This window comes from Priestia endophytica (assembly GCF_026790145.1).
In the GTDB taxonomy this organism is placed as follows: Bacteria; Bacillota; Bacilli; order Bacillales; family Bacillaceae_H; genus Bacillus_I; species Bacillus_I endophytica_A.
Genome location: NZ_JALAMS010000014.1, coordinates 33,064 through 89,657 on the forward strand (window position 1 = coordinate 33,064; position 56,594 = coordinate 89,657).

The following is a 56,594-nucleotide window of genomic DNA, read 5'->3' on the forward strand; positions in this document are numbered from 1 at the left end:
ATAAAAGTAAGGGATCAAGGACTAGACAAATCAACTAATTTGATTGTGGTAATAAAGTGAAAATTGGCACCAGAAGCGGTGAGGAAAGTGATTATGTAGCTTCTCTAGCGCTTTTCAAAAATGGTAGCAGAGGTTATATCATCTATTTTGTTTTGGTTCTCAGGGTATGAGTATAAAAATGAGAAGATAAGAAAAAATACGAAGAGCTTGTTAATCCTTTTTATTACTTCAAGGGGGAATTAGATTATGACAAACTTAGATGGCAAAGTTGCAATTGTAACAGGTGGTGCTTCTGGTATCGGATTAGCTACTGCTAAAGCTTTTCTAGAAAAAGGAGCAAAAGTCGTTATTGGAGACTACAATAATGAAGCTGGAGTAAGCGTCGAAAAAGGGTTAAAAAAACATATAAGGATGTTTTATTTATTACAGTTAATGTGGCTGATGAGCAATCAGTTGAAAATCTTGTTTCTGAAACCGTCAAACATTTTGGAGGGTTAGACATCATTTTTAACAACGCTGGGGTTGGTGTTCAAACACCTACTCACGAATTAACGGCTGAAGAATATAAGAGAGTAATTTCTGTGAACCAAGATGGTGTCTTTTATGGGATTAAATACGCTCTTCGTGAAATGCTTAAAACGGGTGGCGGTTCTATTATTAACACTTCTTCTATTTTGGGCACAGTTGGTGAGCCAACTTCTATTCCATATGCTGCAAGTAAAGGTGCTGTTAATTTAATAACAAAGTCTGTTGCATTAGAATATGCGGATCGTAATATTCGAGTTAATGCTGTAGCTCCTGGATTTATTGAATCTGGACTAGTGAACAAAGAAGCAATGGGTGAGTACTATGATGGTCTAGTAGCCAAACATCCTATTGGTCGACTAGGTGAACCAAAGGAAATTGCACATGCTGTTATCTTCTTAGCTGAAAATGATTTTGTAACAGGTACAACACTTCTTGTTGACGGTGGATACACAGCTAAATAAGACTTTTATAATAACTCGATTCTTTTTATTAGCGCAAATTTTTAAATATATAATAGTGGGCTTCTTAAAAGTCTGATGAATAATAAAAAAGATAAATATGTTGGTGAACAAGTTATCTCACTTTAAATAGCCTTCTATCACTTGGATGATAGAAGGCTATTTAAGATATACGACAGTTACAACCTGTCATTAAAGTAAGAGAGCGTAAAGAGGTGTCTATTATCTATTTAATTCACTATCGTAATTTGGATAAGAAGAGACAGAATGTCCTTTATTATGGATATGTATAACAGTTCTTGTACATAATACCAATTGGTACATATATCCAATTTACATCGTATAAACGCTATAGTTTATCGCAATAAATTATAAAAGGTGGATGAAACGAGATGCTTGACCCTAAAACAATTGAAATTGTGCAATCAACAGTACCGGTTTTAAAAGAACATAGTAAAGAAATTGGCAAAAGATTTTACGAGTTACTATTTGCAAAAGCGCCTGATTTGTACAATATGTTTAATCAAACAAATCAGAAACGCGGGATTCAGCAGGAAGCGTTAGGATACGCGGTTTATGCTGCAGGAGAACATATTACAAACTTAGAGGCTATCAAACCTGTAATCGAAAGAATTTCTCAAAAGCACCGTGCTATAGGGGTGAAAGAAGAGCAGTATCCCATTGTAGGAGAGACTTTACTTCAAGCAGTAAAGGATGTTTTAGGAGATGCTGCTTCTGATGAAATTATTGAAGCATGGGGAAAGGCCTATGGATATATTGCGGATGCCTTCATTAACCTTGAGAAGAATCTTGAAGAAGAAACAAAGAGTCAGCCTGGTGGATGGAATGGATATCGAAGTTTTTACGTAGATAAGAAAGTTGAAGAAAGCGATAATATCACATCATTTTATTTAAAACCTGCTGATGGAAAAGCTATTGCTTCTTACAAAGCTGGACAGTATTTGACGCTAAAAGCAACGATACCAGGTGAAAAGTATACTCATATTCGTCACTACAGTCTTTCAGAATCTCCAGGAAAACCGTATTATCGAATCAGTGTAAAACGTGAAGATGCTCATGATGATAGTCCAGACGGTATTGTCTCAAACTATTTACATAATCAAGTAAAGGTTGGAGAACAATTAGAATTTTCCGCTCCAGCAGGAGATTTTGTTCTGGATCATAGTGAATTACCCGTTGTGTTGATAAGCGGAGGGATTGGGATTACGCCTGTCCTTAGCATGTTGAATACTTTAGTTGAAACACAGTCTACACGTCAAGTGACTTTTATTCATGGAGACACCAATAGTAAAACACACGCCTTTAAAGAACATGTAGAAGAATTAGCTAAAAATCAAGAAAACGTTAAATCATTTATTTGTTATAGCTCCCCTAATAAAGAGGACCAGATTGGACATGATTTTGACAAAGAAGGGATCATTGATCTAGAAGTATTAACATCTACTGTTCCTTCAAAAGAATCCGTATTTTACTTGTGCGGATCCATTCCATTTATGGAATCTATTCTAAACATATTAGTAAAATGGGGCGTATCAAAAGAAAATATTCACTACGAAGCATTTAGTCCGTTAGCACTTTTCGAAGAAGAATGATTAATCCTCTTGAAAAAAGCTCAAATTATTTTTTGAGCTTTTTTATTTCTAAACAAAGAAAGTTTTTTCCGATATATTGTATTTATAGGCTGCTAAAACCATAAAATCGTAAAGCGCATAGCTCATTATGTAGCGGCTATTAGACTGACCACATAAAAAGTATGACGGTTGAATTGAAAAGGGGATTTTAGAGTAGTAAGGAGTGATTTTAGGTGCATAAGGTTGAAATTAGAAGACCACGAATGGAAGAAAATGAGGAAATTCAGCAATTTTTTAGGACAGTCATTCAAGATACATTTGCCAAGGAAGGTTTATCAGAGTTACTTGAGGATATGGAAAATGAAATTAAAGATAAGAAAAAATACTTAAAATGTGATTTTGATAGCTGTGGAAAGGACCGATATTTTTTAATAGCCCTCGATGAAATGCATAATCAAGTTATTGGTACCATTGAATATGGTCCTGCTAGTGATCTGATTAATCGTTGTACAGATGGAGAATTAAAAGAATGGAATGAGATAGGAACGGTATTTGTTCATCCTAATTATCAAGGAATGGGTATAGGAACCCTACTCTTAAATGTAATGGTTCTTACTTTACAGAATCGGAAAATTAAAGAATTTTGTTTGGATAGCGGATACCTCAATGCACAGAAAATATGGAAGAAAAAATTAGGGGAACCCCATTATTTGTTGAAGGATTACTGGGGGGATGGAAGTGACCATATGATTTGGAAAAAACGCACAAATGATATGTCAATTATATTTAGTACATGATTAAAATATATCGTGTAAAGTAATTTAACAAAAAAGAAGATTTAAACTCTACTTGATCTCATAATGTTACTATCTACTATTGCTCTAATATAGATGAGGAACAGAGAAAGAGGGGATGTAATATGAGTAACAGGAAAAAATGGTGTTTTCAGATTCCTTTACAACCCGAGTTTAAAATGAAGACAGCTTATTATATAGAAAAGAGAGAGTTTGATCAAAGAAGAAACAAGTCTTGCTTGTATTATCAATTCAAGTGCAATTCTATTTCTAACACAATGCTAGTGATCCCTGACGGATGTATAGATATTCTGTTTACTTGTGTGCAACAAGCTCCTTATGGAAAAGTTTGTGGAAGTGTTCTTAGAAGTAAGGAAATCCAACTTACTCCAGGGGCAGAATATTTTGGTGTGAGGTTTCCTCTAGGAGGAGAAGCTTTAAAGTGGAATTGTTCTATGAAAGAGATAGTTGAGTGTGAGATGCCAACAAAGGATATATTGTCATTAGATGATCCTGCGCAACAATTAGCCAATCTCCCTTCATTTGAAGGGAGAATACAGCAATTTCAAGAAACAATAGGTCCCCTATTTTTGAATGAAGATCGTTGTTCTTCAATTGTGATGAACGCCTTATATCATATACATTTAAGTAAAGGAAATATTACAATAAACGATTTAGCTCAACAATCTGGTTTCTCAACAAGGTACATACGCAAACAATTTGAACATGCTATCGGAATTTCTCCTAAGTTATTTTCACAAATCGTTCGGTTTCAATGCTCACTGTCTATGTTTATGAACGATAAGAATTATTCAATATGGGATATAATTGAGGAAAGTGGATACTATGATCAAGCGCATTTAATTAATGAATATAAAAAATTCAGTTATTACAGTCCAAAACAGCTAATGGACACCGTAACGAAGGGGGAAAGCATTGGTTATATAACATAGAGGTAAGATATCATTTTACAAGAAAGAATATTCTGACAAATACTTGAGTCTATTTCGAAGAATATATATAATAGATACAATAAAGTTGGAGATAGTATAAGAGATACATATACAACATGGTTATTTCAATCTTATATGAAGAGATTCATTCTAGAATTGAAATAATAGGAGTTTTAATGTAAGCGTTTTCTTTTGGATAATCGATGTTTATCCAGGACTAAGGGGTGAATCGTATCTTAATTAAGAGTGAGAAGCTACACAAACATTTATGACTGATATCCCATTAACTATTTAAAGGAGATATATATGGTGATTTGTTTACCTAATGTAAAGAATAATAGCTATTTACCGTCCCAACCTGAATTTAAATCTTACACAGAGTATTATATGGAACATAGGGAGAAAGGTTTAAAGAATGAGTCTATTCTCATTTTCTATCAATTTAAAGTGAAAGACATAAAAGAAAAAGTTACGGTTGTTCCAGATGGATGTATAGATATTCTAATTAGTTGTGATGAACGCTTACCAGGAGCGAAGGTTTGTGGAAATGTTAGTAAAAGTAAGTATATAAATCTAATCCCAAATACAACTTACTTTGGGATTAGAATTCCATATCTCTATCATATTCAAAAAATGGACTATACTTTAAAGGAGCTGCATGATCAAGAACTTCCCTTAATTGAGCTTATTTCAATGGATAATACAATTGTAGAAAGAATTATAAAAGAAGATTACTTCATAAAAAGGATAGATATATTTAATAAAACGTTGAGAAATATCTTGCTTGATTTTCATACCTCTTCTCCTGTGGAACAAGCTATACATTTTCTCTACTCAACGAGGGGTAATATCTCTATGAATCAACTAGCAAGTGAAGTAGGCTATTCAACAAGATATTTGCGTAAACAATTTGAAATTCACATTGGCATTTCCCCAAAACTATTTAGTAAAATCATCAGGTTTCAATGTTCATTAAATATGCTGTTAAATCATAACCGTTACACAGTAAATGATGTTATTTATGAAAATGGATATTATGATCAGTCCCATCTCATTAATGAATTTAGGGATTTTGGATATATAACCCCATATAAGCTTACTGGTAGAAGATATCAAGGAGTATGGTAAATAGATTTACAGGGAAAAGCATTCTTTGCTTATAAAGAATGCTTTTTTTATATTATTCTCCAAAAAATATTCTGATTGTTCCGATTTATCCAATAAATTAAGGCTATGTCTTGATAATCTTTAATTACTGGAAGGGACTTATAAGCTAAATCACATGGATAAGAAATTACTTAGAGCGAGGTTAGCAGAGAGTTACTTCTACAGACTACAGTAGAAAGGATATTGGGATATGAAACATTATAAGATGTTTATTGATGGAAAGTGGGTTGATTCCATATCAGGTAGAAGCTTTGAATCTATTAATCCTGGGACTGGGAAAGTACATGCTATTGTAGCAGAGGCAGGAACAGAAGATGTAGAATATGCGGTTAAAACGGCTCGGCAAGCATTTGAAAATGGACCTTGGGCAAAAATGGCCCCAAGTGAACGGGGACGCTTATTATATAAAGTTGCTTTAAAAATGAGGGAGAAAGCAGAGTTTCTCGCTGAAATAGAATCAGCAGATAATGGATTACCGATTAATGAGACTAAACTGATTGAGATACCAGCGACAATTGATGTTTTAGAGTTTTATGCGGGTATGACGAATAAGCTAAGTGGAGAAACATTGGCCTCTCCAATGAACCGATTTAATTATACATTAAGAGAACCTTTAGGGGTTATCGGAGCAATCGTGCCATGGAATTTTCCGCTCATGCTTACAATGTGGAAAGTCGCTCCTGCTCTTGCAGCGGGAAATACAATTGTAATAAAACCAGCAGAGCAAACACCAGTTAGCATTTTGGAGTTAGTGAAGATATTCCAAGAGGCGGGTCTTCCGGATGGGGTCATTAATATAGTTCCAGGGTTCGGTCACACAGCAGGTAATGCTCTAGTTTCTCATCCTGGAATTGATAAAATTGCTTTTACAGGTTCAACTCGTACAGGCCAGCTTATTATGCAATCAGCAAGTAAAAATCTAAAACCTGTTTCACTAGAGCTTGGTGGGAAATCACCAAATATTATATTCGATGATGCAAACTTAGAAGATGCGATAAATATGGCTTCTTTCGGAATCTATTTCGGCCAAGGACAAGTATGTGCAGCTGGTTCTAGAATCTTTGTTCAAGATTCAATTTATGATGAATTTATAGAACGTTTTGTAAAAAAAGCCCAATCTATACGTGTTGGAAATCCGCTTGATTCAACAACACAAATGGGTCCTCAAGTTTCAAATAAACAGCTGGAACAAATTGAAAAGTATGTATCAATAGGAATAGAAGAAGGCGCCAATCTAGTAACAGGAGGAGAACGTTTTACAAGAGCTGGGGATGGATACTACTTCACACCAACCGTTTTCGAAAATGTTACGAACCAAATGACGATTGCTAAAGAAGAGATTTTTGGACCAGTAGCTTCAATTATCCGATTTAGTGACGAAGCAGATGCCCTTCAAAAAGCAAATGAAACCATTTATGGATTAGCGTCAGGAGTTTGGACAAATGACTTAAAACGTGCACATCGCATGGCACGCGGAATTAAAGCAGGAACAGTTTGGGTGAATGCGTATAGCTTTCTGGACAGTGGAGCCCCTTTTGGTGGAACAAAGCAAAGTGGATTTGGGCGTGAATTAGGGGTACAAGCTCTCGAAATGTATACTCAAACAAAACATGTTTGGGTGGATTTAAATGAGCGAGCAATGAACTGGTATGGTGGATAGATTTCTATATGGGCATCTTATTCATTCTCTAACTCTATAAGTAAAGAATGATGAAAGTTTTATATTCTTCGAAAAAGAGATAGAGTAAAAACTTCATTTTTTCATTGGCTATTTGGAAAGGAGGAGGAGATTGGAGACAGAAAAATCAGTACATGACATAGCCTTTCGTCCAAATAAAATTGAACTTAAGCGAACACTAAAGTTAAGAGATTTAGTTATCTTTGGGCTAGGATTCATGGCCCCAGTAGCAGCGATGTCCTTATTTGGAATCATAACCGTCGTTTCCGAAGGACATTCAGTGCTTTCTTATATCATTGGATTTGTTGCTATGTTATTTACAGCCTACAGTTTTGGGAAAATGGTAGAAGCATATCCTGTAGCTGGTTCTACTTATACGTATGCACAGCATGCGCTTCATCCTAAAATAGGTTTTATTGCAGGATGGGGAATGCTACTTGATTATCTTTTAATTCCGATGCTTACCTTTCTTATTAGTTCTAATTTTGCGCATGCTCTTGTGCCAAGTATCGCGGTTTGGGCCTGGGTCCTTATCTTTGCTATTCCTATTACCCTAGTAAATATAATGGGTGTTGAAGTTGCTGCTAAAGTAAATACAGTATTAGTCCTTTTAATGATTTTGGCTGTTTTAGTTTTTGCCATAAGTGCAGGCCATTATATTGTAACAGGAAACTTATCTCTTATTCAGTTTGATGCGATCTATGATCCGAGTCATTTCTCTATTGGTGCTATTATTAGCGGATCTGCTATTGTTATCGTTGCTTATCTTGGATTTGATGCAATCACAACATTAGCAGAAGAAACAAATGTAGGTGGGAATAAGATTGGGCTAGCTATCATGTTCACATGCGTTATTCAAACGATATTTTACGTTTCAGTAACCTATTTAGCTGTGATTATAGTAGGACATTATACAGTGATTAAGAATCCGGATATAGCCTTTTTTAACATACTCCATACTATTGGTAGTCTATTTCTTCAAACCTTTATTACAGTAATGATTATAGCTTCTGGGGTAGCGAGTGCATTAGCAAGTCAATCAGCTTCAAGTCGCTTACTTTTAGGAATGGGGCGTGATAATGTCTTGCCAAAGAAGTTTTTTGGGTATATCCATCCGAAGTATAAAACACCGGTCAATAACATTCTTTTAATGTCTATAGCTGGCATCATAGGGGCTCTATCACTAAATATGCAATTGGTATCAGATCTTGTTGCGTTTGGGGGATTATTAGGGTTTGCCTTTGTCAATATATGTGTGATTAACCATTACTATATAAAAAATAAGCAAAGAAATGCATTGAAATATTTAATCATTCCATCCTTAGGCACTATCGTGTGTCTCTATATTTTATGGGGACTTTCGACAGCGGGGAAAACAGTAGGCCTTTTATGGTTAGGACTAGGTTTTATTTATCTTATTGTTCGATCCTCATCCTCAAAAGAATTTAAAGCCTTCTTATCAAATAAGGAAGAAGCAACACTTGATGGAAATCCTAAGTGAGAACAGGGGATTTACCCCTTACTAATATATTTTAGGAGGAATACGTATGCAAAAATTATCTAAGGGTTCTACTTTTACACATGCCGAATTAGCGGAGATTGATAAGAAACATTATTTGCACCCAACTACTCCCCCAAAAGCACATTACCTATCAGGTCCTCCCACCATTTTTTCGGAGGGTCATGGAATTTATCTTAAAGATTTACAGGGGAAAGAACGAATCGATGGTGTATCTATGCTTTGGAATGTAAATTTAGGATACGGAAATGAAGAGTTAGCTGAGGCGTCTAAGCAACAGATGCTAAAACTTTCTTATAGTTCTTCATTTAGTGGGCAGTCAAATGAACCAGCCATTCTTTTAGCACAAAAAGTGGCTTCAATGGCACCTGGGGACTTGAATGTTTGTTTCTTTACATCAGGAGGCTCAGAATCTAATGATACAGCTTTCAAGTTGGCTCGTTTCTATTGGAAGGTGAAAGGACAGCCAGAGCGTACAAAGATTATTTCTCTAGATCAATCATTCCACGGGGTTACAGTAGGAGCTACAAGTGCTACTGGGATAGAAGGATTTCAAAAGTTTACAACTTCCAATGCGCCAAACTTTCTTAAAGCCGCCGCTCATGCAGTAGAAGCGGAACTGGGAGATAAGACGGATCCAAACTATCCACGCTCTATTAGAGGAACGATAGAAGCAGAGGGAGCAGATACCATTGCCGCTGTAATTATCGAACCAATTCAAGGAGCAGGAGGAGTAAGATTTCCTCCTAAAGGATATATTCAAGCAGTACGTAAACTTTGTGATGAATATGGTGTTTTAATGATTGCCGATGAAGTAATCTGCGGATTTGGACGTACTGGGAAAATGTTTGGTGTAGATCATTGGAACATAGTACCAGATTTTCTCTGCGTAGCAAAAGGAATTTCAAGTGGATATGCTCATCTTGGAGCTGTCATTATGAGAGAACATGTTAGGGAAGCGTTTGTGCAATCTGATGAAATGATGTTTCATGGATTCACATATAGCGGTCATCCTGTTGCTTGTGCAGTTGGATTAAAAACGATTGAAATGATTGATAGGGACAACATTGTGGAAAATAGTCGAATGCGTGGGGAGGAGTTATTGAGAGGGCTTCAATATTTAGAAAGAAATCATAAACATGTAACGAAAGTAAGAGGGCTTGGCCTTTTAGTAGGGCTAGAGCTATTTAGAGACCCTGAGAGTGGTATTCCATTTGACCCATCCCAACACGCAGCAGCACAATACACAGATATTTGTATGGAGCTAGGATTACAGCTACGTTATTTTGATTGGAAAGGGACAAACACAGTAGCCCTTGCACCACCGCTTATTATTACAAGTGAACAAGTGGAAGAAATTATTAGCAGAATGGATCAAGCGCTTAAAAGATTTGAAGAACAAATTTGAGTTTCTAAATAAACACAGCATCAGGGGGAAGCTAGAATTTCTAAGCTTCCCTTTACTTGTAATAAGAGAGGGAAAAGGGTGAAAAAACAACTTCATCTTACGTTATATATGATAGAGCCAAATTAAAGTTAAAAAATACGAACGAAGAAGTGAGTGTATACCACTTCTTTAAGAGATATAGGAGGAATAAGAATGGAGAAAAAAACAGGTTTTATTTGTGATGAAAGCTATTTCTGGCATGATACAGGAAATGGAGCGCTTTTTTGCCACCAGGTGGATGGATTGAGGCTGATGAACATGGGGAAAGCCCGAAAAGTAAGCGGAGAGTGAAGAATCTTTTAGAGAAAAGTAGATTTATAGAAGAACTGCACGTTTTAAAGCCTCGTTCCGCTACAAGGAAAGAAGTAGAATGGAATCATGCTCGTTCATATATTGATCGAGTAGAATACTTAAGTCGTACTGAGGGAGGGGATGCAGGAGAATTAGCAATTGCCGCACATTATGCGAAAAAAGAATATAACTTGAAGAGAGTTTTAATTATAGATTGGGATGTTCATCATGGGAATGGGACGGAGAGTTCATTTTATAATGATCCAGACGTATTAACAATCTCCCTTCATCAAGAATATAATTTTCCGTCTAATAGAGGTTATGCTGAGGATGTTGGGGAAGATAGCGGGGCAGGTTTTAATGTGAATATTCCCCTACCTGCTGGAACAGGAAATGCGGGATATTTGTATGCTATAGAGAAGATTATCAGTCCGATAGCAGAACAATTCAAACCAGAGATTATCCTTGTATCCGCTGGCCAAGATGCAAGCGTCTTTGATCCTCTAGCTCAAATGATGGTAACAGCAGAGGGTTTTAAAGAAATGGCTATTGCCATAAAAGAATTAGCCAAGCGTCTTTGTGAGGGACGTTTAGTTTTATGTCATGAAGGAGGATATAGTGCAGCATATGTGCCAATTTGTACAATAAAAATTATAGAAGGGATAAGTGGGTTACAAAGTGAAGTAAGAGAAGACCCGTATTATGAAACAATAAAAGGACTTCCTACAAACGTTTTAGCACCTCACCAAAAGCAAGCTATCCAACAAGTAATAGAGGTACAATCTCCATTTTGGGAATTTGAGAATTTATCTCGAGTATAAAATATAAAGTTATGATGTTAAAAGCACTGAGGCTAATAGTTAATCCCAGTGCTTTTTGATGGATTTAAAGTTCTTCATTACTAAACATTAAACGTTTTAATAAGACGTTTGGCACTTTTAGATATGTAACGATCTTTTAGCCAAATCACAGCTGCTTTTGATTCAATGACACAGTCATTAACTTTAATGATTTTCAATCCGTTTAAAGGAAACGAAGATAAGGTTGATTCAGGAAGTAAGGTAATGCCAGAGCCTGATTTCACAAGAGATAAAAGGATAGCAGCATCTGCACATTCACATACAATGTTAGGTTTTAAATTGTTCTTCATAAAGGCCTCAATTACAAGTTCATACAACCCTGTTCCATCTATACGATGTAATAACATAAGCGGCATTTTAGCAATCTCTTTTAACGAAAGGGATTCATTAACCTCTAAATCTTCGGGAACAATGGCTACAAACTTTTCTTTTGGTAAAGGCAGAAAAGAAAAGTTCTCCATATCTACCGGTAAGCGAACAACTGCAAATTCAATCTTTCTTTCTTGCAGGTATTTGGTAAGTTCATAGGAATCTCCTTCAAGGACTCTATATGTTACTAAAGGATATTGCTCTCTAAATAGACGGATTCTTTCCGATAAATAAGAAAAGCATGTCTTTACAGTCCCAAAAGCCAATATTCCCCTAAGTCCTTCTCCTGTTTCTTGAACTTCTACATTGATTTCTTCTAGTTTTTCAATAAGATCTTTGCCGCGTTTATACAATGTTTTTCCGGCTTCTGTAAGCTCCATTTCTTTTCCGTTACGTTCCAATAGTAAAACACCTAATTCTTGTTCAAGCAATTTTAACTGATGACTAAGAGGGGGCTGCGCCATATGTAGTTTCTTGGCGGCCCTTGTGATTTGTTTTTCCTCAGCAATAGCAGTAAAGTAGCGGAGCTGTCTTAAGTCCATAAGCTTATCCTCCCTGTTTCGGTATACTTTTTTCGTATGGAAAACCAATTTTTTAAGTAATTTTCATATATCTGACATTATGATACATTATTTTTGTAAGCGATACCAATATAAAATTCTAAATATTTTTAATTTTTAGTTATTTTATAAGTGTAAGAGTAATTGCTTAAAAAAATTCAGGAAAGAAGGAGAAAAACTGATGTCAAAATTCGAACAATCAAAACAAAAATTAAGAGGATCAATTGCTCCTATCATTACTCCATTTAATGAAGATGGTTCTGTTGATTTTGAGACGCTAGAATCTCTTATTAATTGGCATATTGAAAGTGGAAGCCATGGTATTTCTGTGACTGGAACGACAGGAGAACCTAGCTCTTTAACAATCGAGGAACGAATTCAAGTGATAGAACGAGCTGCAAAAGCTATTAATGGGCGGGTTCCTTTTGTACCTGGAACAGGATCTACAAATCATGAAGAAACGCTTTATTTAACAAAAAGAGCAAGTGAGATTGAGGGAGTAGACGGGGTCCTTATTATCGTTCCTTATTACAACAAACCATCTCAACATGCTCTTTACAAGCATTTCAAAAAAGTGGCAGATACAGTGCCGAACCTTCCGATTATCGTCTACAACATTCCGGGAAGAACAGCCGTAAATTTGGAAGTAAAGACACTAGCCAAATTAAATGAAGATTGCCCTAATATTATTGGCGTTAAAGAATCAAACAAAGATTTTGAACATGTTAACCGTGTGTTATTAGAGTGTGGAAGAGATTTTCTTCTTTACTCAGGTATTGAATTACTTTGCTATCCAATGCTTGCAATTGGCGGAGCTGGTTATATCAGTGCTACAGCAAATGTTGAACCTAAAAAAGTTGCAGAAGTTTATGATGCATGGAAAGAAGGCGATGTAGAACGAGCTGCAAACCTCCACTATGAGTTAATGCCATTAAATGATGTTCTCTTTAAAGATACGAACCCAGCTCCACTAAAAGCAGCACTAGGGATGATGGGCCGTATTAAACCTATCCTTCGTTTACCTATGGATTTACCAACACAAGAACTTCAAGATGAGATTCGTGAAGTCCTACAGCACTATGTTGAACTTGATAAAATCACAGCGAAGTAAAATAAATGAATTAAAAGGCAACAAGGAAATGATATAAAGGATGTGAAAAGATGAGAAACGAGACAGCTATTACTGAGACAAGAATGAAAGATGTACGTATTGAACATGTAAAACTCTATATTAATGGTGAATTCGTAGAAACAAGCTCTAAAGAAACATTTGAGAATACAAATCCATTTACAAATGAAGTTATTAACACTGTTTCATCCGGCCAAGAAGAAGATATAAATAAAGCAGTAGCAGCCGCTAAAGAGGCCTTTGAAGGTTCATGGGGAAAGATAAAAGTCCAAAATCGAATGGAGTATATTAATAGAATTGCAGATTTAATTGATGAAGACATTGAAGAGATTGCTTTCTTAGAATCTATGGATACAGGTCTTCCTATTAGTCAAACAAAGAAAATGACAGCTCGTGCTGCAGAAAATTTTCGCTTCTATGCCCGTTTAGTTCAAACGAAACTACATGGAGAATCATACCCGGTAGATGATGAGTTTATTAATTACACATTATATAAACCGCTTGGACCTGTTGGACTTATTACACCCTGGAATGCTCCATTTATGCTCGAAACTTGGAAAGTAGCACCAGCTCTCGCAACAGGAAACACGGTTATTCTAAAACCTGCAGAGTTATCTCCGCTAACAGCAGATAAGTTAGCCAAAATCATTCATAAAGCTGGGCTACCAGAAGGGGTTTTTAACGTCGTACATGGATTTGGGGAGAGTGCTGGCGCTGCTCTTGTGGCTCACCCAGATGTAAAAGCTATATCGTTTACAGGAGAAACGACAACAGGTTCAACAATTATAAGAAATTCAGCGGATACATTAAAGAAAACATCCATGGAACTTGGAGGTAAGTCTCCTCTGATTGTCTTTGATGATGCAAACTTTGATCAGGCACTTGATGCAGCTGTTTGGGGAATCTTTTCTTTTAATGGTGAACGCTGCACAGCAAATTCACGCGTGTTTCTTCACAAAAATATAAAAGATAGATTTGTGAAAGCCTTAAAAGAACGTGTAGTAAAGATTAAAATTGGCGACCCAATGAATCCTTCTACACAGCTTGGACCTTTAATTGAAAAAAATCACTTCAATAAAGTAAAACGCTATATTGAGATTGCAAAAGAGGAAGGTTGTGAAGTTGTTCAAGGAACTGTACCGGAAGAAGTAAAAGAAGGTAACTTTGTTCCACCAACTCTTCTATTAAATGCAACAAATGATATGAAAGTATGTCAGGATGAGATTTTCGGACCTGTTATGGCTGTTATTGAATTCGAAACAGAGGAAGAAGTTATTTCTCTAGCAAATGAAACAAGATATGGTCTAGCTGGATATGTATGGACAAACGATATTAAAAGAGCGCACAGAGTTGCACAAGCAGTTGAAGCAGGCATGCTTTGGATTAATGCCCAAAATGTTCGCGATCTTCGCATTCCATTTGGAGGAACGAAAGATAGTGGTATTGGTCGCGAGGGAGGACATTACGCTATTTTTGAATTTTATACCGAACCAAAAGTTATTCATGTAGCTATTGGGAATCATCATATCCCTCAATTTGGAAAGTGATGAACATTAACATAATAAGGGGAACTATCAAAGATGAGTGAAAGGGGAAAAAGAGATGCCAGCTAAAACTGGAAAACAATATATTGAACGCGTTGATAAGGCAAAAGCAAATGTATGGATTAATGGAGAACAAGTAATAGGAAATGTATCTGAGCATCCAGCTTTTAAAGGGGTGATGAAAACACAGGCAGCGCTGTATGATATGCAGCATGATCCGAATAAAAAAGACTATATGACGTACGTTTCACCAACGACAGGAAATCGAATTGGAACTTCATTTATGCAGCCAAAAACAAAAGAAGATTTAGAAATGCGACGTAAAATGATGCAAGAATGGGCGAGATACAATAATGGGATGATGGGACGTTCTCCGGACTACATTAATGTTGGCATGATGGCATATGGAGCAGCAGCTGATATGTTTGGGAAACAAGACGAAATGTATGCGAGAAACATGGAGAATTATCTTGAATATTGCCGCGAAAACGATTTGTCTTTAACGCACACTTTAATTAATCCTCAAGTGAACAGAGGAGTGAACACTGCACAGCTCCCAGATCCATACATTGCAGCGAGAATTAAGGAGAAAACATCTGAAGGAGTTGTAATCAAAGGAGCGCGTTTACTGGCTACCCAAGGTGGAATCACTGATGAAATTATGGTTTTTCCTTCTACATTATTGAAACAATCAGAAGAAGAAAATCCATATGCCTATGCATTCTCCATTCCTAATAATACACCTGGGTTGAAATTCATTTGTCGTGAATCTTTTGATTATGGTAAATCAAATTTTGATCATCCATTAGGTTCACGTTTTGAAGAAATGGATACGATTGTTGTGTTTGATGATGTAGTTGTACCTTGGGATCGCGTATTTTCTTTAGGAGACGTAGAGACGTGTAATGAGGCTTATAATGCTAGCAATGCTGTTGTTCATATGACACACCAAGTTGTATCTAAAAATATCGCTAAAACAGAGTTTATTCTTGGCACTCTTCAACTTATGGCAGAAACAATCAATATTGGACAGTATCAGCATATTCAAGAAAAAATTTCAGAAGTGATTATTGGACTCGAAACAATGAAAGCATATGTAACAGCTTCAGAAGCTAATGCCAAAATGGATCAGTGGGGCACAATGACACCAGAGTTTGCACCTTTAAATGTCGCGCGTCACTATTTCCCAAAATTGTATCCTCGCTTTACTGAAATTATGCAGTTAATGGGAGCGAGCGGTTTAATGGCCATTCCGAATGAAGCAGATTTTCATTCCCCTATTCGCTCAGATCTTGATAAGTATCTTCAATCCGCAAATGGAGACGCTTACAACCGGGTGAAATTGTATCGTCTTGCATGGGATATATGTATAAGCGCATTTGGTTCACGTCAAACACTTTACGAGCGTTTCTTCTTTGGTGATCCCATTCGGATGGCAAGTGCCCTTTATAACGGATATGACAAGCAAGAGTATGTAGATCGTGTAAAAGAATTTCTAAATCGCTCAGAAGAAGTTGTGGAAAGTAAATAAGGGTAAGAGGGGGATGAAGGAGATGAACTTTAATATTATTCGAATTGCAAGAACCGTACTTAACGTGAAAGATTTAAATCGTTCTAAAGATTTCTATGTGAAAGCTCTAGGGATGATTGAAACAGAAACGAAAGATGATTGTGTATATTTGAGAGGGCTTGAAGAACATACTCATCACAGTTTAGTGTTGAAGAAATCTGAAAAGCTAGGGGTACAAGCACTTGGATATAAGGTCGAGAAAGAGGAAGATTTAGAGCGTATTGAAGAACTCTTTAAATCAAAAGGTTTAAAAACAAAATGGGTAGAAAAAGGAAAACAACATGCCCTTGGAAGAGCATTACATGTCCATGATGTTTCAGGAATTCCACTTGAATTCTTTTGTGAAATTGAAAAAGCGGAACGATTAATCCAGCGCTATGATTTGTACAGTGGTGCTCGTATTCAGCGTATTGATCATGTAAACTGCGCCGTTCCTGATGTTGAGAAAGCGTATGATTTTTTCATAAACGAACTTGGCTTTGCTTGTTCAGAATATACAACAACAGAAGAAAATCGTATTTGGGCTGCTTGGTTACATCGTAAGCAAACTGTGCATGATCAGGCATTTATGAATGGAGAAGGTCCAAGACTTCACCATTTTGCGTATTGGCTTCCAGATCCATTAGCCCTCATTCATTGTTGTGATGTTCTTGCTTCATTAGGATATGCTGAAAATATTGAAAGAGGACCCGCTCGTCATGGTTTATCTAATGCATTCTTCCTCTACTTAAGAGACCCAGACGGCTATCGTATTGAACTCTACAATGGAGACTATTTGACAAGCGATAACGACTTTGAACCGGTACGTTGGGACTTAAATGATCCTAGACGCCAAACATTCTGGGGAGCGAAAGCACCAGATAGCTGGTTTAATGAAACATCACCTTTTCTAGATATTGAAACAAATGAAGAAATCTCCACAAAACAACCAAACCTTGCGCAACGAAAACCAGAGTTTGTGATCTAAGAGGGAGGATTTGTAATGGATCATCGTATATTTCGAAATGCAATGGGGAAATTTGCTACAGGCGTTACGGTTATTACAACCGATATAGATGGAGAAGTTCATGGGATGACAGCAAATGCTTTTATGTCTGTTTCCCTTAACCCACCTCTCATTTTGATTTCGATAGATGAAAAAGCAAAAATGCTCTCCAAAATTAAAAAGTCAGGGCGTTTTTCTGTGAACATTCTATCTGAAGAACAGCAGGAAGTGTCCATGTTGTTTGCAGGCCAATCAAGTGATAAAGAGAACGTTTCCTTTGAGAAGAGAAATGGAAATTCGGTTATAAAAGAGGCTTTAGCAAACATTATTTGTACGGTATATGGCAGCCAAGTAGCAGGTGATCATACGTTATTTATCGGAGAAGTTGAGGATGTTATCTTGCGTGATGGAAAACCACTTGCTTTTTATGAAGGAAAGTATAGTAGACTAATGACCCTACAGCTAACTTAAAAAGGAGAGAGAGCAGAATGGAAACCATTCATCTTCGCTACCCAATAGAAAAATTAACGGTTTGTAATCGGGAATCTTGTGTTTTAGCACTTGGTTTCTTTGATGGGATACATGTCGGTCACCGAGCCATTTTAGAGAAGGCCAAACAGATAGCAAAGCAAAAGAGATTGAAATTTGGCGTTATGACCTTTTTCCCCCATCCAAAAGCCATTTTGTTTCCAGAAAAGAAGCCAATGAAATATTTAACGCCGCTAAAAGCAAAAGAAGAAGGTTTTAAAGAATTAGGAGTGGAGAAGTTATTTATTGTCGAGTTTACTCCAGAATTCTCTGCTCTCTCTCCTAAAGAATTTGTAGATCAATATATATGTAATTTTAAATGTAAGCATGTTGTAGCAGGATTTGATTACTGCTATGGAGCGAAAGGAAAAGGGAACATGGAAACAATGGTCGAGCATGGCGAGGGTGAATTTGAGGTGACCGTGATTTCGAAAGTGAAGCATCACTATGAAAAAATTAGTTCAACAGCTATTAGAGGGTTGCTTGCACATGGACGTGTGAGCGATATACGAAGCTACCTTGGGCGCCCTTATCAAGTTCAAGGAACACCTATCTACTATTCTCATGTTGGACAAAATAACATTTTTATGGAGATTCATGTTGATAGAGAGTACAGATTGCCTAAGCCAGGGTTATATAAATTGAAAGTAGAGGTTAATGGTTCATCTTATGAAGGAGTCTGTCATCAAATGTTTATAAACAAAAACGGAGCTTCTTTATTAATTCAAATGAAAAAATATGAGGGTAAAGAGGATTTTCATTCCGTCAACATAACGTGGCTTGATTTTATAAAAGGAGAGCCAAACAAATGGAATGATATGCATGAATATATACAAAGGGATGAGCTTGTTATTTAATCCCAAATAATCTTAAGAAAGGGGCTTAAACGTGGCAACGCAAACTAAATTAAAAAGAGATTTATATATTAATGGAGCCTGGCAAAAAGCAGAGGAGTATACGCTTTTAAAATCTCCTTATTCTGATGAAGTAATTGCTGAAATTCCAGTAGCAAACGAAAAGGAAATTGAGATGGCAATAGAAGCGGCTGATCGTGCAAGAGAGAAAATGGCGGCAATGCCAGCATATGAACGAGCGGATATTCTAGAAAAAGTCGTTCAGTTGCTTAAAGAGCGCCAAGAAGAAGCGGCAACAATTATTGCAAATGAAGCAGCAAAACCGATTACGGCAGCACGGGAGGAAGTAAAGAGAACCATCCATACGTATAAATTTGCAGCTGAAGCAGCAAAACGGATTTACGGGGAAACCCTACCCCTTGACGCGGCTCCAGGAGGACAGAATCGAACTGCCTATACGGTAAAGAAGCCTATCGGCATTATTGGAGCCATTACCCCTTTTAACTTTCCGATGAACTTAGTAGCTCATAAGGTAGGACCCGCAATTGCTACTGGAAATACGGTTGTGCTCAAGCCTGCATCACAGACTCCTCTTTCCTCCTATTTCTTAGCAGATTTGTTTCATGAAGCAGGTCTCCCAGCAGGCGCTCTAAACATTATAACAGGCAGCGGTAAAACAGTTGGTGATCAATTAGTAGAGGATCAGCGGATTGCTGCTCTAACTTTTACAGGAAGTCCTAGCGTTGGACTTGGTATCCGCAATAAAGCAGGCCTAAAGCGCGTGACGCTTGAACTAGGTTCAAATTCGGCCGTTATTATTGATCAAGGGGTCCCCATTAAAAAAGCAGTCTCTCGTTGTGTCAAAGGTGCCTTTTCTTTTCAAGGACAAGTTTGTATTTCGCTTCAACGCATCTACGTTCATGAGCACATTTATGAAGAGTTTGTTGAAGAGTTCGTAAAAGAAACAGAAAAGTTAAAGGTTGGAAATCCCTTAGATGAAGAAACAGATGTGTCAGCTCTCATTTCTAAGAGGGATGTAAACCGTACATTAAGCTGGTTAAAAGAGGCAGAGGAACAAGGGGCAGAAATCAGATTTGGGGGAAAAACTAAAGGAAATTCCTTACTTCCAACGATTGTTTTAAATGCCAAATCATCTTTAAAAGTTTCTTGTGAAGAAGTCTTTGCACCAATTGTTGTGATCAATAAGGTAGCTTCAATGGAAGAAGCAGCAAGAGAAGTCAACCACTCTAAATACGGTTTGCAGGCTGGGATTTATACAGAGAACATTCATACAGCTTTAAAGATGGCTGATAAACTTCATGTTGGGGGCGTTCTTATTAATGATATCCCTACATTTCGTGTGGACCATATGCCTTACGGAGGAGTGAAAGAAAGCGGTACGGGAAGAGAAGGAATAAAATATGCAATGGAAGAAATGCTGGAATTAAAGCTCATTATTTTTAATCAAGACTAGTTGATGAAAATGGAAAGTAGATTAAGGGAGGAAGTTAAGATGGAATTAAAAAAAGAAGCAGCTGAACCCCCTGTTTCGCTTAATTATAAAAGAATAGTAGTTTCATCTCCTTTTCAAAAATTAATAAAATCTAAAAAGAGATTTACGTTGTTCACTACCATCTTTTTCTTAGTATTCTCGTTACTACTTCCAGTATTAGCTTTTTACTCTGATATTCTAACAAAACCGCTCATTGATCCTTTCTCATGGGGCTGGGCTTTTGCCTTTGCCCAGTTTTTCATGACATGGGGAGTTTGTCATTTATATATGAAGAAAGCAGCCGAATTCGACCAAATCGCAAAAGATGTGCTAGAAACAGAAGAAAAGGAGATGGGGCGAGATGGACAGTAAAGTTATCGCACTTTTTCTCTTAGTTGTTTTCATCACGCTCTTAATTACCTTTTACACAGCTCGAAAGACGAAAGATGCTCGTGCTTTTTATACAGCTGGAGGGGGATTAAAAGGGTGGCAAAATGGTTTTGCTATTGCAGGAGATTTTATGTCTGCTTCTTCTTTTCTAGGTCTAATTGGAGCCATTGCCCTTTTTGGTTATGACGGCCTTTTTCTGATGTATGGGGCTCTTGTTTCTTATCTTGTTGTATTGTTGCTTGTTGCAGAACCGCTGCGCAATTTAGGAAAGTATACACTAGCTGACATGATTGCAGAGCGCTTTCGCTCTAAAAAAATAAGAGCAGTCACCGCTTTTAATGCACTGACTATCTCTATCTTCTATATGTTAGCTCAGCTAGTAGCGGCTGGATCGTTGTTTAAACTTTTATTAGATATCAACTATGAACTTTCTGTCATTATCGTCGGGATTGTTATGCTTACCTTTGTTCTCTTCGGAGGTATGACCGCTACAAGTTGGGTGCAAATTATCAAAGCTTTTCTTCTTTTGGGCGGGACGATTTTTATCTTTATTCTTGTCATGAGTAAGTTTGACTTTAATTTTATTCGTGTATTCCAAGAAATGAAAACGGCCACACCACTTAAAGAAGCCTATTTAAATCCTGGGGCAAAGTATACAAATGGGCTTGATGCTATTTCACTAACGCTTGGGTTAGTTCTTGGAACAGCTGGTTTGCCTCATGTATTAAGCAGATTTCTGACTGTTCCAGATGCAAAAGTAGCTAGAAAGTCTGTTGTCTATTCTATTTGGATTATAGGTCTTTTTTATATTATGGTTATCTTCTTAGGATTTGCCGCTGCTAGATTTGTAGGAGTTGATACAATTATGGCAGCAAACTCAGCTGGAAATATGGCAGCTCCTTTATTAGCAGAAATGCTTGGAGGAGAAACGTTATTTGCTATCATCTCGGCTGTTGCATTTGCGACGATATTAGCAGTAGTAGCAGGCATTGTTATTACGGGAGCCACCGCTTTTTCACATGATTTTTATAATGAAATTTTAAAAAATGGAAAGGCAACACAAGGTCAACAAATGAAGATGGCTCGTATTGCTTCTGTTGTCATTACCGTTCTTTCTATTATCCTAGCTTTATTTGTCCAAAATATGAATGTGGCTTTTTTAGCTTCGCTTGCTTTAACAGTAGGAGCTAGCTCTAATTTGCCTGTTATTTTATTTACAGTGTATTGGAAGCGTTTCAATATAACTGGTGCACTCACCGGAATTCTGGTTGGATTAATAGGAACACTTCTTTTCGTGTCATTAAGCCCAAGTATATGGAGTCCAATAAAAGGAGCTGCTCTATTTGTTGGAGAACCTTTATTTCCCTTAACCTCTCCAGGAATTGTATCTATTCCACTTGGGTTCTTAGGAGCTTATCTAGGTACCGTACTTTCTACAAGACGGGAAACAGGGAATTTTGATGAAATTTTAGTGAAATCAAATACAGGAAACGATGTAAAAGGCGTAAATGATCATTAGAAACAAGCTATAAGATACTTTATATGAGGAGTGACAAGATGAGTAATGTACAGATGAAAAGGCATGGAATTTCGTATACGGAAGAAACAGCAATAGATCCAAGCTATACAGGAACTAGCGCTATATTTCATAAAACAAAAGGGTTAGTTTTTAATGCTCCCATAAGTGGCACAATTTATGGAACATTACTAAATTATAAAGGTGCCCTAAGCTCATTAGGGGACGCTATACATGATGCTCCTTATAAAGAACCTCCAAAAGCTCCGATAATGTATATTAAACCGGCGAATACAGTGATTGGACATTGCATGCCTATTCCATGCCCCGTAGACATAGATGAACTAGAAATGGGCGCATCACTTGGAATTGTCATAGGAAAACAAGCAACAAATGTCTCAATGAACGAAGCTTTAAATTATGTAGAAGGATTTACAATTGTAAACGATGTGAGTGTTCCTCATGAAAGTGTATACAGACCAGCAATAAAGCAGAAAGCTCGCGACGGTTTTTGTCCTGTTGGTCCTTGGATTGTGGAGAAGTGTGAAGTGAAAAACCCGGATAATTTAGGAATAAGAGTATATATTAATGGCGAATTAAAACAAGAAAATACAACAAGTAATCTCATTCGTCCAATTCAACAGTTAATAGCGGATGTAACCGAATTTATGACATTAGCTAAAGGTGATGTCCTTCTTGTAGGGATTCCTGAAAACGCCCCAATAGCTAAAAAAGGGGACCATGTTCGAATTGAAATTGATCAAGTAGGTTTTTTAGAAAATCAAATTGTTGCTGAGGATAAAGTGAAGTTAGGAGGGAAAGTATGAAGAGAGCTCGTATAGCTTATAGTGGCGGGGTACATGATGCTGTTGAAGAAAATGGTTTACTACGTCTAAATGATGGACGGCTCTTGTCAGAAGACGAGGTTATTTGGTTGCCACCTGTTCAACCTCGAACCGTTTTTGCTTTAGGTCTCAATTATGCGGACCATGCCAAGGAACTTGCGTTTAATGCTCCAGAAGAACCGCTTGTCTTTTTAAAAGGTCCTAACACATTTGTAGGACATAAAGCGGAAACACATCGTCCGGACGATGTTGACTATATGCATTATGAATGTGAACTTGCAGTCATAATAGGTCAAAAAACTAGAAATGTAAAGCGCGACGATGCTTATGATTACGTGGCAGGGTACACCATTGCTAACGATTATGCGATTCGCGATTATCTTGAAAACTATTATCGTCCGAACTTACGGGTGAAAAATCGTGATACATGTACGCCTATCGGACCATGGCTGACTGATAAGGAAGATATCAAAGATCCAATGAATCTACAAATACGTACTTATATCAACGATCAACTTACCCAAGAAGGAACAACGAAAGATATGATTTTTGACATTCCGGCATTGATTGAATACTTAAGCAGCTTTATGACTTTAGATAAGGGAGATATGATCTTAACAGGTACCCCGGAAGGCCTTAAAGGAGTTAAAGCAGGGGATAAAGTATTGACAGAGATTGAGGGACTTGGAAGATTAGAAAATGTGATTGTTGGTGATTCTAAATTTAATAGAAAAAGTAAAATGAATGTTAAAGAAAGTACTGTAAATCATAACTGATAGTGGTTTATTTAGAGGAGGGAAAAGATGCCTCATTTTATTGTGGAGTACACAGATAATATAAAGGAAGAAATAGATATTCTAACATTACTTGAGAAAGTGAATAGCACGCTCATAGCGCAAAACGGTACCTTTCCTGTAGGAGGAATTCGTTCAAGAGCAGTGGAACTTAAACATTATCGTATAGCTGATGGAAAAGAAGATGATGCATTTGTACATGCTACTTTAAAGATTGGAGCCGGGCGTTCTCCAATGGAGAAAGATAAAGTATGTAATGAACTTTTTGAAGTGATGAAGAAGCATTTCTCTTGTTTGTTTGAAAAAAGATACTTAGCTCTTTCAATGGAATTAATAGAATTCAGTGAAGGGGGAACATACAAACAAAATAATATACATGAACGCTTTAAATAATCGTAATTTAAAGCCTAGGCAAAAAAGCCGTATCAGTCAAAGTGGTACGGCTTTTTTGCGTTTATAAATTATAGAAAAACTTATTGAGCATTAGCTTTGGTAATAAACCTCTCAACTCTCTCTCTTACTTGGGGAACAGAAAGGCCTATAATGACTTGAATAGCGGTTCCTTTTCGGACAACGCCATGGGCACCACTGGCGCGAAAATCAGCGTCTGTTTGTACTTTTGTTTCATCAATAACGCTAACACGCAAGCGGGTTGCACAATTTGACACATCTGAAATATTATCCGCTCCACCTAGAGCCTCGAGTACAAGTAGAGCTTGATTAGAATAAGCATCTGTAGGGGCTGCATTCTTATTTGAACCATGTTGTTTTTGGGCTTTATAATCTTTCTTCGTATAGAGTTTGGCATCGGTTCCATTTTCTTTTTCACGACCTGGTGTTGCCACATTCAGCTTTACAATTAAGTAACGGAAAATAAAGAAGTAAATGGCGGTAAAGGAAAGACCAATCATCCATTGTTTTACATAGGTCATCCAATGATTATGAAAGAGTGGTATCCAATTTTGAGTTGCCATTTCGATCATTCCCCCACCCATGTTTCCCACAATACCAAAGGCATACATAGTCGCTGCCATTATCCCCGCTAAAAGAGCATGTACAATAAATAGAAGTGGAGAAATGAAGAGGAAAGTAAATTCAATAGGTTCTGTTATACCAGCAACAACAGCCGTTAAGGTAGCTGGTATTAGTAATCCAGCGACTACCTTCTTTTTCTCTCGTTTTGCAGTTGCATAGATAGCCAATGCAATTCCCAAAACACCAAATATTTTTGAATTCCCATGAAGAGCGAATCCTCCTTGAGGGAAGAGTTCTTTCAATGATAACGCACTAGAAGCATATTGATTTAGATGTTCAATCCAATACGTGTTAATCCCACCGTTTACTATAGCTGGTCCATAAATAAATGGAGTATACACAAAGTGATGTAAGCCAGTTGGAATTAAAGCTCGTTCCAAGAATGTGTACAAACCTACTCCAAAAACGCCTGAAGAAACGAGAATACCTTGTAAGGATGCGATGCCTCCCTGAATAATAGGCCAAATAAACGTAACAATAAATGCAAGTGGAAGCATGACAAAAAATGAGATAAAAAAAACATAAGTAGAACCTTGAAAAATTCCTAGAAAATCGGGTAGTTTTTTATCAAAATAACGATTATGAATATAAACAACGATACAACTGACTAAAATGGATCCTATAATACTTGTATCTAATGTTTTAATACCGGCTATTTCCGTTAGTCCGCTTACACCGCCAATATCGGCATTCATATCCACACGGAATTTGTTTCCCCAAAGAGTTAGGATAGCGCTTACAAAATAATTAAATGTTAAATATACAACAAGTGATTCCATGCAGGCTCTGGCTTGAGCTGTTTTTGCTAAGGCAATTGGAATCCCGATGGCGAATAAAATTGGCATTTGTCTAAATACTGTCCATCCACCTTCTTGAATGATATAACTAAATTTATACAAAAGACCATCAGGATCTGCAAGATTACCCATTATCTGAGGGTTTTGAAGTAAAATAGTTAGCCCCACTACTATACCTGCAAACGAAAAAAGCATAACGGGTACATACATTGCTCCGCCGAAGCGTTGAACCGCTTTCATCATAAAATAAAACCTCCTCATTCATATAACGAAAATAATTCCTTGATACTTAAAAATCATAGGAAATAGGCAAGGTCTTGCTTTCTCAATGATATTTTGATCACATATGATTTCCTCCTCCATAGCAGGGAACGTTTTCCTTATTTTCACACAGATATTTTCCTTTCAGCAATAATTCGAAAGCAAACTGGTCACAATCACTATTATTGTGATTTTTCACAGAGGGTGAGAAACTTCTCTTGTGCATAAATAAATGGGGAGAAGGAATAGGGGGGAAGACGTTAGGGAAGACTCTTCTTCTATTAATCATTTCAAATGACTTATGTACTCAGTTAATCTTGTAATTCATTCAACTATGAATGGTCTTTTGATGTCTTTCGAATTTTAGAATTCACTGAGTGAATCTATCGTTGGTGGGAAAATTCTTAGGGGATGGGAAAAAGAACAAAAACTGTGATTACGACCATAATGCTTATGATTTATTGTTGCTGTTTTTTAGATATGCTATAAAGATAATGTAAGCGGAAACAATGTTAAACAGAAGCCATATGAAGAAAATTTCAATGGTTATTACAAGAGGTGAAAGCCTTATAAAACAAATATCGTATTTCTGTTTCTTAGAACAAATCATGAAGAAATGCATGGAATTTCAGAGTATATTTTAAAATCTATGTTAATGAATAGGATTAAATAGAAAGATATAAAATCATGAAGACTTCTCGTTCTCTTGGTTTTGCGCCCTCTCCTTTACGTATTAAAGAATGTGATAGAATATAAAAAACTGGGGAGGGCATAAAAATAATGAAGTTAGAAGAGTTAATTAACAAATATTATAATCAATTACATGAAAATGATTTTCATATCTTAAAGTACGTTCTAAATCATAAAAGTTCATGCTATGAGTTAGGAATCAACAGTTTAGCAGACAAATGCAATGTTTCTCGTTCATCCATTCTCCGCTTAGCCCAAAAACTAGGTTTTAGTGGTTATAGTGAATTTCGCGTTTTTTTAAAATGGGAAGATCAAGAAGGACCGAGTGAGCAAGTAAGCAGTGTGGAGGTATTGAGCACAGACATACAAGAAACTCTAAAATATACGAAAACCAAAAATTTTCATGAGATATGTGAGCTAATAGAGCAATCTGAGCGAATATTTGTTTATGGAACAGGGGATTTACAGTTGAATTGCGCATACGAACTGCAAAGGATGTTTCGTGCTATGCAGCGCTATTTACACGTTATACGAGTTCATTCAGAGTTTGAAATGATCATCCGAGATGTAACGGTTCGAGACGTTATTATTATTATCTCCTTATCGGGTGATACACCGATAATGGTTCCTACAGTGCGATCGATCGTTTCAAAAGGAATTCCCTTCATTTCTATAACAAATTTAAGAAATAATGTGTTAGCCAGAATGACTCCTTACAACTTATATGCTAATTGCTCAGAAACTAAGTTAAGTGATGGCACTACAGTTCCGACCTTTTCTACCTTTTTTATTGTTGGGGAAACATTGTTTCGAAAGTATGTTGAGTACCGACAACATATTGAAGTGTCTCACAATGAAGAATCCTAATAAGTTATAACAAAAAGAAAAAATCTATTAAAATATACAAATTCCTATTCTGTTTGATAAGGAGTACGGCTATCTAATTTGCAATCTATTTTCTATATAGTAATTAGCATTATTTAAGTACTATACATATATTTTTTGAAACGAATGAATCGTCTTTCACCATATGTATCAAAGAACTATTCTAAAACATAGGAGCTGACATAAATGTTTAAAAATTTATTTCAAAAGAAAGTAAAAACTCAAATAGAAGAAATATATTCTCCTCTTGCTGGAGAGGTTATTTCATTAGCGGAAGTGCCTGATCCTGTTTTTTCAAATAAAATGATGGGAGATGGTATAGCAATCATCCCAAAAGAAGGGAAGCTTGTGTCCCCAGTAGAAGGTAAGATCGTTCAAGTTTTCCCAACTAAACATGCGATAGGAATTAAGTCTGTAAAAGGCGTAGAAATTCTAATTCATGTAGGATTAGAGACAGTTGATCTTAAAGGCGAAGGATTTGAAACATTTGTAGAAGAAGGACAATCTGTAAAAGTAGGCGATGTGTTATCAACCTTTGATATCCCTTTTTTAGAAAGTAAAAATAAAGAGATTGTTACTCCGATTATTATTACAAATACCTCGGAAAAATTAGATAATATGGAGCAAATTTCTACTTCAGAGGTATCAAGACGAGATTTAATTTTAAAGTGTAATTTAAAATAACTTATTCTAAATAGTCAAATGGCTAAAAACCGAATACGTTTTGTTTTAATAGATAGGTTGTAAATCTTTTAAAAAAGGGGGAGAAACTCCTCCTTTTTAATTGCTACAAGAGGAGAACCTTTTCATTTAACGTGCGCTTTAACCGAATACCTAAAGTCAATCGGAGGTATAAAATAAATGAAAATACTAACTTTAAACTGTCATTCCTGGCAGGAGGAAAATCAAATAGAGAAAATAAAGTATTTAGCACAAATCATTCAGGAAAAATCATATGATGTTATTTCTCTACAAGAGGTAAGTCAATCTATTGATAAGCCATATATATACGACAATATTAGAAAAAACAATTTTGCACTCGTATTGTTACAGGAACTTAAAACGTTAGGTAATACTGAATACTCGTTTGTTTGGGATCTTGCTCATATGGCTTATGAAATATACGAAGAAGGAGTGGCTATCCTAACAAAGCACCCCATGATAGAGAAACATTCGTTTTTTGTTTCTAAAGGAACAGACGTGATTAATCATTGGAAAACGCGAAAAATTGTCGGTACTACAATTACATACAATAACAAACCTATTTCCTTTTACTCATGTCATATGGGATGGTGGCATGATGAAGAGGAACCATTTAAAACTCAAGCAGATCACCTTCTTCAATATGTAAATAAGGATGAAACATTTTTTCTGATGGGGGATTTTAACAACAATGCTTTTCTTAAAGGCGAAGGCTATGAATACTTGCTAACTCACGGTCTTTATGACACATACCATCTTGCGGAGGAAAAAGACGAGGGAATTACAGTGAAAGGGAAGATTATGGGGTGGAGTGACAACAAGGAAGACTTAAGAATTGATTTAATTCTAACAAATAAACCTGTTCAGGTAGAGTATTCAAATGTAATCTTTAATAATAAGAACAAATCAGTTGTATCTGACCACTTTGGTGTGGAAACTAAAATGATTAAATTATAGAAATAAAAACCTTTTTTAAATGGTATATTGTTATTTTAAGTAATAGATCATAATACCTTTTTTTCTAATACAATGTTCTAAAAGTTAAAGATTCTAAAATAAAAACGATTAAAAAGAACATATCTAAATAACGAGAACCCTTATAAATTTAAGAAAAGATTTATATTTTAAATTTCAATTCATTAGCGGGCTTTTTCGCAACGGTATGTATTGGTCACAATCCTTTTTTGCATTTGTTTTTAATGAAAATTGCTCTATAAATCTTTAAGATGTTTATATAACAAAAGTGTCCTGTGGAAAAGCTTAAATAATTTTTAAGCTTTTTTTGATTTGTTACCACATTATTGATGAAGAGGTGATCATTAATAATGTGGTTCAAGGTGAAAATTTATGCTCGTATTCTATAAAAATAAACCGATATCATTCCTCAATATAGTAAGATTATGATAGAAAAGTGAAAAAGGAGTTTTATTGATCAACTAACGAGACAAATTAGTTTAATTCAGTCTTTTTTTCATTTATGTTACACTTAACCTTCAAAAGGTGGTTTTAATTATGCAACAATTACAATTTGAAGCGTCTTGGGATAAAGCATTAGCTGGTCAGGACCGACAAAACATCGAAAGACTCTTTAATGAAACAAAACATCTAAACAACTCCGATATTCTTTGCTCTCCGATACGAGAAGCCATTAACCATAAGGAAGCTCTACTAGTGACTGTATTGGTCCATAATCGTACGGACCGTCTTTTAACTTTTATGAACGAAAGGTTACTTTACAGTATAGAGGGAGAAGTTATCGCAGACATGGTGTTCACTATACCTGCGCTTACTATTCCATCTCAAGTGAGTATGCCTTGGACCTTTATATTTCCAAAGGATAGTTATACACCGCAGATTGCTTTTGAAAATGGGCAATTAGAAATACTTTAAAGCTGCTTTGGAAATCTATCTTTTTATACGGGCTTTTTTCTCAAAAAGATAGAGGGGTATCAAGAGGGTGCTATAACCTAACATAAATAAAAAGGATGCTGATTAACAGTATCCTTTTTATTTATGGAGATTCCACACCGCTAGTTTACGCGCAAATACGATCTCCATCCAAAATCGTGAGCTTGTCCATAGTATTTTCGGTTGCATAAAGAAGTGTGGAAACAGGCAACGTTATAACGCGGAATACTGCTAGAGGAAAATGAGTAAGATGAAGTGAATTTGAAATCATAATATTATCCATATCTAAAGTATATGAATGGGGAATAAAACCATACCGCTAGTTAAAGAAAATACATACGTGGTGGACCTTTTGAGGTAGTGATTACTTATGTAAAAATGATAGTAAGGGGGAAAAGGAAGTGTTTAATGATTTTAAGCTTACGGATAATCGTCCGGTTTATATTCAATTAAAAGATTACTTTAAAAAAATGATTATGAAAGGACACCTATTGGAGGACCAGAAGCTTCCATCTACCCGAGAACTTAGTAAATTATTATCGGTCAGCAGAAATACTGTTCTTACTGCTTACGCAGACCTAGAACAAGAAGGCCTAATCTATGCAATAAAGGGAAAAGGAAATTTTGTAGGGAAAGTCGATGTATCCAAAACACCATCTATCAAACTAAACTGGAAAGAAAAGCTCAATACCGCTACCTTGCTAGCGGATGAATTAGATTTAATGAAACATGGTGTTCGCTGGGAAAAAGGTATGATTTCATTCAATAGCATCGCGCCAGACGAAAAGCTTTTTGATGTTGAAAACTTTAAAAGGGCTTTTCTCACTCGGATGTCAATAGAAGGAGATATTGTTTTGAACTATGGATATGCAAAAGGTTATAAACCCCTAATAAATTACCTTCTACACTATATGGAAATGAAAGGGATAGATACTTTAAATAAGGATATTCTTATCACAAATGGCTTCACTGAGGGGCTGGATATCCTATTGTCTTCCCTAACTAAAAAAACAGGACGTATTATATGTGAAAATCCTACTCATCATACCGCATTAAAGCTTTTTCGATTGCATGGACTTGAGGTCCACGGGATAGACATGAAGGATGATGGTATTGATATTGATCAAGTTGAGAAAAGCTTATCTCAAGCGGATTTTGATTTTGCATATTTAATTCCGTCCTATCATAATCCGACCGGGATTGTGACCTCCTCTGAAAAAAGAACCGAAATCATGAAACTCTTTTCAAAATATCATATTCCTATTATAGAAGATGGTTTTAATGAGGAGTTACGTTACTCAGGTTCCCATCTAGCACCTTTATTGACTTTCGCCGGATCTGGAAACAACGTTATTTACATCAGCAGCTTTTCAAAAATTCTTTTTCCAGGCTTACGTGTTGGTTGGATTTTAGCAGATAAAGAATTAATTCACTGGATGGAAAGTATGAAAAGAGCAAGGACTATTCACACCTCCACACTAGATCAAGCAATGCTTTTTCAATATTTGCATGATGGCTATTTTGAAAAATATTTAAAAAAGGCCAAATCTGTTTATAAGAGAAAATACGAAATAGCTCTCCGTGCTTGTAATCAATACATCCCATTAAAAAGAATAACTGGGGATGGGGGACTTCACCTTTTTATAGAGTTAGAAAAAGAAATTAATGCGCGGACCCTTTTGAAAAAATGCTATGAAAAGGGAGTAGTTTTTTCTCCTGGAGATGTTTTTTACACGGATGGAAGAGGAAGTAATACGTTTCGATTGGGATTTTCTAGGTTAAACGAAGAAGATATTATCCAGGGAATTAGGATAATTGGTGATACATTGAAAAATGAAAATAGGGAGTTGGAAAAATGAGAGTTGGCGTTATTATGGGAGGAGTGTCCTCCGAAAAGCAAGTGTCCCTCATGACAGGGGAAGAAATGATTGCACATTTGGATAAGAGTAAATACGAAGTTGCACCTATTAAATTAAATGACAAAAAAGATCTTATTAAAAATATAAAAGACCTTGATATTGCCCTATTAGCCCTTCATGGAAAATATGGGGAGGACGGCATGGTTCAAGGTACTCTAGAAATCCTTGACGTCCCATACACCGGAAGTGGGATGCTATCAAGCGGGATTTGTATGGATAAACATATGGCAAAAAAAATGATTCGTTATGAGAACATTCAAACACCAGATTGGATTCATCTTTCAAAGATGGAAAACATTCCGTTTGATCAAATAGATAAAATGGGGTATCCATTAGTCGTAAAACCAAATTTAGGCGGTTCCAGTATAGGAGTAAAAATCGTAAACGATCCGAATTCTTTACTCTCCTCTCTTGAAGAGGTATTCAAATGGGATTCTGAAGTAGTCATTGAAAAATATATAAAGGGCGAAGAAATTACATGTTCTATTTTGGATGGAAAGCTTTTACCTATCATTTCAATTCAACATACGGCTGAGTTTTTTGATTATCATACGAAATACCATGATAGTGCTACGATTGAGGAGGTTATAGAACTTTCACCTACAAGCCATGACCGCGTCGCTGAAGCTGCAATGTCTTGCTATAAAGCGTTGAAATGTAGTGTTTATGCTAGAGTTGATATGATTATAAAAGATGGAATTCCGTATGTTATGGAAGTGAATACATTGCCCGGAATGACCAAAAATAGTTTACTTCCTAAAAGTGCTCATGCGGCAGGAATTCCCTATAACAAGCTGTTGGATATCATTATTGACACCTCCTTGCAAGTTAGGAGAAGCGAAGGTTTCTAATAGCATATTACATGCATCATGTTTCCGTAGAAGATTAAAAGTACTAATAAACTAAAATTATAGAAGATGATGGTGCTGTCATTCCAAAAGTTGTCCTAAATTTGTGTATTTCTATGAATGTGACGGCACCTAAGGGGGATCATTTATGATCAATTGGTTTCAATTAGATAAAGAATATTTAATGTCTACGTATCTCCGTATGCCAATTGCTATAGAAAAGGGAAAAGGTTGTAAGCTTTATGATGTCAACAGTAAAGAATATCTTGATTTATTCTCTGGTGTAGGAGTGAATATATTAGGCTACAATCATCCTAATATTATAAGAGCCACCTTTGAACAAGTTGAAAAGTGTTTACATCTTCCTTTTCATTTTTCAAATCCGGTTGCTATTGAATATGCTAAAAAATTAGTTGATTATTCTTTAAAGGATGGGAAAGTCTATTACACAAACTCTGGCGCGGAAGCTACCGAGGCAACCTTAAAACTAATCCACAAGTATAGATATCTAACAAATCAAAAACAGGATGGAGTGGTTGTACTCAAAGAAAGTTTTCATGGACGTACATTAGGTGCTCTTCACTTTACAAGACAAGAAAATGTATATCAGAATTTTCCGCATACATCGATTCCTGTATATGAAGTAGAACGAGAGAATTTAAAGGAACTAGAAAGAACGATACTCAAGGAAAAGCCGCTTGCTCTTATGCTCGAGCCGGTATTAGGAAGTGGTGGGATATATCCTTTGTCAGAGGCGTATTTAAAAGGGGTCGAAGCGCTTTGTAGACAGTATAACATGTTATTTATCGTTGACGAGGTGCAAAGTGGTATAGGGAGAACTGGAAAATTGTTTGCTTATCAACATTTTGATATTACTCCTGATATTATTCAATTTGGTAAAGCAGCGGGTGGCGGTACACCATTAGGAGGGATAATAGTAGGATCACGACTTTATGATATATTCTCACCAGGTGACCATGGAACAACATTCGCACATTCTCCACTTGGTACGGCTTTAGGATTAGCGGTATTAAAAACATTAATTGATGATGGTTTAATGCAAAAATCTTATGAAATGTCCTTATATTTGAATGAAAAACTTCAAAAAATCCAGGATGAACATCCTTCTTTTATTAGGGAAGTACGCTATTGTGGTATGATGTTTGGGATTAGTATTAACGACACTCATAAAAACGCAACAAAATTGCAACTAGAATTACTGAATAAGGGGATGTTAGTGGACATTACAAATGGAAATACGATTCGTTTACTCCCTCCATATATCATTACAAAAGCAGAAATCGATGAATTTATCAATCAGTTTATTTCCTGTATCCCAAAATCAGTAGCCTTGACAAGCGGATTGTGATATATGCTTAATTTTTTAAATTGAAAAGAGTGGTTTCAATGTGAACCCATTTAAAGAGAATACTATGTATGTAAAAAAACGGCATATAACCTTAATCTGAAATAAATTCCGCTTTCGATTAAGTCTTAGGCTAAGGAACGTAGTGTATTATAATCTATTTTTTGATAATACAGTGTTCTAAAAGTTAACTATTCTAAAAAATATAGTTAAATAAAAATAATAAGTAAAAATCAAAAACCAACCTCATTTTTACTAATCGGTAAATGAAGGGATTGGTTTTTTGTTTTTCAAGGGATCTGAAGGCAATGACTAGTTTATAGATACTGATAAGGTCAAAATTCTTAGTAATAATTAAAGAAGTATTTGTATGTCACCAATGCTGGTGCTCAATTTAAGTTTGACCCTTATATCTCCATGCTATCATAGAACGGAAATTGCTCTTTTAGATGTGGAATAAGCGGGATCTTCTTTTGTGCACACAAACCTTGGCAATTTATACGATATTATGAAAGAATAGTTTAATAACTGATGATTATATTTACAAAGGAGAAAGATATGAAGAAATTTGTAATTCTTTTACTAGGTATCACAAGCTTAACAATAACTGTATTTCTATATTTTAATACACAAGAACATAGTAGTGGATATGTACAGTGGGGAGGAAATAACCCTATAGATCCAACATATGTAGAGCGCCTTCAGGGGAATGGTATTCCTTAAAAATGAAAAGTAATAAGTTATATATTTCAGATTTTAGGTTTATAATGCTTTGCAATCCATAAAAGCTCCATAACGAGCGGATAAAGGGGGAAGAGGCACTCTTTTTCATCTTTTTCTAACACCAAAATCATTTGCGGCTCTAAGTCAATTTGTTCCTATGAATGCAAACATCAGATAACTTCTTTTAGAGAAGCGGGATTTCTTAATACTTAAATTTGCTCATTCTCATATAGATACAAAGCAAATTTAATATTCTGAGACAAATGAGATTTGCAATTTAATCATTTTTAAGCTAATCCTAGAATTTTAATGAACCAGCGGAGTATAAATGTTCCGGAAGCTTATCAAGCAACAAAGTTCGAATGAGATGTAAAAATGATTGAAACGCGCTTAATTCATTCATAGTCACTATAACATCTGTTTTTCTGTACATTTAATGGCAACCAAACATGAAGATTTAAGAGTCAATATGAATTAAGATTTGTTAAAAGCGGCGTGAAAGTTTAAAATAAATGACGATGTTAGCATGAAGATTCAGAGCTTTCACTTGAAAATTCAAAAGAAAAACTTCTCTGAGAAACGTGAGCATAGGGGATGAAGAAATAAAGCCTCTTCGCTTTCTTCATTTTTCTAGTTTACATAATATATATTATAGGAAGTTGAGTGAAAGAGCGATTTCTTGTATCATATACTAAGTTAACTTGACGTTTTGAGACAAGAAAAAATAAAATGCTTATGAATTTCATATCATTCATTGTGAGTTTACGCACAGAATCAATCATAAATAAGAATTCTTTATATTTTCGATGAATCATCTAGATTATATTAAGCTCAACGATTATATTAAGCTCAACATTGCATACGGTGTTATCGTTTCTAAACAAGAATTCTTTTCGAAGGCATATGATTTCTTTATAATAAATGATAACTCTTACATAAAGGATGATTTTAGATGATTGATGCGCACCTGCACCTTGCTGAATATTCCAATATTCTAGAACGAATTAAACGCTGGCAAGATTATGGAATTACAGGCGTTGTAGCTGTTTCAACAGATTTAGCTTCGAGTTATCGTACATTAGAATTAAAAAGCCGCTATCCGAACTTCATTATTGCAGCCGCTGGTTTTCATCCAGAGCATCCACTTCCATCTTCTCGTGATCTTCATGAGTGGCATGATTTAATTAATCATGAAACGTCTCATTTCTCAGCTATAGGTGAAGTTGGGATGCCACAATACCGTGAAGATGCCTTTCATCCGTACGTTAAAGAACAATACGAAGCGCTATTTTTAGAGATGGTCCAAACGGCTAAAACATATCACCTCCCTCTTCTTTTGCATGCTGTTCATACGGGCGCTCCGCTTGTTTACTATCATCTTCAAGCACATAAGATTAAGAAAGCGCATTTTCACTGGTTTAAAGGCGATGAACAGACAACACAACACATTATAAATGCAGGCTATTATGTCTCGGTAACGCCTGAAGTGTGCTATCGGAAACGAGATCAAGAGTTAGTGAAGCGTCTGCCGCTTTCGCAGCTTCTTCTTGAGACAGACGGTCCATGGCCTTTTGAAGAACGTTTTGCTGACTGTGAGACGTCTCCTTTGCTGCTTCCGCATGTCGAAAAAACGGTGTCTTCTTTAAAATCCCTTGATCCTCTCGTGTTGAGAAATAGAATAAAACACAATATTAAGAATCTTTTTTCAATGAAAATGTAAATTCTTCTTTAAGAAGTGAATAAAGCTCAAGATCTACTCGGCGTCCTTTCAGTTCTTCATAGGAACGAAGTACGCCTTCTTTTTGAAATCCAAGGCTCTCTAGTAAGTAACGTGACCGATGATTATGAGGATCAATTTTCGCTTCAATACGACGCAAGCCATATTGATGAAATCCTGTATGAAGCAGAACAAGAAGCGCTTCTTTCATATAGCCATGGCCCCAGTGGTCTCTCCTTAATTCATAGCCAATTTCGGCTCGGTGATGATCATGATTCCATTCATGAAACCCACACGTACCAATAATGTCTTTACTCTCTTCTGTAACAAGCGTAAAATGATGGCCTTTTCCTCGCTGTGTTAACACGATAAAAAACGAAATCATCTCTTCTGCTTGCTGGAGTGATGTTAAGGGCTCAATGTCCATGTATTTCGTTGTTTCTTCATCAGACCACACGTTAAAAAGAGACGAAGCATCCCCGAGCAACATCGGTCGTAAACGAAGTCTTTTGGTCACAAGCATACGTTTTTTCCTCCCATTTCTCTCTTTCCTCCTATTTTTATTATTGTAATATATGATAATATGGGGGAAATGCCAAAATATACGGGGTTTTATAAAATAATTATTTTCCTCATATAATAAATAAAATGTAATAAAAGATTAACTTGTCGATGAAATATTTGTCATTTACAATAATAGTGAAGGAGGTGTTGGGTCAGTGATTCTTTCTTTCCTGTTCGATCATTCCCTATGGCTCTATGGAATTCTCGCGGGAATCGCTTTTATTGGAATTGTCTTTTTGGCAACGCTGTGGTTTCTAACTTCAAATGTTGTACAACGCCCGTTTCGTCCATTTCGAAACGAACTAGCAGGAATACAAGAAAAAGAACACCGCTCTCATCACAAGTCCTAAATTCATTGGTGAATAAGAAAGCCACACAGCCTGTTCTGTGTGGCTTTCTTATATTATAGCTCTTCTTCCCTTGGGAAAAAAGTTTGAAATACCGAGTTTTTCGGAATGTGAAAATGTTCCTTTCCCGTCATATTGTGTAAAATAGTCGCATTTCGATATGGAGATAAGCTTAAATTCGTTGCTCCAGAGCCGTGCGAGTATTCTAAGTTTGTAAGCGTGTAAAGATGTCCCTTGCTTTCTTCTCTTACAATTCGGTAATGATTATCTACTTTAAATACGTGTTCATCTTCCCATACAATTTTGTTTTCAAACCGTTCTAACCAGTCAGGAATCCGTGGTTTATAGCCTGTAGCCAAAATAACTTTATCGGAGTGAATTTGAAAAGTTTCGTCTTTCTCTGTATGATGAAGCGTAAGCGTGTAGCCTTCTTCTTTTTCTTCGATATCTTCAAGAGACGTTGTTTGCATAATCGTTGTAGTAAGGGGTTCTCCATCAATTGATTGATGATAAAGCTCTTTATAAATGGACTCTAGCAAAGATCCTTTCACCCCATGTCGTAGCTTTGATAAGTCATCTAATGTTCCTTTTCGCTTGTTGACAGGAAGTGTTCGGAAATAGCGGATATAGTCTGGTGAAAATAGCTGCTGAGCCATTTTAGCAGATTCCATTTGAAAAAAAACGCCAGAACGTGTATACCAATTTAAAGTGAACGATTCGTCTCGCTTCCGCTGTAGAAGGTCGTAATAAATTTCAGCCACGCTTTGACCAGAGCCGATAATTGTGACGGTCTCTCCTTCTTTAATCTCATCTTTTTGATACAGATAGCTACTTGTGTGAAATACATCATGTGAAGGTAAAGAATGCGCAAATTCCGGAACATTTGGTTCATGACCTCTCCCAAGTACAACGTGGCGTGTTTCGTATGTTTCTTCTTCCCCATTTTCATGGTTTTGCACTTTCACCATGTATCCATCACTCGTTTCTAATACGTCTGTGACTTCATGACGCAAACGAAGCGTTGGGAGCTGACTTCCGGCCCACTTCAAATATGAACTAAACTCTTTTCGTGGCACTTCAAAGTCTTCAAAAAAGAAAAAGGCATGAAGACGATCGTGTTCATAAAGGTAGTTTAAGTATGTATAAGGACTTTTTGGGTTTAATAGTGTGACTAAATCAGCTAAAAAAGCGTCTTGTAGCGTTGTACCATCAAGTAACATCCCTGGATGTCACTCAAGGGAATCTTCCCGCTCAAATACAAGGACCTCTAAACTCTCTATTTCTTCAGCAAGAACGCCAAGACCTAATCCATAGGGTCCTCCACCGAAAATCACTGCATCTATTTTTTTATTCTATCTCTCCTTTTTCATTCCGTATAAAGGATTATTCCCCGCCTCCCGAAAAGGAAAACCTAGCATGCATAAAAACGAGGTGCTCAGGACATATCAACAATAAAGGAAGAAAAAGGAGCGAGTTTATGTGGGATAAATGGATTTCTGCTTATATTACCCTTGCGTTAATCTCAGCAAGCGTTGTAGTCTTTTTCATGAACATATTTTTTCCAAATTTATTAAGTGCAAACCTCATAATGGGGCTGATTGCTGTTCTTTGTCTCGCGGTGTTTTTAGCCATTTTGCAAGCGGTTTTTATTATCATTAAGCTTATAAGGTGGGACAAATCATAAAAAAACGAGGAGACAGATGCTGTCCCCTCGTTTTTTTGAATCTATTCTTTCAAGCTGAAGCCTTGTTCGTTTAGCATTTCTTTAATATGTGGATAGTAAACGCGTGTATAAAGAGAAGAAATGGTTTCTGACCATGTACGTGTTTCTTTTCCATTTGTACGATTTGTCATATAAGCTGAGATTTGTTCATCGTATTGTTGAACGAATCCTTTAAGATCATTGTTATATTTTTCAGCATGACGCACTGCTTCTTGCGGGAAGCGCGGTTTTTTCGCTGAGCGGTCTGCGGGATGACCAACAACAAGACCACATACAGGAAATACGTATTTTGGAATATCAAACAGCTCAATCATCTCATCCGTACGGCCGCGAACGGCACCGATTGGCACTGTACCAAGCCCCATGGACTCAGCCGCTGCTGTTGCCGTTCCAACAGCAATGCCTACATCTGTCGCGCCAACAAGCACCGCTTCTGCTCCGTCTGTTACTTCTAGCTCTGTGCCTGTTAGCTCTGTTGCGATTTTTGCACGGTTAAAATCTGCGCAAAATAAAAGGAATACAGGAGCTTGCTCAATCCACATTTGACCTCCTGTAAGCTCTGCTACTTTTTTCTTTGTTTCAGGATTTTGCACTGTAATCACTGTAACTTGTTGCCCATTAATAGAAGATGGCGCAGCTTGTACAGCATCAATGATCGCTGTGAGTTGCTCTTCTGACACCGGTTCATTCGTATACTGACGAATAGAACGATGATTGTTTAAGGTTTCAAGTACTGAATTCATAATGATCATCTCCCTTTCTTTTGAAATATTAGGCATTCTTTTCAAATTTTTTAGCTTGTAAAGGACCTGCAAGAAGTTCTTTTGCTTTGCCTACAAATGCTACAAAATGAGGGGCTTCATTATGAGAAGCTACAGCTTCTTCGTCTTTCCATTCTTCTAGCATTAAAAATTCATTTTTGTTTTCTGTGCTTTCAAATAGCGTATAGCTGATGTTTCCTTCTTCATTGCGCGTTCCTGCAATTAACGCTTTTGCTTCTTGTAAAAACTCTTCGCGCTTGTCTTCTCTTACTACCATTTTTGCTTCGATTCCGATCATATAAGATATCCTCCTTTAGTTTGTTCGACTTTCATCGAACTTTAAAGCTATTCTTCCCCTCTTCTTTTTCCCAAAGAGAGATGAAATTACACGTTTGTTTGTTATTTGTTCTATAAGTATCGAACAATGAAACTTTATCATAAAGGAATTAAGACTGCAATCATTTTGACTTGGGACATGTTGGGAAGAGGAAGAAGTAGCTCTAGCTCAGTAAGTATGATACAGTAAAATTATGAGAACACCATATCAACCATCACGACAAGATATTAAATTACCGTCTGTTTTACATGCGCTAAGCGATCCGCTTCGTTTGAAGATTGTGAAAGGACTTTCGGAAACAACAGAGCAATATTGCAGCCCTTATTTACATTTAAACGTCGCAAAATCCACGCTTTCTCACCATTTTAAAGTGCTAAGGGAAGCGGGTGTGATTAAAGTGCGTATTGAAGGAACGCAGCATTTCTATTCTCTTCGAACCGAAGATTTAGAAGCGCTTTTTCCTGGTCTCCTTCCATCTGTCCTCAGAGCAGATGAGGCGCATATTGAGTAAAACAAATTAAAAAGAGCCGAAAAAAGAGAGATTTTCTCTCCTTTTTCGGCTCTTTTTTACGCTATTTAACGTGTTTTTCTTTCCAGAGATGTTCGAACGGACATTTGGTATGAGACGTTTCATCATCTGTGAGGAAATACTGCTTCCACTCATAGTTATTTTCTGTGCCGTACACGTTCAAGTCTTGGTGAGGTCCAATGCTATCATAAGCAACAAGGCGCTTTCTGATGGCTTCTTGTACACGTTGACTTTTTTGCTTTGATGCATTAAACGTCTCTAATACCCAGCGTGGCGTAATGGCCATCATCACACACGGAAAGGAACGACTTTGGCGTCTTTTATGAGCTGGAGTGGCGCAATACATAAAATATCGCTCACCGTGAAAGCAAAATTCCCATGCTGAATCGTTTGCATCTTTTGGAATGTGTGTTGGCCATTCTTTTTCGTCTTCTCGAGCAAGCGCGTTTAACGTATTCCAAAACCATTGATAGTAGTCTTCAACTTCGTACTCTTCAACTACTTCTTCTGGAGTTTCGGCAAATATAATTAAAGAAGCGTATTTCCCTGTCGAACGAGAAATCGTTGTATAGCGGGATAACAGCTCTTTCAAATCTTGAGCTGATTCTTCTGTCCTGATATCGCGTGAAAATCCATACCGTAACTGGTTTAATGCAAATCCTTGCGTAGCTGGAATACAAGGGAAAGGCGCTTTTTTATCAGAGAGCTTTTCACTAAAACGAGTAAATACCTTCCGTTCCCAAGGTTCTAACAAGGATGGATTTTCTTCTAGCGCTTCTTTTGTATATAGGATTGTCATTCTTGATTCCTCCTCTGTTACAACCTATTACCAGAAAGAGGAAACTGTGACTATCCACGATTTAAAACAACGTATGAAATGCCTTTAGCCCGAAGTAACACGCAAATCCGATCATAAAAAGCGCAGAGCAGCACGAAATCATAAAGAACAAGCCGGGTGTTAAAAATCGACGAGCGCTACTTCCCATGAAAGCCATCCCTATATCCCATAGCATAATCCCCGCAAACATCGCAAGGCTACTTAACAACATTTGACTTGTCCCATACTGATCCGCCGTTTGAGCCAAAACCGAGCCGTAAATCCCAATCCAAAACAGAAGCGTTAACGGATTAGACAGCGACATTAAGAAGCCCGAAAACGAGGAACTCCAGAGCGTTTTATCTTGACGAGAACGCGTTGAAAGATCCGTTGAGCGCGCGTTCCACAAAATTTCAATTCCTGTATAAAGAAGCACAAAAAAGCCGAAACACCATAAGAAAGTTTTGACAATTGGGGTTTCTAAAAAGTGCACAACTCCGAAAAAGATCAGCATCATATACAGAACGTCAGCTACAAAGGAACCAAGTCCAAACACCCACGCATGCATAAACCCGTACCTCATCCCTTTATCAAGCTGTGCGGCTGTAATGGGTCCCACAGGAGCGGCAAGAGACAATCCTAACAGAAATGAACTAATCCATAAACTCACCACACGGTTCCTCCTTCAATAGAACTTGTACACCTCTTTTACTTTATTCGTATGGTGAAGGATGTATGTTGGTTATTTCATCTTTTGAAAGGCCATTGTGACCCATTCTTCTGTTTGAACACGATGAATCGGTTGAAATCCATGGTCGTGTAAAAGCTCTTCCACAACAAGGGTATTCCAGTCGACCATACCAGAGATGAGAATATGGGAGGTTTTAGAAAGAAGCTGCTGCGCGTTTATAATCGTAACGGCTTCATCTCCACCGATATTGACAAAGATCCAGTCATATTGAGCTGTGATCACTTCCTCTGTATGCATGATATCCAGCTGATGAATGGTAATATTCGATACCTCGTTTAATGCTGCGTTATAGAGCACTTCACGTTCAACAGGTTCAATATCGACCGCTTCTACCATTCTGGCGCCAACAAGGGAAGCGGCGATACTTAAAATGCCAGACCCTGTGCCAAGATCTAATACGCTCTGTCCGTTCAGATTCTGTGAAACGATAAATCGAACGCAGTCTTGAGTTGTGCCGTGAAGACCGGTTCCAAACCCACCTTGAGGATCTAATAACAAACGGCGCTTGCCTTCATAAGAAGAGAAATCTGGAAATGCAATCACCCATCCGTTTTCAAGATCAATGTCTTCAAAAGACGGAGCTTGTCCAAGTAAGTCTTCTTCTGTTAAAAAGCGGTAGTGAATCTCTTCTTCCGGAAAAGAGAACTGCTCGTGTAAGACCGCTTTGACATCGATTTCCTCCTCCCCAATGTAGACGTGAAAAGGGATTGTTTCATCTTCTTTTTCTTCATAATCATATCCGTTTGATGTTGTTTCCACTTCAATGGGTGCCTCGTAGTACGTATTATAAAGGCCGACTAGATTTAAGTTCTCGACCATTTCATCTGCTTTTTTATAAGGGATATGTACCGTAAATTCATGTAACATTCATTGTCTTCCTTTCGTTATTGCCAGTTCTTGTTATGAAACAATTCCATAGCCTTTTCTTTTTGTTCATTTGAAATGTGAGTATACACTTGGGTTGTACTAATATTTTCATGTCCAAGCAGTTCTTGCACTGTGCGCAAATCCGCTCCGTTTTTGACTAAATACGTCCCAAACGAATGACGAAGTTTATGACTGGAAAGAGATTTAGTTGCAAGATATTCAAATCCCTTTTTTTCTTTTAAGTTCTCAAGCGTTTTTGTTGTCACATGCTGAATCATTCGGCGTGAGATGCGTTTGCCGTGCCGCGTTAAAAAGAAAGCGTCCTCATGCTCCGCGTGTGGCGTTCCTCGCTCTTTTTCATATACTCTTAACTCGTCGTATAAAAAGGCTGGAAGTGGAATATAGCGTGATTTGCTTCCCTTTCCAAACACCGTAATTCCAGGGCGAGAACGATCAATATCCGTAACGTTTAAATGATGCACTTCAATGACACGAAGCCCAGCAAAGGCCATGAGTTTTAAAATCAGCATATTCCGTCGGTAAAACGCATCATGTGGCACACTCTCAAAAAACGCGCGCAATTCTTCTTCATTTAAATAAGACGGAATGTGAGCTTTTTTCGCCTTAGCGGTTTCAATCTCTAAAGCTGGATTTTCATCTGTTAGATCATGTTTGATCATTGCTTTATAAAACAATCGAAGTGCCATCAGCCTCCGGTTTCGGCTTGCGGAGGAATGATCTTGACGAATCGACGTGTTACTGCGTTTTCTCAGCATGCGTAAAAACCCGCTCACATCTCGCTTGGACGTATCTTCAATTTCTTTCTTTCCCTCGTGTTTGTCCACTATATAGTGTAAATAAAGGCGCACGTCATGTCCATAGTGACGAAGGGTCGAAAAAGAGTACCCTAAGTCTTCCATATATAAATCAAACACATCTAATTCTTCTTCATACAGAGTGTCAATCTTCGTCTCTTTCATTCTTCAAAACTCCTTACATTTTCTTTCATACTATTGCGTGTAATATATCTTACACGCAATAGAATACTAGATCGTGCAAAAAAAGGCAAGAAAGGAAGATTATTTCTCAAAAATTAGGATATTTCTAGTCTTGCAGTTATCTTTCATCTCTCGCATCCTTATTCACCTGGATGCAACAGAGAGAGGTGTGATTGAATTTTCAGATTTATTATAAAATCTCGTTTTCTAGCCTATTTTCGTGTAACGCACAAGCCATTCTCCTCTGAGCAGAATACATCAATAATAAAATAGTGTAGGCAAGAGGAAAGGAAGGAAAATATGTTTCCCTTTAAGAACGAAAAAATGTCGTATGTGGCCCTAGGCGATTCTTTAACAGCAGGTGTTGGCGCTTCCTTGTTTTCTCCCACATTCCCCCAGCGTTACCGACGAAAAATAGAGTGTGTATGGGAAGAACGGGTAGAGCTTTACACGATCGCAAGAAGCGGATTGACGGTCGAAGAAATTGCTACACTCTCTTCTCATCCCCATTCCCTCCAAAACCTAGCGGACGCGGAAGTCATCACCATTACAGCAGGTGGAAACAATTTGATTGATTTATGAAGAAGTGATGAAAGGAAAAAGTGTATCTTCGCTTCAGGATCAATTAAAAGAAGCTCAGCGCGATTTTAATGGGTTTATCCAATCTCTTTTAACGCTCAAGAAAAAAAGTTGCACGCCTTATTTTATTCTCGTTGCCACTCTCTATAATCCGTTTCCAGAGAGCCAAGAAGCGGACGCTTGGATTCAAAAAGTGAATGCTTCCATTAAAAAGCTCAATCATTATCCACACCTTCATATTGTCGACTTGTATTCTCTTTTTAAAGGAAGAGAAAAAGAATGGCTATCCCGAGACGGCGTTCATCCAAATGACAAAGGATACGAGGCGATGGCGCGCGCATTTTGCGAACAAACGCCATCATGCAAAAGCCGCTAGCAGGATGCTAACGGCTTTGATTAATATTTTCGGTTAAGAACAAAAACAGAACTTCCTAAACAAAAGTTAGCTAATACAACTAACACAAATAAGTAATTTTTGAATTCTTCGAAAGAAAGTTGAAAAAGGCGCTGACATAGAAACAAACCTAAAATGCCTGTCATCACAAACAAGTAGGTATAACGAAAAGAAACCGTTACAATTTTATTTCCTCGTTCATCATTTTGTTGTTTGGAGAAAAAAGAAAGATACACCCCTGGAATTAAAACCGAAATAGCTAGTAACAAAGGGAGCTGCATCATTATTAAATCTGAAAAGTTACTCATTTTCACTCATCCTTTCCTGGTATTGAAAAATGTCTTCAATCCTTACGTTAAAGAGCTGTGCTAATTTAAAAGAGAGAATTAACGAGGGATTATACTTATTCGCTTCAATGGACACGATCGTTTGCCGACTAACTTGAACCCTTTCAGCAACTTCTTTTTGCGTCCATTTTCGCTCTGCTCGTAACACATGAAGCTTATTATGTAAGACCCCTTCATCTTTTTTCATATATTTCCCACCTCACTCTTACATAGTAAAATATTTCAAACAAAAAGTAAATTATTTTTTACTTCTTGTTTGAAATACATGACTTTTTCACACTACAAAAAAGCTTCCCTAACGTGGTTAGAGAAGCTTTTTTTATTTCTCAATATCCTCATCTTCTAGTGAAGCGAGCGGCTTTTGAGCAGGTCCTTCGACAACTTCACCGTCATATGAAAAACGCGAACCGTGACAAGGGCAGTCCCATGTTCGTTCACCGCTGTTCCATTCCACTTCACAACCCATATGCGTACATGTTGTATCCACAAGATGAAGACAGCCTTCTCTGTCCCGGTAAGCTCCCGCTCGTTTTCCGTTCACACTCACAACGGCCCCTTCATCTTTTTTCAAATTATAGGCATTTCCTCTTGTGAAATCGAGCTTTCCTTTTGTAAGCTCTGCTGCAACCTCCATGTTTTGCGTGACAAAATTTTTCACACTCGGATTTGGGCGGAACCGAGATGGTGTGAAGAAAGAAGCATAGCGCTTTTCTTTCTCTAGAATGGCATCGCGAATCATCATCCCTGAAAGCGTACCATGGGTCATACCCCATTTGCGGAATCCTGTAGCAACGTAAACATGCGGAGAATTTTCTGAAATGCGTCCAATATAAGGTGTTTCATCAAGCGAGATCAAATCTTGAGCCGACCATCTGTACAAGCATTCTTTTACACCAACGGAATGATGAGCAAATGAATAGATCGCTTCATAATGCTTAATCGTTTCCTCACTTCGTCCTGTTGTATGCTCTTGCCCTCCGACAAGCAGAAGTTTCTGATCATCTACTGTTGTATAACGAAGGGAATCAGACGAAGGCTCAGCACTTAAATACATGCCTCCTGGGTATGGTTTCTCACTTGTAATCCCGAGAACGTAAGAGCGTGACGCGTACATGCGTGAAAAGTAAAAGCCTTTTCCATCATAGAAGGGAAAATGAGTGCAGCAGGCCACATCTTTGCAATTCACACTATGCCCTTCTTTTGTAACAACCGTTTGCGTTTTGCCTTCTTTAATATCGACAGCTTGGGTTGTTTCAAAAATTTGAGCTCCTTTCGCTGTCATCTCTTTCACAAGGTGAACAAGATACTTTAAGGGATGAAACTGCCCTTGACCTGGAATCATCACCGCCGCTTTTTCATTTAGATCAAGTGGAAGAGAAGTGAGATGTTCCCCTTCAATTCCAAGCTTTTTATACGCTTCATATTCTTTTTCGACCTTTTTGACATATGTATCTGTTGTCGCATATACGTAAGCATCTTCAACTGTGTAGTCACATGAGATATTTTGGGATGTAATCGTATGTTGTAAAAACTTGAGCGCTTCATTATTTCCTTCATAATAAAGAGCCGCTTCTGCTTCACCTACATATCCAATCATCTTGTCATAAATCAATTCGTGCTGAGTGGTCATTTTTGCTGTGGTGTGACTTGTTGTGCCGTCAAAAAGCTTGTCTGCTTCTAAAAGCGCCACGCTTTTGCCTTCAAGCGTAAGCAGATAAGCCGTTGTTACCCCAGCAATTCCCCCTCCAATCACGGCTACGTCTACATCAATGTTTTCCTTTAACGGTGAAAACGAAGGAACATCTGTTGATTCTCGCCAGTACGATGTTGAAAACTCAGGTATTTTTCCCTCATGAAACATAGGTATTTTCCTCCCTTTTATGAGCTTTCATTAGCATGTCCATTCCCTAAGTAGAATATGTATAATGTTCCCATTAGTATAGTTTACATGAATTTAATTATGGTAAACTAGAGTTTTTTCCTTAACTCTAGTAAAGTTCGTATATTCTATCATAACCTACTATTTTTTTGCATAGATACTATTATACTTCAATTTTAAATGAGGGATTAAACTATGAAAAAATGGAAATACGAGCATGGAAAGATTGCCTTTCTTCCTCTATCAGCGCTCATTGCAATTGTCATTTTGTTTACGTTTTTCGTCACGGCCCTTACGACAACGACTTTTAAACTTCAGCTCAGATTTCCTTCTTATATTAGCCATACGTTAAATAATAGTTCAGACAGCATTTTTTTAACCATGCTTGAAACCGAAACGCCTGCCTTTGCTTCTGAGAACCGTGAGCCTTTGTCTCTTTCTTCTCTTGGATTGCAGGCGACAACAAATATTAAATTAAACAGCGCAATTACCCTTCTTGGCGATAGTTTACCTGGTTTCTTTTCCTATCATTCTGAAATTATCACACCTGGACAAGGGACAAACTATACAAATACGCCTGTAGAGTCTTCTCCATCGCTTGATACCATTTTAGAAAAAGATCAAAATAACGATTCAGGAGCAGAAGAACCAGAGCAGCCAGAAGAGCCGCAACAACCGCCGAACGGGGACATTAAAGAGAAAAAGGTGTATATTTATCATACGCACAGCTGGGAATCTTACCTTCCGATTCTTGGGTTAACGGATGATCCTGATGCTGATAAAGCGGTAGACAATCGAACAAACATTACGCTTGTTGGGAAAATGCTTGGCAACAGTTTAGAAAAAAACAACATCGGCTCAATTGTGGATACAACCAATATGACCCAAAAGCTGAATACAAAAGGATGGGGAACGGTTCAAGCCTACCGAGCTTCGCGTGAAGTCGTAGAAGCGGCGAAAAGTCAAAGTGATGATCTCTCCTATTTTATTGACCTTCATCGTGATTCACTAAGAGGCGATCATACCACAATTAAAATCAAAGAAAAAGGCTACGCAAAAGTCGCGTTTGTGATTGGAAAAGAACAGCCTAACTATGAACAAAACGTCAAATTCGCCCAAGATCTTCACCATGCTCTTGAAAAGAAATATCCTGGTCTAAGTCGAGGGGTTATCGGGAAAACAGGCGCAAGTGGAAATGGTGTCTATAATCAGGACATTTCCCCTCGAGCGATTTTAATTGAAGTTGGCGGCGTTGACAACAATATGGATGAACTAGCAAATACCGTTTCTGCGTTAACAGATGTATTTAGTGACTATTATTTTCAAGCCGAAAAAGTAGATGCGTCGGCGAATTAAGAGAGAAGAAGACTTCTTCTCTCTTTTTTTGTTTAAAAATGAAAGAAAACGGCTATAAAGATGAAAAACAGATAAAGGAGAGTATGGAAGATGAAAAAAACGTTTCTTACCTTCCCTCTTATTGGGATGTTAACGATCGGTACACTTGCAGGATGCGGCACCAGTGAAGAAAATACAGCTCAAAATGGAAGCGATACCAATTCAACTTCTGAAACAAATAACAACGCGGCTACAAATGAATCCGCTACGTCAAATGATTTAAAACAGTACGCTCGTGATGACAACGAACAAGATGATGGCATGGAAGATGATTTCGATCTTGTTGGAACGTTAGAAAGTGAAAAAGACAACGAGCTTGTAATGATGATTGATAATGAAAAAGTGACCGTAAAGAAAGCCGCTTCTTTTAAAACCGATGAACCGGACAACACAGAAGTGAAAGGGAAACTTGTGAAAGTAGAAGTAAATGCCGGCAATGAGGAAGCTGAAAGTTTAGAGCTTATGCCACAAGTAAAAGCAGACGACAACGGAGTGTACGATAAAGAGAAGGACGGCGAATATAACGTCATTGGAACATTTGTGAAAGAAGATGACAAAAGTCTTACCGTTAAAGTAAAAAGCGGTGAAAAAACATATGAAAAAACAGCTGATTTTGAACATGATGATGACAGCAATCAAGATTTAAAAGATAAAGTAGTTCGTTTAGAAGTCACAAAGGATGATAAAGTAGAAAGCGTTGAAATGAATACGGCAGATCAAGATACGAAGTAGAGAGAAGAGAACTAAAAAGGGGCCCTTTTTCTTAAACAAGGCCTCTTTTTAGCATTAGTGATTCACATTTTTAGCAAAGAGCGTGCGTCGGTTGTAAAAGGCTGTCAAAAGATAGCCATGGAAAGCGGCGAGCACTTGTTGAAACAACATACAAAACACGACGGGAACAGCCACTTGCGCTGGAAAAAAGCTAACCGCAATGACCGTACCAGCACTAATGTTACGCATGCCTCCTGTATAGATAATAGCCACTACATTTTCGCGCGTTTGCTTGAACAAAGCGGCTAATCCCCAAGAAAAGAGATACCCCGCCAAAACGATAAATAAAATCGTCCCTAAAATCCCCAAAAGCTTTGCATCAATATGACGCAAATAAGGCGCAATCGCAGAGCTATTAATCATAATAACTGCAGGTAGCGTAAGCTTGGAAAACGGAGACAGCGTCCGACTCATTTTCTCAATGCGCGCCCGAGCACTGAATTGGTTCACAAGCATCGCTAGAAGAGATGGAAGCACCACCATGAAAAATAACCCTTTCATCATTTCGAGCGTTTGCATCTCAACCGTTTCCCCTGCTAACATAGACATGCTGAACGGAACAATAAAAGGAGAAAGCAGGGTATCAATTAAAATAATTGACAGCGTAAGCGGAATATTTCCTTTATACATTGACACCCAAATCATGCTTGTAATTCCTGTGGGAACAACGAGAGCGAGCGTCATTCCTGTGACCGTAAACGGGTCATTCGGAAAAAATAAATGACCAATTGCAAATGCCCAAAGCGGGGTAATAACATGAAGAACAACGAGCGTTAAAAGAAGCGGAAACGGATGTAGCATTGTATTTTGGAGAGATTTAAAGTTTGATTTTAAACTCCCCACAAACGTCATGAAAGCGAACAGCCATGGCACTAGAAAAGAGAGTGAGTGTAGGTTTGTGTAAGCTAACACTCCCAAAGCAACGCTAAGCGGTGTGATTAGCGGCATCCACTTTCCAATATAGTAATTTAGACGGTCTAGCATAAAAAAACTCCAATCGTTCGGTTTTAAAAAACAGTTCCTTTCTATAGTATCAGAATTAAGGGGATTAGAGCGGTTTTGAAGCGGAATTTTTTTCTTTAAACTCGCTATCTGAGTAGAAACGGGTACGAACCGCTTGAAAACTTACACTTCCAAAAACAATAGCGAGCAGCACCATGCTACACGCTCCAATGACCATCATCATTCGAATAGAGAACATTTCGGCTAACCATCCGAAACAAACGGTAAAGAAAAGAACAAGCAGTGATTCAATAAAGGTAAGCATACTGCTTATGCGTCCAATCAAGTGAACAGGAACGCTGTTTTGATAAAAGGTTAAAAATCCAGCATTCAAAAACGCAAGAGCGAAAGAAAGGGTAAAACATCCGATAAAAGCGGGAGCAAACGTGTTCGAAAAGGCAAAAAGCAAATAGCCAAGCGAAGTGATGACAGCTCCTACACTCATTAATCGTAAGAGAGAAAGTTGATGAATAAGCCATGCGTTAACGAAAGATCCAACTAAAATCCCCCCACCTGCCCCACTTACAATTACTCCATATTCTCCTTCTGTTAGTTCAATAGCTGTTGTAGCAAAGGCAGCTTCTAGTGAATCTGTAGCTGTCATCAGCACTGTCATCAAATGAAAAAGAAGCGAAATAAGCGCCACATACGGGAATGTAGATAAAAATCGACCAACAAGAGCCACATCTCTTGTTAACATGGCGAATAATAAAGGATCTTGTTTTTCTCTCTCTTCTTCTACGTCTGGTAACAATAAGGTGAGCAAAGCTGCCAGTAAAAGAGCCGCTCCGTTCAAATAAATAGCAAGGTCTCCCCCCTCTTTCATCATAAATAAACCAGCAAGCGCAGGCCCTGTGATAAACGCTCCGGAGTCAAGTAAACTTTTATACGAATTAAATGTTTTGCGATGCTCTCGAGCGACAAGCTTTGTTGTATACGACAGCACCGTAGGATGATATATAGCACTTGCGATATTAATGCAAAATACGAAAACATAAAGCATAAGCATGGTATCTAATAAAGGAAGAAGCACCATTAGTCCTGCTTGAATAAGTTGAAGAAAAATCATAAGCTGCTTTGTGCGAGTCCGGTCCACAAGACTCCCAGCCCCAATATTCGCCAAAAGAGCGGCACTTGCTTTTAAAAGATACAGCACGGTAACGGCAAAGACAGAGTGCGTTTGCTCAAGCACGATCAGATTTAAGGCTATAAAGTAAACCCAGCTTCCTACTCCTGTAATGCCAAGGTTGATAAGTAAAAGGTTCAGCGTGTTCCATTCTTTTTTCATTCTGAGCTCCCTCCTTCTATTTACACAAAAAAACATCCCACCCCCAAGATTCTTCATCTTGGGGGCGAGATGTTTTCGCGGTGCCACCCCAGTTCGCCTTCTATGTTGTCATAGAAAGCCTCATCAGGTACAAATATACCCTAGCTCAATAACAGGAGCTACTGTCACACTATCCCCTCACGAAAAGGTTCCAATGTGAAGCTCAGAGGCTTGCTTCGGTAGAAATGAAAACACCCTTTCTCAGCGATTCAGGGCTCTCTGTGCTTTTCATTTCTACGTACTCTTCTCATCAACGCTCAGTTTTTAGTTTTTAATTTTTATCATTCTATCCCTTTTATGGAATTTTTGTCAAGTGTTCTTTTCGAAAAAAAGAGAAAGAACGCCAAAAAACTATGAAGAGCTAAAAAAACACGAAACTATAGGTGAGCCACGCTAGATCAGGTGCAAAATGATAAAAAGACCTCCTTATTCACTAAGAAGGTCTTCAACTCATATGTTCCTCAATCGCTTCAACCAGCGCATTTTTGTAATCGTGCAAAGACTTTGTCCAGTTCGAAGGATGTCGCCGGTTTGATTTTGCCCAATTGTGATGCTGGAAAAATTGTTTCCTTTGCTCTTCGGTCAGTTCGAGCTGTACGCCCATGCCCTGTACGGTTGCATTTGTAATATTCCGGGCTTCCATCCCTGCAAATCCTTTTCTTACGTCTTTTACGATAAAACCTTTTTCCGTAAGCTTCTGTCTAATCGCTTCTTTTAACTCCACATCCCGTCCTCCGATATACGTTTCAGCCTTTGTACCACGCATGCCATGAAACGTAATATGCCAGTGAACGTTTTCTAACAGACGAAGTTGGCGAGGTTCGTCAAAGTTGGTTGAGGTAATATGTAAATCACGATTCCCTGAAGACTGTAATCCTTCAAAAACATACCAAGACCACGCGGGTCGACTCATGGAAATGGCTTCAACCAACTCCGTTGTACCTGCTTCAATTCCACCTCCATGGGGAGCGGAAAGACAAAGAAGTGATTGATGATCTTGATATCGAACTTGATAATGGATGCCTTCTACTTTGTCTGATGTTAAAGCTTGATAATTTTTATATACATCACTCATTTTGTTCTCCTCTTGCTTTTCTATAAGATATGGGTTTTTCGTTAGATTTTCAAGACTTTATATACGATTACTTTTCAATTGCCAATCTGAATACTAAAAGAGCAAGTAAAATAGTAATCGGTGTCATGACTACTGTTTCTAAGAAAGAGTGTGAAGCTAAATTACCTAGGGAGTTCAGAATCATCACTGCAAATATAGCCCATATCCCGATGTTTGACATTCTTTTAAATTTTCCTTTTAAAATATATCCTGCTTTTACCGCAACAATTGAAATAAATACGATTTGGATCAGAATGGATACCATTTCGAAGAGGATAACATCTTCCTGTTTCTTTAATCGTCCTCCCCATACAAAGTCATATGGCAAAATGTTTAGCAATATGAGCCCATGCATGAGTAGAGCCATCGTATTAATGGTAAGGATGATATAACTTGCCATCTTCATACTAATGAGATTTTTCATGTTCTTCTCCTTGCTTTGTAGAATATTGTTAAGTAAATGAATAACACTTACAAGAGTTAAACAAATACCCCTACTACATGAATTCTTTTGCAAAAGGACAAGATAATCACTCTAAACGCAATATATTCAATGACAAATGATTTATGATAACAGGAAGGAATGAAGATTTTTGTATGAACTTATCCATCTTCTCGAAATAAAAGCCTCACTTCTTGTATAAGTGCATTTCTCATACAAGAAGTGAGGCTTAGTCCCATAACTTATCTTAGATTATTCACCTAGATCCACATTGTGATACACTTGTTGTACGTCTTCTAAATCTTCTAGTGCATCCACCATTTTTTCAAATAAAGCTTGGTCTTCTTCAGAAAGTGTCACTTCAGTTTGAGGAAGCATTGTAAGCTCTGCCACTGTAAAGTCTTCTACACCTGCAGTACGAAGGGCTTCTTGAGCAGCTTGAAACTCATCTGGTTCTGTATAAATGATCACGGCTTCGTCTTCTTCTAGAATGTCGCGTGCGTCAACATCTGCTTCCATTAAAATTTCAAGCACTTCTTCTTCATTTTTGCCTTCAAGACCAATTACGCCTGTTGGGTCAAACATGTAAGCAACAGAACCGCTCACACCCATGTTTCCGCCGTTTTTCCCGAATGCCGCACGTACGTCAGAAGCGGTACGATTGACGTTGTTTGTTAACGCATCAACGATCACCATTGATCCGTTTACACCAAATCCTTCATAGCGAAGTTGGTCATAGTTTTCTTCACCGCCGCCTTTTGCTTTTTCGATTGCGCGATCAATAATCGCTTTTGGCACGTTATATGTTTTAGCGCGCTCAAGCACAAACTTTAGCGTTTGGTTTGCCTCTGGATCAGGCTCTCCACTTTTCGCCGCCACGTAGATTTCGCGACCAAATTTAGCATAAACTCGGCTTGTTTTCGCGTCTTTTGATGCTTTCTTTTCTTTAATATTGTTCCATTTACGTCCCATTATGAACACTCGCTTTCAACTTTAAATCGATATGTATTATACGCTTAAAGATGACAAAAATCCACTATAATGAAGGGTTGTCACCTTTGTACCTTCTTCATTATACCTCAAATTCCCTGTTTTTGATAAGATAAAGAACAAAATGATTTTATATATAAATGAAGTCCCCATATCTTTTTCACCGTTTCATTCGTTTTAAAAGAGAGAGAACTTAAAAGGAGGATTAAAATCCATGTTAGAGCCAAACAAAAGAAACGAGGAAGAAATTGAGGTACAAAAGCTTTATAAAGGCCTTCTTCCTTACTGTTGTTTCCTTTCAGGAGATAAATGGGATGGAGAAGATTTAGCACAAGAAACGATGTTAAAAGCGATGCAAAACTACGGGTCTCTTACCCCTGCTTTATTAAAGAAAATAGCCTATCATAAATGGATAGATGAAAAGCGTAAAAGAAGTCGAGAAACAGTTGGTGAAACAGATCACCATACCTTAACAAAAGAAAGCCGGCAGGAAGAAGTTGAGGCTCTTTTACATTCACTCACGCCCAAACAAGCAGTAATACTCACTTTAAAAGAAGCTTTTCAATATAAAATCAGTGAAATCTCCTCGATTCTTGAAATGACAGAACCTGGGGTTAAAGCCCTTTTAAAACGGGCACGAACAAAACTTCGCGGAGAAAACGAAGAAGAAAAAATCAACAATCAAGAACTTGTAAATGCTATTTCAAAGAGTATTCAAAGGGAAGATCCTGCACCTTTACTTTCTTTCCTGAAACAAAAAAAGGCATTCGAACCAATGGCTCATCTGGTATTCTGCTCTTACAGTTCTCTCAACATCGCGTCATAAGAAAAAGGAGGGTTAAGCATGAATCATATTCCATATGTAATTGAACAATCAGCATCTGGTGAACGTTCATATGACATTTATTCACGCCTTTTAAAAGATCGCATTATTATGGTGAGCAACGAAATTAATGATTCAATGGCTAACAGCATTGTGGCACAACTGCTCTTTTTAACAGCGGATGATGCCGAAAAAGATATTTCTCTTTATATTAACAGTCCAGGTGGATCAGTCTCAGCGGGATTTGCTATTTTTGATACAATGCAGCATATTCAACCAGATGTCCGCACCATTTGTACAGGAATGGCCGCTTCGTTTGGAGCTCTTTTACTACTCGGAGGAGCGAAAGGAAAACGATTTGCTCTGCCAAATAGTGAAATAATGCTTCATCAGCCGCTTGGAGGGGCGCGCGGTCAAGCCACTGAAATTGAAATTTCAGCAAAGCGGATCCTTAAATTAAAAGAACACATTAATCGTATTATTGCAGACCGCACAGGACAGCCTTATGATAAAGTTGTGCAAGATACGGACCGTGATTACTTCCTAAGCGCGGAAGAAGCGAAAAACTATGGGGTGATTGATGAAATTATTTAAAACGAAAACCAAGACGAGAATCTTCCCGTCTTGGTTTTTATTTGACTAATATTCTCTCTCTATTTTTTCTTTTTTGAAATCTTTTGACCCCTTCTGTTCCCGCTATACTACTAATCATCCCAATCATAACGCTTGCAGAAATAATTTTTGCCGCATAGTAAATCCCTGTACCAAAGAAAAGATCTACCACAACAATCTTTTTAATTGTAGAAGCTTCTATCGTATAAATCACAATATGATTCGCCTTTGCTCGCATCTTCCTCACCTCGTCTCTTTACACGATATGTAAAGGAGAGGTTGTCACATGTGAAAATTCTACAAGAAGAATTATGGAGTCTCAAAGCATTAAGAATTTGGTGTAGGCGCGTTCAGCACTTCTACTCCAAACTCTAAACAGTTCTTACAAATAGATACACCAGGCCCCATTGCAAGTTCACCAACTTCCTCTTTACTTCTTCGGCAAAACGAGCAGGTTTCGCTCACATCGGTTTTATTTTGTTCCCTCTGTTGAGATGTTTTTTCCATTGCT

At 37.4% G+C, this 56,594-nt stretch carries 60 protein-coding genes, 1 pseudogene and 1 other annotated feature (1 of these 62 running past the window's edge); of the genes and pseudogenes, 40 read left to right on the forward strand and 21 right to left on the reverse strand.

Annotated features, from left to right (window positions below):
* The first annotated feature begins 246 nt into the window (after nt 1-246).
* From MOC86_RS11020 to MOC86_RS11060, 10 genes and pseudogenes are all read left to right on the forward strand, one after another.
* Nucleotides 247-989 (forward strand): annotated as a pseudogene (locus tag MOC86_RS11020) (SDR family NAD(P)-dependent oxidoreductase).
* A 389-nt stretch (nt 990-1,378) separates the two neighbouring features.
* A complete protein-coding gene (hmpA, locus tag MOC86_RS11025; protein ID WP_268584219.1) occupies nt 1,379-2,599 on the forward strand; it encodes an NO-inducible flavohemoprotein in 1,221 nt (406 codons plus the stop codon).
* Nucleotides 2,600-2,811: 212 nt separating this feature from the next.
* Nucleotides 2,812-3,375 (forward strand): GNAT family N-acetyltransferase, encoded by a 564-nt coding sequence (locus tag MOC86_RS11030; RefSeq protein ID WP_268584220.1) that lies wholly within the window; start codon nt 2,812-2,814, stop codon nt 3,373-3,375.
* Between the two features lie 122 nt (nt 3,376-3,497).
* Entirely contained in the window at nt 3,498-4,325 is an 828-nt protein-coding gene (locus tag MOC86_RS11035) for an AraC family transcriptional regulator (RefSeq protein WP_268584221.1), read from the forward strand.
* Between the two features lie 306 nt (nt 4,326-4,631).
* Complete coding sequence (locus MOC86_RS11040; RefSeq protein WP_268584222.1) at nt 4,632-5,453, forward strand: helix-turn-helix transcriptional regulator; 822 nt, start codon at nt 4,632-4,634, stop codon at nt 5,451-5,453.
* A gap of 229 nt (nt 5,454-5,682) precedes the next feature.
* Nucleotides 5,683-7,152, forward strand: coding sequence for an aldehyde dehydrogenase family protein (locus MOC86_RS11045; RefSeq protein WP_268584223.1), 1,470 nt, complete (start codon nt 5,683-5,685; stop codon nt 7,150-7,152).
* A 130-nt stretch (nt 7,153-7,282) separates the two neighbouring features.
* A complete protein-coding gene (locus MOC86_RS11050) occupies nt 7,283-8,671 on the forward strand; it encodes an APC family permease (RefSeq protein WP_268584224.1) in 1,389 nt (462 codons plus the stop codon).
* 46 nt (nt 8,672-8,717) lie between these two features.
* On the forward strand, nt 8,718-10,097 hold the full coding sequence (locus MOC86_RS11055) for an aspartate aminotransferase family protein (protein ID WP_268584225.1): 1,380 nt from the start codon (nt 8,718-8,720) through the stop codon (nt 10,095-10,097).
* A gap of 192 nt (nt 10,098-10,289) precedes the next feature.
* Nucleotides 10,290-10,427: a hypothetical protein gene (locus tag MOC86_RS27360; protein WP_326847722.1), complete on the forward strand. Its 138-nt coding sequence runs from the start codon at nt 10,290-10,292 to the stop codon at nt 10,425-10,427.
* A complete protein-coding gene (locus MOC86_RS11060) occupies nt 10,424-11,248 on the forward strand; it encodes a class II histone deacetylase (protein ID WP_326847723.1) in 825 nt (274 codons plus the stop codon). Before MOC86_RS27360 ends, MOC86_RS11060 begins: the two co-directional genes overlap by 4 nt.
* Before the next feature lie 80 nt (nt 11,249-11,328).
* Here MOC86_RS11060 and MOC86_RS11065 read toward each other — a convergent pair whose 3' ends face one another.
* Nucleotides 11,329-12,198 (reverse strand): LysR family transcriptional regulator, encoded by an 870-nt coding sequence (locus MOC86_RS11065; protein WP_268584226.1) that lies wholly within the window; start codon nt 12,196-12,198, stop codon nt 11,329-11,331.
* Nucleotides 12,199-12,397: 199 nt separating this feature from the next.
* On the opposite strand from MOC86_RS11065, the gene hpaI reads away from it, so the two are divergent.
* Genes hpaI through MOC86_RS11125 form a run of 12 tightly spaced genes read left to right on the forward strand, consistent with a single transcriptional unit; the run spans nt 12,398 to nt 24,256 of the window.
* The gene (hpaI, locus tag MOC86_RS11070) at nt 12,398-13,327 is read left to right on the forward strand and encodes a 2,4-dihydroxyhept-2-ene-1,7-dioic acid aldolase (RefSeq protein WP_268584227.1); all 930 of its coding nucleotides are present in this window, start codon (nt 12,398-12,400) and stop codon (nt 13,325-13,327) included.
* 50 nt (nt 13,328-13,377) lie between these two features.
* Nucleotides 13,378-14,892 (forward strand): 5-carboxymethyl-2-hydroxymuconate semialdehyde dehydrogenase, encoded by a 1,515-nt coding sequence (gene hpaE, locus MOC86_RS11075; protein ID WP_268584228.1) that lies wholly within the window; start codon nt 13,378-13,380, stop codon nt 14,890-14,892.
* A 55-nt stretch (nt 14,893-14,947) separates the two neighbouring features.
* Nucleotides 14,948-16,420, forward strand: coding sequence for a 4-hydroxyphenylacetate 3-monooxygenase, oxygenase component (gene hpaB, locus MOC86_RS11080; RefSeq protein ID WP_268584229.1), 1,473 nt, complete (start codon nt 14,948-14,950; stop codon nt 16,418-16,420).
* Nucleotides 16,421-16,442: 22 nt separating this feature from the next.
* A complete protein-coding gene (hpaD, locus tag MOC86_RS11085) occupies nt 16,443-17,426 on the forward strand; it encodes a 3,4-dihydroxyphenylacetate 2,3-dioxygenase (protein ID WP_019394253.1) in 984 nt (327 codons plus the stop codon).
* Between the two features lie 15 nt (nt 17,427-17,441).
* Nucleotides 17,442-17,915, forward strand: a complete 474-nt coding sequence (locus MOC86_RS11090; protein WP_268584232.1) for a flavin reductase family protein — start codon at nt 17,442-17,444, stop codon at nt 17,913-17,915.
* A gap of 17 nt (nt 17,916-17,932) precedes the next feature.
* Nucleotides 17,933-18,829, forward strand: a complete 897-nt coding sequence (locus MOC86_RS11095; protein ID WP_268584233.1) for a cytidyltransferase — start codon at nt 17,933-17,935, stop codon at nt 18,827-18,829.
* Nucleotides 18,830-18,860: 31 nt separating this feature from the next.
* Nucleotides 18,861-20,300, forward strand: a complete 1,440-nt coding sequence (locus MOC86_RS11100; RefSeq protein WP_268584234.1) for an aldehyde dehydrogenase family protein — start codon at nt 18,861-18,863, stop codon at nt 20,298-20,300.
* Between the two features lie 39 nt (nt 20,301-20,339).
* The gene (locus tag MOC86_RS11105) at nt 20,340-20,690 is read left to right on the forward strand and encodes a DUF485 domain-containing protein (RefSeq protein WP_268584235.1); all 351 of its coding nucleotides are present in this window, start codon (nt 20,340-20,342) and stop codon (nt 20,688-20,690) included.
* A complete protein-coding gene (locus MOC86_RS11110; protein ID WP_268584236.1) occupies nt 20,680-22,227 on the forward strand; it encodes a cation acetate symporter in 1,548 nt (515 codons plus the stop codon). Before MOC86_RS11105 ends, MOC86_RS11110 begins: the two co-directional genes overlap by 11 nt.
* 38 nt (nt 22,228-22,265) lie before the next feature.
* Complete coding sequence (locus MOC86_RS11115; RefSeq protein WP_268584238.1) at nt 22,266-23,051, forward strand: fumarylacetoacetate hydrolase family protein; 786 nt, start codon at nt 22,266-22,268, stop codon at nt 23,049-23,051.
* Nucleotides 23,048-23,845 carry a fumarylacetoacetate hydrolase family protein gene (locus MOC86_RS11120; RefSeq protein ID WP_268584239.1) on the forward strand — a complete coding sequence of 266 codons (798 nt, stop codon included), beginning with the start codon at nt 23,048-23,050 and terminating at the stop codon, nt 23,843-23,845. The genes MOC86_RS11115 and MOC86_RS11120 overlap by 4 nt, the downstream gene beginning before the upstream one ends.
* A 27-nt stretch (nt 23,846-23,872) precedes the next feature.
* On the forward strand, nt 23,873-24,256 hold the full coding sequence (locus MOC86_RS11125) for a 5-carboxymethyl-2-hydroxymuconate Delta-isomerase (RefSeq protein WP_268584240.1): 384 nt from the start codon (nt 23,873-23,875) through the stop codon (nt 24,254-24,256).
* A gap of 80 nt (nt 24,257-24,336) precedes the next feature.
* On the opposite strand, the gene MOC86_RS11130 is transcribed toward MOC86_RS11125, so the two are convergent.
* A complete protein-coding gene (locus MOC86_RS11130) occupies nt 24,337-25,938 on the reverse strand; it encodes an alpha-glucoside-specific PTS transporter subunit IIBC (RefSeq protein WP_268584241.1) in 1,602 nt (533 codons plus the stop codon).
* A 798-nt stretch (nt 25,939-26,736) separates the two neighbouring features.
* Between MOC86_RS11130 and MOC86_RS11135 the strand changes: the two genes are divergently transcribed.
* The 4 genes from MOC86_RS11135 to MOC86_RS11150 all read left to right on the forward strand — a co-directional run bounded on the left by MOC86_RS11135 (nt 26,737) and on the right by MOC86_RS11150 (nt 30,123).
* The gene (locus MOC86_RS11135; protein WP_268584242.1) at nt 26,737-27,513 is read left to right on the forward strand and encodes a MurR/RpiR family transcriptional regulator; all 777 of its coding nucleotides are present in this window, start codon (nt 26,737-26,739) and stop codon (nt 27,511-27,513) included.
* Nucleotides 27,514-27,717: 204 nt separating this feature from the next.
* Entirely contained in the window at nt 27,718-28,215 is a 498-nt protein-coding gene (locus MOC86_RS11140) for a PTS sugar transporter subunit IIA (RefSeq protein ID WP_268584243.1), read from the forward strand.
* A gap of 177 nt (nt 28,216-28,392) precedes the next feature.
* Complete coding sequence (locus MOC86_RS11145) at nt 28,393-29,190, forward strand: endonuclease/exonuclease/phosphatase family protein (protein ID WP_268584244.1); 798 nt, start codon at nt 28,393-28,395, stop codon at nt 29,188-29,190.
* Nucleotides 29,191-29,745: 555 nt separating this feature from the next.
* Nucleotides 29,746-30,123 carry an SLAP domain-containing protein gene (locus MOC86_RS11150; protein WP_268584245.1) on the forward strand — a complete coding sequence of 126 codons (378 nt, stop codon included), beginning with the start codon at nt 29,746-29,748 and terminating at the stop codon, nt 30,121-30,123.
* A gap of 145 nt (nt 30,124-30,268) precedes the next feature.
* Here the strand turns inward: MOC86_RS11150 and MOC86_RS11155 are convergent, their stop codons facing one another.
* Nucleotides 30,269-30,412, reverse strand: coding sequence for a hypothetical protein (locus MOC86_RS11155; protein ID WP_268584246.1), 144 nt, complete (start codon nt 30,410-30,412; stop codon nt 30,269-30,271).
* A 130-nt stretch (nt 30,413-30,542) separates the two neighbouring features.
* Here MOC86_RS11155 and MOC86_RS11160 point away from each other — a divergent pair, with 130 nt between their 5' ends.
* The 5 genes from MOC86_RS11160 (at nt 30,543) to MOC86_RS11180 (ending at nt 36,717) form a co-directional block, all read left to right on the forward strand.
* Nucleotides 30,543-32,000 (forward strand): PLP-dependent aminotransferase family protein, encoded by a 1,458-nt coding sequence (locus MOC86_RS11160; RefSeq protein ID WP_268584248.1) that lies wholly within the window; start codon nt 30,543-30,545, stop codon nt 31,998-32,000.
* Nucleotides 31,997-32,911: a D-alanine--D-alanine ligase gene (locus MOC86_RS11165; protein ID WP_268584249.1), complete on the forward strand. Its 915-nt coding sequence runs from the start codon at nt 31,997-31,999 to the stop codon at nt 32,909-32,911. Before MOC86_RS11160 ends, MOC86_RS11165 begins: the two co-directional genes overlap by 4 nt.
* A 145-nt stretch (nt 32,912-33,056) precedes the next feature.
* Nucleotides 33,057-34,277, forward strand: a complete 1,221-nt coding sequence (locus tag MOC86_RS11170; protein WP_268584250.1) for an aspartate aminotransferase family protein — start codon at nt 33,057-33,059, stop codon at nt 34,275-34,277.
* 555 nt (nt 34,278-34,832) lie between these two features.
* Nucleotides 34,833-34,997 (forward strand): hypothetical protein, encoded by a 165-nt coding sequence (locus tag MOC86_RS11175; RefSeq protein WP_268584251.1) that lies wholly within the window; start codon nt 34,833-34,835, stop codon nt 34,995-34,997.
* Nucleotides 34,998-35,949: 952 nt separating this feature from the next.
* Nucleotides 35,950-36,717: a TatD family hydrolase gene (locus MOC86_RS11180; RefSeq protein ID WP_268584253.1), complete on the forward strand. Its 768-nt coding sequence runs from the start codon at nt 35,950-35,952 to the stop codon at nt 36,715-36,717.
* Here MOC86_RS11180 and MOC86_RS11185 read toward each other — a convergent pair.
* Nucleotides 36,689-37,237, reverse strand: a complete 549-nt coding sequence (locus tag MOC86_RS11185) for a GNAT family N-acetyltransferase (RefSeq protein WP_268584254.1) — start codon at nt 37,235-37,237, stop codon at nt 36,689-36,691. The two genes, MOC86_RS11180 and MOC86_RS11185, sit on opposite strands and share 29 nt — an antisense overlap.
* 196 nt (nt 37,238-37,433) lie before the next feature.
* Here MOC86_RS11185 and MOC86_RS11190 point away from each other — a divergent pair, with 196 nt between their 5' ends.
* Nucleotides 37,434-37,628, forward strand: coding sequence for a hypothetical protein (locus tag MOC86_RS11190; RefSeq protein WP_268584255.1), 195 nt, complete (start codon nt 37,434-37,436; stop codon nt 37,626-37,628).
* A 53-nt stretch (nt 37,629-37,681) separates the two neighbouring features.
* Here the strand turns inward: MOC86_RS11190 and MOC86_RS11195 are convergent, their stop codons facing one another.
* On the reverse strand, nt 37,682-38,845 hold the full coding sequence (locus MOC86_RS11195; RefSeq protein WP_268584256.1) for a lysine N(6)-hydroxylase/L-ornithine N(5)-oxygenase family protein: 1,164 nt from the start codon (nt 38,843-38,845) through the stop codon (nt 37,682-37,684).
* Nucleotides 38,846-39,102: 257 nt separating this feature from the next.
* On the opposite strand from MOC86_RS11195, the gene MOC86_RS11200 reads away from it, so the two are divergent.
* Complete coding sequence (locus MOC86_RS11200) at nt 39,103-39,309, forward strand: hypothetical protein (protein WP_268584258.1); 207 nt, start codon at nt 39,103-39,105, stop codon at nt 39,307-39,309.
* Between the two features lie 41 nt (nt 39,310-39,350).
* Here the strand turns inward: MOC86_RS11200 and MOC86_RS11205 are convergent, their stop codons facing one another.
* Nucleotides 39,351-40,091, reverse strand: a complete 741-nt coding sequence (locus MOC86_RS11205) for an NADPH-dependent oxidoreductase (RefSeq protein ID WP_268584259.1) — start codon at nt 40,089-40,091, stop codon at nt 39,351-39,353.
* Nucleotides 40,092-40,119: 28 nt separating this feature from the next.
* Nucleotides 40,120-40,407 carry a putative quinol monooxygenase gene (locus MOC86_RS11210; protein ID WP_268584260.1) on the reverse strand — a complete coding sequence of 96 codons (288 nt, stop codon included), beginning with the start codon at nt 40,405-40,407 and terminating at the stop codon, nt 40,120-40,122.
* Nucleotides 40,408-40,639: 232 nt separating this feature from the next.
* Here MOC86_RS11210 and MOC86_RS11215 point away from each other — a divergent pair, with 232 nt between their 5' ends.
* Nucleotides 40,640-40,957, forward strand: a complete 318-nt coding sequence (locus tag MOC86_RS11215) for an ArsR/SmtB family transcription factor (RefSeq protein ID WP_124051858.1) — start codon at nt 40,640-40,642, stop codon at nt 40,955-40,957.
* 61 nt (nt 40,958-41,018) lie between these two features.
* Here the strand turns inward: MOC86_RS11215 and MOC86_RS11220 are convergent, their stop codons facing one another.
* From MOC86_RS11220 to MOC86_RS11235, 4 genes are all read right to left on the reverse strand, one after another.
* Complete coding sequence (locus MOC86_RS11220) at nt 41,019-41,774, reverse strand: YqcI/YcgG family protein (protein ID WP_268584261.1); 756 nt, start codon at nt 41,772-41,774, stop codon at nt 41,019-41,021.
* 61 nt (nt 41,775-41,835) lie between these two features.
* The gene (locus MOC86_RS11225; RefSeq protein ID WP_268584410.1) at nt 41,836-42,462 is read right to left on the reverse strand and encodes a LysE family transporter; all 627 of its coding nucleotides are present in this window, start codon (nt 42,460-42,462) and stop codon (nt 41,836-41,838) included.
* A gap of 72 nt (nt 42,463-42,534) precedes the next feature.
* On the reverse strand, nt 42,535-43,410 hold the full coding sequence (locus tag MOC86_RS11230) for a 50S ribosomal protein L11 methyltransferase (protein WP_268584262.1): 876 nt from the start codon (nt 43,408-43,410) through the stop codon (nt 42,535-42,537).
* Between the two features lie 17 nt (nt 43,411-43,427).
* A complete protein-coding gene (locus tag MOC86_RS11235) occupies nt 43,428-44,390 on the reverse strand; it encodes a tyrosine-type recombinase/integrase (RefSeq protein WP_268584263.1) in 963 nt (320 codons plus the stop codon).
* A gap of 318 nt (nt 44,391-44,708) precedes the next feature.
* Here MOC86_RS11235 and MOC86_RS11240 point away from each other — a divergent pair, with 318 nt between their 5' ends.
* Both MOC86_RS11240 and MOC86_RS11245 read left to right on the forward strand, forming a co-directional pair.
* Nucleotides 44,709-44,990, forward strand: a complete 282-nt coding sequence (locus MOC86_RS11240) for a hypothetical protein (RefSeq protein ID WP_268584264.1) — start codon at nt 44,709-44,711, stop codon at nt 44,988-44,990.
* Complete coding sequence (locus MOC86_RS11245; protein ID WP_268584265.1) at nt 44,980-45,363, forward strand: SGNH/GDSL hydrolase family protein; 384 nt, start codon at nt 44,980-44,982, stop codon at nt 45,361-45,363. Before MOC86_RS11240 ends, MOC86_RS11245 begins: the two co-directional genes overlap by 11 nt.
* A 20-nt stretch (nt 45,364-45,383) precedes the next feature.
* Here the strand turns inward: MOC86_RS11245 and MOC86_RS11250 are convergent, their stop codons facing one another.
* The 3 genes from MOC86_RS11250 to MOC86_RS11260 all read right to left on the reverse strand — a co-directional run bounded on the left by MOC86_RS11250 (nt 45,384) and on the right by MOC86_RS11260 (nt 47,589).
* Entirely contained in the window at nt 45,384-45,689 is a 306-nt protein-coding gene (locus tag MOC86_RS11250) for a hypothetical protein (RefSeq protein WP_268584266.1), read from the reverse strand.
* Nucleotides 45,682-45,915 (reverse strand): helix-turn-helix transcriptional regulator, encoded by a 234-nt coding sequence (locus MOC86_RS11255; protein ID WP_243509455.1) that lies wholly within the window; start codon nt 45,913-45,915, stop codon nt 45,682-45,684. The genes MOC86_RS11250 and MOC86_RS11255 overlap by 8 nt, the downstream gene beginning before the upstream one ends.
* Nucleotides 45,916-46,047: 132 nt before the next feature.
* Nucleotides 46,048-47,589 (reverse strand): FAD-dependent oxidoreductase, encoded by a 1,542-nt coding sequence (locus tag MOC86_RS11260; protein ID WP_268584267.1) that lies wholly within the window; start codon nt 47,587-47,589, stop codon nt 46,048-46,050.
* Nucleotides 47,590-47,802: 213 nt separating this feature from the next.
* Here MOC86_RS11260 and spoIIP point away from each other — a divergent pair, with 213 nt between their 5' ends.
* Entirely contained in the window at nt 47,803-48,963 is a 1,161-nt protein-coding gene (gene spoIIP, locus MOC86_RS11265) for a stage II sporulation protein P (RefSeq protein ID WP_268584268.1), read from the forward strand.
* A 90-nt stretch (nt 48,964-49,053) separates the two neighbouring features.
* Nucleotides 49,054-49,734, forward strand: a complete 681-nt coding sequence (locus MOC86_RS11270; protein ID WP_268584269.1) for a hypothetical protein — start codon at nt 49,054-49,056, stop codon at nt 49,732-49,734.
* Between the two features lie 54 nt (nt 49,735-49,788).
* On the opposite strand, the gene MOC86_RS11275 is transcribed toward MOC86_RS11270, so the two are convergent.
* From MOC86_RS11275 to MOC86_RS11295, 5 genes are all read right to left on the reverse strand, one after another.
* Nucleotides 49,789-50,757: a bile acid:sodium symporter family protein gene (locus MOC86_RS11275; RefSeq protein WP_268584270.1), complete on the reverse strand. Its 969-nt coding sequence runs from the start codon at nt 50,755-50,757 to the stop codon at nt 49,789-49,791.
* A gap of 64 nt (nt 50,758-50,821) precedes the next feature.
* A complete protein-coding gene (locus MOC86_RS11280) occupies nt 50,822-52,063 on the reverse strand; it encodes an MFS transporter (protein ID WP_268584272.1) in 1,242 nt (413 codons plus the stop codon).
* Between the two features lie 57 nt (nt 52,064-52,120).
* Nucleotides 52,121-52,365, reverse strand: a binding site (T-box leader).
* Between the two features lie 182 nt (nt 52,366-52,547).
* Nucleotides 52,548-53,177, reverse strand: coding sequence for a poly-gamma-glutamate hydrolase family protein (locus tag MOC86_RS11285; protein ID WP_268584275.1), 630 nt, complete (start codon nt 53,175-53,177; stop codon nt 52,548-52,550).
* A gap of 67 nt (nt 53,178-53,244) precedes the next feature.
* Entirely contained in the window at nt 53,245-53,640 is a 396-nt protein-coding gene (locus MOC86_RS11290) for a hypothetical protein (RefSeq protein ID WP_268584276.1), read from the reverse strand.
* A 270-nt stretch (nt 53,641-53,910) separates the two neighbouring features.
* Nucleotides 53,911-54,630, reverse strand: coding sequence for a YebC/PmpR family DNA-binding transcriptional regulator (locus MOC86_RS11295; RefSeq protein ID WP_019394294.1), 720 nt, complete (start codon nt 54,628-54,630; stop codon nt 53,911-53,913).
* Nucleotides 54,631-54,862: 232 nt separating this feature from the next.
* Between MOC86_RS11295 and MOC86_RS11300 the strand changes: the two genes are divergently transcribed.
* Both MOC86_RS11300 and clpP read left to right on the forward strand, forming a co-directional pair.
* Nucleotides 54,863-55,474, forward strand: coding sequence for a sigma factor-like helix-turn-helix DNA-binding protein (locus MOC86_RS11300; RefSeq protein WP_268584277.1), 612 nt, complete (start codon nt 54,863-54,865; stop codon nt 55,472-55,474).
* A gap of 18 nt (nt 55,475-55,492) precedes the next feature.
* On the forward strand, nt 55,493-56,065 hold the full coding sequence (gene clpP, locus MOC86_RS11305; RefSeq protein WP_061804334.1) for an ATP-dependent Clp endopeptidase proteolytic subunit ClpP: 573 nt from the start codon (nt 55,493-55,495) through the stop codon (nt 56,063-56,065).
* 37 nt (nt 56,066-56,102) lie between these two features.
* On the opposite strand, the gene MOC86_RS11310 is transcribed toward clpP, so the two are convergent.
* Together MOC86_RS11310 and MOC86_RS11315 are read right to left on the reverse strand one after the other, a co-directional pair.
* On the reverse strand, nt 56,103-56,321 hold the full coding sequence (locus MOC86_RS11310; RefSeq protein WP_268584278.1) for a hypothetical protein: 219 nt from the start codon (nt 56,319-56,321) through the stop codon (nt 56,103-56,105).
* Between the two features lie 89 nt (nt 56,322-56,410).
* Nucleotides 56,411-56,594 carry the end of a ClpX C4-type zinc finger protein gene (locus tag MOC86_RS11315; protein ID WP_268584279.1) on the reverse strand. Its footprint extends 227 nt past the window's final position, so only the last 184 of its 411 coding nucleotides appear in the window; its start codon lies beyond the right edge, outside the window; the stop codon is at nt 56,411-56,413.

What these genes read in the sequence shown, in the direction of transcription:
- hmpA (WP_268584219.1), top strand. Translation starts at nt 1,379, where the DNA reads ATGCTTGACCCTAAAACAATTGAAATTGTGCAATCAACAGTACCGGTT.
- MOC86_RS11035 (WP_268584221.1), top strand. Translation starts at nt 3,498, where the DNA reads ATGAGTAACAGGAAAAAATGGTGTTTTCAGATTCCTTTACAACCCGAG.
- MOC86_RS11040 (WP_268584222.1), top strand. Translation starts at nt 4,632, where the DNA reads ATGGTGATTTGTTTACCTAATGTAAAGAATAATAGCTATTTACCGTCC.
- MOC86_RS11045 (WP_268584223.1), top strand. Translation starts at nt 5,683, where the DNA reads ATGAAACATTATAAGATGTTTATTGATGGAAAGTGGGTTGATTCCATA.
- MOC86_RS11055 (WP_268584225.1), top strand. Translation starts at nt 8,718, where the DNA reads ATGCAAAAATTATCTAAGGGTTCTACTTTTACACATGCCGAATTAGCG.
- MOC86_RS27360 (WP_326847722.1), top strand. Translation starts at nt 10,290, where the DNA reads ATGGAGAAAAAAACAGGTTTTATTTGTGATGAAAGCTATTTCTGGCAT.
- MOC86_RS11065 (WP_268584226.1), bottom strand. Translation starts at nt 12,198, where the DNA reads ATGGACTTAAGACAGCTCCGCTACTTTACTGCTATTGCTGAGGAAAAA.
- hpaI (WP_268584227.1), top strand. Translation starts at nt 12,398, where the DNA reads ATGTCAAAATTCGAACAATCAAAACAAAAATTAAGAGGATCAATTGCT.
- hpaE (WP_268584228.1), top strand. Translation starts at nt 13,378, where the DNA reads ATGAGAAACGAGACAGCTATTACTGAGACAAGAATGAAAGATGTACGT.
- hpaB (WP_268584229.1), top strand. Translation starts at nt 14,948, where the DNA reads ATGCCAGCTAAAACTGGAAAACAATATATTGAACGCGTTGATAAGGCA.
- hpaD (WP_019394253.1), top strand. Translation starts at nt 16,443, where the DNA reads ATGAACTTTAATATTATTCGAATTGCAAGAACCGTACTTAACGTGAAA.
- MOC86_RS11090 (WP_268584232.1), top strand. Translation starts at nt 17,442, where the DNA reads ATGGATCATCGTATATTTCGAAATGCAATGGGGAAATTTGCTACAGGC.
- MOC86_RS11095 (WP_268584233.1), top strand. Translation starts at nt 17,933, where the DNA reads ATGGAAACCATTCATCTTCGCTACCCAATAGAAAAATTAACGGTTTGT.
- MOC86_RS11105 (WP_268584235.1), top strand. Translation starts at nt 20,340, where the DNA reads ATGGAATTAAAAAAAGAAGCAGCTGAACCCCCTGTTTCGCTTAATTAT.
- MOC86_RS11110 (WP_268584236.1), top strand. Translation starts at nt 20,680, where the DNA reads ATGGACAGTAAAGTTATCGCACTTTTTCTCTTAGTTGTTTTCATCACG.
- MOC86_RS11115 (WP_268584238.1), top strand. Translation starts at nt 22,266, where the DNA reads ATGAGTAATGTACAGATGAAAAGGCATGGAATTTCGTATACGGAAGAA.
- MOC86_RS11120 (WP_268584239.1), top strand. Translation starts at nt 23,048, where the DNA reads ATGAAGAGAGCTCGTATAGCTTATAGTGGCGGGGTACATGATGCTGTT.
- MOC86_RS11125 (WP_268584240.1), top strand. Translation starts at nt 23,873, where the DNA reads ATGCCTCATTTTATTGTGGAGTACACAGATAATATAAAGGAAGAAATA.
- MOC86_RS11130 (WP_268584241.1), bottom strand. Translation starts at nt 25,938, where the DNA reads ATGATGAAAGCGGTTCAACGCTTCGGCGGAGCAATGTATGTACCCGTT.
- MOC86_RS11135 (WP_268584242.1), top strand. Translation starts at nt 26,737, where the DNA reads ATGAAGTTAGAAGAGTTAATTAACAAATATTATAATCAATTACATGAA.
- MOC86_RS11140 (WP_268584243.1), top strand. Translation starts at nt 27,718, where the DNA reads ATGTTTAAAAATTTATTTCAAAAGAAAGTAAAAACTCAAATAGAAGAA.
- MOC86_RS11145 (WP_268584244.1), top strand. Translation starts at nt 28,393, where the DNA reads ATGAAAATACTAACTTTAAACTGTCATTCCTGGCAGGAGGAAAATCAA.
- MOC86_RS11150 (WP_268584245.1), top strand. Translation starts at nt 29,746, where the DNA reads ATGCAACAATTACAATTTGAAGCGTCTTGGGATAAAGCATTAGCTGGT.
- MOC86_RS11155 (WP_268584246.1), bottom strand. Translation starts at nt 30,412, where the DNA reads ATGATTTCAAATTCACTTCATCTTACTCATTTTCCTCTAGCAGTATTC.
- MOC86_RS11165 (WP_268584249.1), top strand. Translation starts at nt 31,997, where the DNA reads ATGAGAGTTGGCGTTATTATGGGAGGAGTGTCCTCCGAAAAGCAAGTG.
- MOC86_RS11170 (WP_268584250.1), top strand. Translation starts at nt 33,057, where the DNA reads ATGATCAATTGGTTTCAATTAGATAAAGAATATTTAATGTCTACGTAT.
- MOC86_RS11175 (WP_268584251.1), top strand. Translation starts at nt 34,833, where the DNA reads ATGAAGAAATTTGTAATTCTTTTACTAGGTATCACAAGCTTAACAATA.
- MOC86_RS11180 (WP_268584253.1), top strand. Translation starts at nt 35,950, where the DNA reads ATGATTGATGCGCACCTGCACCTTGCTGAATATTCCAATATTCTAGAA.
- MOC86_RS11185 (WP_268584254.1), bottom strand. Translation starts at nt 37,237, where the DNA reads ATGCTTGTGACCAAAAGACTTCGTTTACGACCGATGTTGCTCGGGGAT.
- MOC86_RS11195 (WP_268584256.1), bottom strand. Translation starts at nt 38,845, where the DNA reads ATGTTACTTGATGGTACAACGCTACAAGACGCTTTTTTAGCTGATTTA.
- MOC86_RS11200 (WP_268584258.1), top strand. Translation starts at nt 39,103, where the DNA reads ATGTGGGATAAATGGATTTCTGCTTATATTACCCTTGCGTTAATCTCA.
- MOC86_RS11205 (WP_268584259.1), bottom strand. Translation starts at nt 40,091, where the DNA reads ATGAATTCAGTACTTGAAACCTTAAACAATCATCGTTCTATTCGTCAG.
- MOC86_RS11210 (WP_268584260.1), bottom strand. Translation starts at nt 40,407, where the DNA reads ATGATCGGAATCGAAGCAAAAATGGTAGTAAGAGAAGACAAGCGCGAA.
- MOC86_RS11215 (WP_124051858.1), top strand. Translation starts at nt 40,640, where the DNA reads ATGAGAACACCATATCAACCATCACGACAAGATATTAAATTACCGTCT.
- MOC86_RS11220 (WP_268584261.1), bottom strand. Translation starts at nt 41,774, where the DNA reads ATGACAATCCTATATACAAAAGAAGCGCTAGAAGAAAATCCATCCTTG.
- MOC86_RS11230 (WP_268584262.1), bottom strand. Translation starts at nt 43,410, where the DNA reads ATGTTACATGAATTTACGGTACATATCCCTTATAAAAAAGCAGATGAA.
- MOC86_RS11235 (WP_268584263.1), bottom strand. Translation starts at nt 44,390, where the DNA reads ATGAAAGAGACGAAGATTGACACTCTGTATGAAGAAGAATTAGATGTG.
- MOC86_RS11240 (WP_268584264.1), top strand. Translation starts at nt 44,709, where the DNA reads ATGTTTCCCTTTAAGAACGAAAAAATGTCGTATGTGGCCCTAGGCGAT.
- MOC86_RS11250 (WP_268584266.1), bottom strand. Translation starts at nt 45,689, where the DNA reads ATGAGTAACTTTTCAGATTTAATAATGATGCAGCTCCCTTTGTTACTA.
- MOC86_RS11255 (WP_243509455.1), bottom strand. Translation starts at nt 45,915, where the DNA reads ATGAAAAAAGATGAAGGGGTCTTACATAATAAGCTTCATGTGTTACGA.
- MOC86_RS11260 (WP_268584267.1), bottom strand. Translation starts at nt 47,589, where the DNA reads ATGTTTCATGAGGGAAAAATACCTGAGTTTTCAACATCGTACTGGCGA.
- spoIIP (WP_268584268.1), top strand. Translation starts at nt 47,803, where the DNA reads ATGAAAAAATGGAAATACGAGCATGGAAAGATTGCCTTTCTTCCTCTA.
- MOC86_RS11270 (WP_268584269.1), top strand. Translation starts at nt 49,054, where the DNA reads ATGAAAAAAACGTTTCTTACCTTCCCTCTTATTGGGATGTTAACGATC.
- MOC86_RS11275 (WP_268584270.1), bottom strand. Translation starts at nt 50,757, where the DNA reads ATGCTAGACCGTCTAAATTACTATATTGGAAAGTGGATGCCGCTAATC.
- MOC86_RS11280 (WP_268584272.1), bottom strand. Translation starts at nt 52,063, where the DNA reads ATGAAAAAAGAATGGAACACGCTGAACCTTTTACTTATCAACCTTGGC.
- MOC86_RS11285 (WP_268584275.1), bottom strand. Translation starts at nt 53,177, where the DNA reads ATGAGTGATGTATATAAAAATTATCAAGCTTTAACATCAGACAAAGTA.
- MOC86_RS11290 (WP_268584276.1), bottom strand. Translation starts at nt 53,640, where the DNA reads ATGAAAAATCTCATTAGTATGAAGATGGCAAGTTATATCATCCTTACC.
- MOC86_RS11295 (WP_019394294.1), bottom strand. Translation starts at nt 54,630, where the DNA reads ATGGGACGTAAATGGAACAATATTAAAGAAAAGAAAGCATCAAAAGAC.
- MOC86_RS11300 (WP_268584277.1), top strand. Translation starts at nt 54,863, where the DNA reads ATGTTAGAGCCAAACAAAAGAAACGAGGAAGAAATTGAGGTACAAAAG.
- clpP (WP_061804334.1), top strand. Translation starts at nt 55,493, where the DNA reads ATGAATCATATTCCATATGTAATTGAACAATCAGCATCTGGTGAACGT.
- MOC86_RS11310 (WP_268584278.1), bottom strand. Translation starts at nt 56,321, where the DNA reads ATGCGAGCAAAGGCGAATCATATTGTGATTTATACGATAGAAGCTTCT.